Annotated in this window: 41 protein-coding genes; 30 read left to right on the top strand and 11 right to left on the bottom strand. The window is 40.8% G+C overall.

Features of this window, described 5'->3' with window-relative positions; translation table 11 throughout:
• Window positions 1–152 precede the first annotated feature (152 nt).
• The gene (locus R6242_RS18940) at window positions 153–353 is read left to right on the top strand and encodes a hypothetical protein (RefSeq protein ID WP_318429881.1); all 201 of its coding nucleotides are present in this window, start codon (window positions 153–155) and stop codon (window positions 351–353) included.
• A gap of 307 nt (window positions 354–660) precedes the next feature.
• Here the strand turns inward: R6242_RS18940 and R6242_RS18935 are convergent, their stop codons facing one another.
• The 4 genes from R6242_RS18935 to R6242_RS18920 all read right to left on the bottom strand — a co-directional run bounded on the left by R6242_RS18935 (window position 661) and on the right by R6242_RS18920 (window position 4,256).
• Window positions 661–963 (bottom strand): hypothetical protein, encoded by a 303-nt coding sequence (locus R6242_RS18935; protein ID WP_318429879.1) that lies wholly within the window; start codon window positions 961–963, stop codon window positions 661–663.
• A gap of 131 nt (window positions 964–1,094) precedes the next feature.
• On the bottom strand, window positions 1,095–1,940 hold the full coding sequence (locus tag R6242_RS18930; protein ID WP_318429876.1) for a hypothetical protein: 846 nt from the start codon (window positions 1,938–1,940) through the stop codon (window positions 1,095–1,097).
• On the bottom strand, window positions 1,940–3,688 hold the full coding sequence (locus R6242_RS18925) for a hypothetical protein (protein WP_318429873.1): 1,749 nt from the start codon (window positions 3,686–3,688) through the stop codon (window positions 1,940–1,942). Before R6242_RS18925 ends, R6242_RS18930 begins: the two co-directional genes overlap by 1 nt.
• Window positions 3,678–4,256, bottom strand: coding sequence for a hypothetical protein (locus tag R6242_RS18920; RefSeq protein WP_318429870.1), 579 nt, complete (start codon window positions 4,254–4,256; stop codon window positions 3,678–3,680). The genes R6242_RS18925 and R6242_RS18920 overlap by 11 nt, the downstream gene beginning before the upstream one ends.
• A gap of 361 nt (window positions 4,257–4,617) precedes the next feature.
• On the opposite strand from R6242_RS18920, the gene R6242_RS18915 reads away from it, so the two are divergent.
• The 4 genes from R6242_RS18915 to dnaG are packed head-to-tail and all read left to right on the top strand — an operon-like array spanning window position 4,618 to window position 10,802.
• Window positions 4,618–5,181 (top strand): hypothetical protein, encoded by a 564-nt coding sequence (locus tag R6242_RS18915; protein ID WP_318429868.1) that lies wholly within the window; start codon window positions 4,618–4,620, stop codon window positions 5,179–5,181.
• Window positions 5,182–5,183: 2 nt separating this feature from the next.
• Window positions 5,184–6,836 carry a hypothetical protein gene (locus tag R6242_RS18910; RefSeq protein ID WP_318429866.1) on the top strand — a complete coding sequence of 551 codons (1,653 nt, stop codon included), beginning with the start codon at window positions 5,184–5,186 and terminating at the stop codon, window positions 6,834–6,836.
• A 5-nt stretch (window positions 6,837–6,841) separates the two neighbouring features.
• The gene (locus R6242_RS18905) at window positions 6,842–8,548 is read left to right on the top strand and encodes a hypothetical protein (RefSeq protein WP_318429863.1); all 1,707 of its coding nucleotides are present in this window, start codon (window positions 6,842–6,844) and stop codon (window positions 8,546–8,548) included.
• Window positions 8,520–10,802, top strand: coding sequence for a DNA primase (dnaG, locus tag R6242_RS18900; RefSeq protein WP_318429862.1), 2,283 nt, complete (start codon window positions 8,520–8,522; stop codon window positions 10,800–10,802). The genes R6242_RS18905 and dnaG overlap by 29 nt, the downstream gene beginning before the upstream one ends.
• A 57-nt stretch (window positions 10,803–10,859) precedes the next feature.
• Here dnaG and R6242_RS18895 read toward each other — a convergent pair whose 3' ends face one another.
• Both R6242_RS18895 and R6242_RS18890 read right to left on the bottom strand, forming a co-directional pair.
• Window positions 10,860–11,525 carry a DUF3299 domain-containing protein gene (locus R6242_RS18895; protein ID WP_318429860.1) on the bottom strand — a complete coding sequence of 222 codons (666 nt, stop codon included), beginning with the start codon at window positions 11,523–11,525 and terminating at the stop codon, window positions 10,860–10,862.
• A gap of 33 nt (window positions 11,526–11,558) precedes the next feature.
• Window positions 11,559–11,978 carry a hypothetical protein gene (locus tag R6242_RS18890; RefSeq protein WP_318429858.1) on the bottom strand — a complete coding sequence of 140 codons (420 nt, stop codon included), beginning with the start codon at window positions 11,976–11,978 and terminating at the stop codon, window positions 11,559–11,561.
• 154 nt (window positions 11,979–12,132) lie between these two features.
• Here R6242_RS18890 and R6242_RS18885 point away from each other — a divergent pair, with 154 nt between their 5' ends.
• A complete protein-coding gene (locus tag R6242_RS18885; RefSeq protein WP_318429856.1) occupies window positions 12,133–12,432 on the top strand; it encodes a hypothetical protein in 300 nt (99 codons plus the stop codon).
• A 60-nt stretch (window positions 12,433–12,492) separates the two neighbouring features.
• Here R6242_RS18885 and R6242_RS18880 read toward each other — a convergent pair whose 3' ends face one another.
• The 4 genes from R6242_RS18880 to R6242_RS18865 all read right to left on the bottom strand — a co-directional run bounded on the left by R6242_RS18880 (window position 12,493) and on the right by R6242_RS18865 (window position 17,115).
• Window positions 12,493–13,122 carry a hypothetical protein gene (locus R6242_RS18880; protein ID WP_318429854.1) on the bottom strand — a complete coding sequence of 210 codons (630 nt, stop codon included), beginning with the start codon at window positions 13,120–13,122 and terminating at the stop codon, window positions 12,493–12,495.
• Window positions 13,123–14,352, bottom strand: a complete 1,230-nt coding sequence (locus R6242_RS18875) for a hypothetical protein (protein ID WP_318429852.1) — start codon at window positions 14,350–14,352, stop codon at window positions 13,123–13,125.
• A gap of 808 nt (window positions 14,353–15,160) precedes the next feature.
• Window positions 15,161–16,234: a ParB/RepB/Spo0J family partition protein gene (locus R6242_RS18870; protein WP_318429850.1), complete on the bottom strand. Its 1,074-nt coding sequence runs from the start codon at window positions 16,232–16,234 to the stop codon at window positions 15,161–15,163.
• A 2-nt stretch (window positions 16,235–16,236) separates the two neighbouring features.
• Window positions 16,237–17,115 carry a ParA family protein gene (locus tag R6242_RS18865; RefSeq protein WP_318429848.1) on the bottom strand — a complete coding sequence of 293 codons (879 nt, stop codon included), beginning with the start codon at window positions 17,113–17,115 and terminating at the stop codon, window positions 16,237–16,239.
• A 406-nt stretch (window positions 17,116–17,521) separates the two neighbouring features.
• On the opposite strand from R6242_RS18865, the gene R6242_RS18860 reads away from it, so the two are divergent.
• The 21 genes from R6242_RS18860 to R6242_RS18760 all read left to right on the top strand — a co-directional run bounded on the left by R6242_RS18860 (window position 17,522) and on the right by R6242_RS18760 (window position 36,920).
• On the top strand, window positions 17,522–17,776 hold the full coding sequence (locus R6242_RS18860) for a hypothetical protein (RefSeq protein ID WP_318429846.1): 255 nt from the start codon (window positions 17,522–17,524) through the stop codon (window positions 17,774–17,776).
• Window positions 17,777–17,796: 20 nt separating this feature from the next.
• A complete protein-coding gene (locus R6242_RS18855) occupies window positions 17,797–18,573 on the top strand; it encodes a DotI/IcmL family type IV secretion protein (protein WP_318429844.1) in 777 nt (258 codons plus the stop codon).
• Entirely contained in the window at window positions 18,570–19,616 is a 1,047-nt protein-coding gene (locus R6242_RS18850; RefSeq protein WP_318429841.1) for a DotH/IcmK family type IV secretion protein, read from the top strand. The genes R6242_RS18855 and R6242_RS18850 overlap by 4 nt, the downstream gene beginning before the upstream one ends.
• Window positions 19,617–21,071: a DotG/IcmE/VirB10 family protein gene (locus tag R6242_RS18845; RefSeq protein WP_318429839.1), complete on the top strand. Its 1,455-nt coding sequence runs from the start codon at window positions 19,617–19,619 to the stop codon at window positions 21,069–21,071. It abuts the gene before it with no gap.
• A 1-nt stretch (window position 21,072) separates the two neighbouring features.
• Window positions 21,073–21,981 carry a hypothetical protein gene (locus R6242_RS18840; protein WP_318429837.1) on the top strand — a complete coding sequence of 303 codons (909 nt, stop codon included), beginning with the start codon at window positions 21,073–21,075 and terminating at the stop codon, window positions 21,979–21,981.
• Window positions 21,982–21,994: 13 nt separating this feature from the next.
• Window positions 21,995–22,630, top strand: a complete 636-nt coding sequence (locus R6242_RS18835) for a hypothetical protein (RefSeq protein ID WP_318429835.1) — start codon at window positions 21,995–21,997, stop codon at window positions 22,628–22,630.
• A 192-nt stretch (window positions 22,631–22,822) separates the two neighbouring features.
• On the top strand, window positions 22,823–23,239 hold the full coding sequence (locus R6242_RS18830; protein ID WP_318429832.1) for a hypothetical protein: 417 nt from the start codon (window positions 22,823–22,825) through the stop codon (window positions 23,237–23,239).
• Between the two features lie 45 nt (window positions 23,240–23,284).
• Window positions 23,285–23,590: a hypothetical protein gene (locus tag R6242_RS18825; protein ID WP_318429831.1), complete on the top strand. Its 306-nt coding sequence runs from the start codon at window positions 23,285–23,287 to the stop codon at window positions 23,588–23,590.
• A gap of 20 nt (window positions 23,591–23,610) precedes the next feature.
• A complete protein-coding gene (locus R6242_RS18820; RefSeq protein ID WP_318429830.1) occupies window positions 23,611–24,354 on the top strand; it encodes a hypothetical protein in 744 nt (247 codons plus the stop codon).
• Window positions 24,354–25,475 carry a hypothetical protein gene (locus tag R6242_RS18815; RefSeq protein WP_318429828.1) on the top strand — a complete coding sequence of 374 codons (1,122 nt, stop codon included), beginning with the start codon at window positions 24,354–24,356 and terminating at the stop codon, window positions 25,473–25,475. Before R6242_RS18820 ends, R6242_RS18815 begins: the two co-directional genes overlap by 1 nt.
• Before the next feature lie 3 nt (window positions 25,476–25,478).
• On the top strand, window positions 25,479–25,643 hold the full coding sequence (locus R6242_RS18810; RefSeq protein WP_318429825.1) for a hypothetical protein: 165 nt from the start codon (window positions 25,479–25,481) through the stop codon (window positions 25,641–25,643).
• Entirely contained in the window at window positions 25,644–28,751 is a 3,108-nt protein-coding gene (locus R6242_RS18805; protein WP_318429823.1) for a hypothetical protein, read from the top strand. It abuts the gene before it with no gap.
• Between the two features lie 36 nt (window positions 28,752–28,787).
• Complete coding sequence (locus R6242_RS18800; RefSeq protein WP_318429821.1) at window positions 28,788–31,643, top strand: TraM recognition domain-containing protein; 2,856 nt, start codon at window positions 28,788–28,790, stop codon at window positions 31,641–31,643.
• A complete protein-coding gene (locus tag R6242_RS18795) occupies window positions 31,643–32,245 on the top strand; it encodes a hypothetical protein (protein WP_318429819.1) in 603 nt (200 codons plus the stop codon). Before R6242_RS18800 ends, R6242_RS18795 begins: the two co-directional genes overlap by 1 nt.
• Window positions 32,235–33,164, top strand: a complete 930-nt coding sequence (gene rdgC, locus R6242_RS18790; protein ID WP_318429817.1) for a recombination-associated protein RdgC — start codon at window positions 32,235–32,237, stop codon at window positions 33,162–33,164. The genes R6242_RS18795 and rdgC overlap by 11 nt, the downstream gene beginning before the upstream one ends.
• Window positions 33,151–33,510 carry a hypothetical protein gene (locus tag R6242_RS18785; protein ID WP_318429815.1) on the top strand — a complete coding sequence of 120 codons (360 nt, stop codon included), beginning with the start codon at window positions 33,151–33,153 and terminating at the stop codon, window positions 33,508–33,510. Before rdgC ends, R6242_RS18785 begins: the two co-directional genes overlap by 14 nt.
• Window positions 33,510–34,106, top strand: coding sequence for a hypothetical protein (locus R6242_RS18780; RefSeq protein WP_318429813.1), 597 nt, complete (start codon window positions 33,510–33,512; stop codon window positions 34,104–34,106). The genes R6242_RS18785 and R6242_RS18780 overlap by 1 nt, the downstream gene beginning before the upstream one ends.
• Before the next feature lie 22 nt (window positions 34,107–34,128).
• Window positions 34,129–34,626 (top strand): transglycosylase SLT domain-containing protein, encoded by a 498-nt coding sequence (locus R6242_RS18775; protein WP_318429811.1) that lies wholly within the window; start codon window positions 34,129–34,131, stop codon window positions 34,624–34,626.
• Between the two features lie 17 nt (window positions 34,627–34,643).
• Window positions 34,644–35,525 carry a hypothetical protein gene (locus R6242_RS18770; RefSeq protein ID WP_318429808.1) on the top strand — a complete coding sequence of 294 codons (882 nt, stop codon included), beginning with the start codon at window positions 34,644–34,646 and terminating at the stop codon, window positions 35,523–35,525.
• Window positions 35,522–36,553, top strand: coding sequence for a hypothetical protein (locus R6242_RS18765; protein ID WP_318429805.1), 1,032 nt, complete (start codon window positions 35,522–35,524; stop codon window positions 36,551–36,553). The genes R6242_RS18770 and R6242_RS18765 overlap by 4 nt, the downstream gene beginning before the upstream one ends.
• 1 nt (window position 36,554) lies before the next feature.
• Window positions 36,555–36,920, top strand: coding sequence for a hypothetical protein (locus R6242_RS18760; protein WP_318429803.1), 366 nt, complete (start codon window positions 36,555–36,557; stop codon window positions 36,918–36,920).
• Window positions 36,921–36,985: 65 nt separating this feature from the next.
• Here R6242_RS18760 and R6242_RS18755 read toward each other — a convergent pair whose 3' ends face one another.
• Window positions 36,986–37,468 (bottom strand): hypothetical protein, encoded by a 483-nt coding sequence (locus R6242_RS18755; protein WP_318429801.1) that lies wholly within the window; start codon window positions 37,466–37,468, stop codon window positions 36,986–36,988.
• Between the two features lie 58 nt (window positions 37,469–37,526).
• On the opposite strand from R6242_RS18755, the gene R6242_RS18750 reads away from it, so the two are divergent.
• From R6242_RS18750 to R6242_RS18740, 3 genes are all read left to right on the top strand, one after another.
• Entirely contained in the window at window positions 37,527–38,666 is a 1,140-nt protein-coding gene (locus R6242_RS18750) for a hypothetical protein (RefSeq protein WP_318429799.1), read from the top strand.
• Window positions 38,666–39,115, top strand: a complete 450-nt coding sequence (locus R6242_RS18745; RefSeq protein WP_318429797.1) for a hypothetical protein — start codon at window positions 38,666–38,668, stop codon at window positions 39,113–39,115. The genes R6242_RS18750 and R6242_RS18745 overlap by 1 nt, the downstream gene beginning before the upstream one ends.
• Window positions 39,116–39,332: 217 nt before the next feature.
• Window positions 39,333–40,301 carry a hypothetical protein gene (locus R6242_RS18740; RefSeq protein WP_318429795.1) on the top strand — a complete coding sequence of 323 codons (969 nt, stop codon included), beginning with the start codon at window positions 39,333–39,335 and terminating at the stop codon, window positions 40,299–40,301.
• The last annotated feature ends 117 nt before the right edge of the window (window positions 40,302–40,418 follow it).

Here is a 40,418-nt window from a genome sequence, read left to right as displayed (position 1 = left end):
GGAACTGGAGCTGGCAAGATGAAGTGCAATTGAACCCGGATCGGGTCATTGAGCCAAAAAAAAGCGAGGAATTACAGGCAGCTTAAATCGTAAAAATATCTCAACTACTTTGACAATTACCGGTAATGCCAAGCGAAACTGGATTGGTACTAATGGTTAATCAATTTCGCTGTGGACAAAGCAGAATGTTAGAAAACGGGATGTATGTCGTTGAAGAAGAAGTGGGTGGAGGTACGTCAATAAAAATCCTAGCGGAAGAAGCAATCTTTGACACTGCTGCAGATCTTTTACTATTGGCAGGCCAACGTCAGGCAATAGTAAAGAGGAACTTCCTTTCAAGTGCCAACAGTTAAACTCTAGTCGAAGTAATTAGGGCTATTTGAAGCAATTTTGTTCGCATACCACTTATCGCCTTTAATTTGTCCAACAGGAGTGGGTTTAGATGAATTTTTTTCAAACAAAGAAAAAGTAAATAATTTGCATAGCTGAAAATTATCTCCTGAAATAGGAAACGTTTTTTTTGCGCTTGTGGTGGTCTTATTCATCATTAATTTTATAAAATAAATAAGCATATTACTATGTTAATTAAATACTTGCTAGAAAATAAAAAAAATCGCCCATTATGAGAGCGATATATTTTGAGCAAAAGTAGTTCTTTTTTTATTTAAAAATTGTATCTAACTTATCGAAGAGGGCATTCTCGTTGGCAAGTAATTTTTGCTTTGCTTTATCCTGGGGAGTCTTCTCTTTAGCAAGCAATCGTTGCTTTGCTTCATCTAGGAGACCCTTCTCTTTTAGTAGGCACAATAATGTAGCAATGGTTTTAGTTTGGCCACTAATCCCAGAAGTACCTGCCAACAGTTTTCTAAGTTGCTGTGGTGATACTTGAGTAAGATGTGCATATTCGGTTTGATTTCCCCTGGTTACTTCATTAATGACTGCTGAAAGTTGATTCTTGTCCATAAAATTACCTTGGAGGCTTGGAAGCAGCAATCGCAGAAATCTGTACGCTGCGAGGCTAATTTAGCAATGTAGCGCATTGAGCGCTACATTGCAATCTTCGTGAAAATGGTTTCTGCTATAGCATTTTCTTACTAAAGAAAATTACATTTAAATCCTGAAGATTTGGATTGATCCATGCTTGTTTTTATTAAATGATTTTTTATATCACTAAGGCATTCGGAAACTGTTTCTTCAATTGATGAATCACAAGCAAATACATAAAAGTCTGCACTTAATGGATCATCATCTCCAATGATGCATTTAATATGAATCCTACAAAACCATCGGTCATAGTGATTTTTGAATGCAATATTTGCTTCTTGAGAATTATCCTTCCTTATTGATAAACATTGCCAAAAGGTCCTAGATAAACAATGGAGAGATAATGTGTTGGCTTCACGGGCGATGTTAAGCGCAAGAGTAATATTTTCATCATTTGTTATGCCACGTGAATTCGCATACCAGCCCTCTCCTACTGCAAGCATAAGTGGGGCGGCGGACATCATCCCGGAAAAGAAGTTAAACAGAACATCCCTCAGTGGTGCGCTTAAGTCCTTCGTTCGCTTAGTTTGGGTATCATCTTTCTGTGCATTAAAAATAGCAACGCATGCCAAGTCATCTCCATCCATTCTGGAGGCTAATTTATGAGCAGCTATTGTCATTTGCGGACCAGCGGTTACTTTACCATTCCCTGTCAGGTCTCTTAAAAGTGGTGTTAAAGGGATGACGTATGGAATAGGATCACCTATCCCCTCGGACCTTGATCGTTCCCGCCATTGATCCAAGGATGCTGAGTAGTTTTCCAATGAATCGATTTCACTTTTTTTATTGCTTGCAATTTTAATCCACTTTAATCCTTCATTAGAATATGCTCCCCAACCTTTGTATGAGTCGTGAACAACAGGAAATAGAACTACATCTATATTTGAACGGGACATTACGAAATCACTCCACGCACTTGGGGTCTAACTTCTGGATATTTGTGATAAAGCTGCAAAGCTAATTGCGCCAGAGAATTTGCATCTTCAGCAGGTTTCATTCTGCATGAGCTAAAAGCATCATTGAGAGTGGTATTTGATCCAGCTGCAGCAAAGAATACGTTTTTCATATCGAATAGGCGGTCTTGTGCAGCGAGAGTGACGACAGGTGCGAGTTTTGAAAGCTCACTAACACAGCATGTAAACAAGGAATTTCCAGCAACCTTGGAGGCAATTTCATCAATAATTGCTTTGGCGTCATTTGTGGCCAACTGAATATCTCCGGCACTGACCCCTAATCGTTGTAATTCTTCATCTGTTGGTTTTTCATCAGGTATACAAATAGCCGAGAAAAGCTTATTTCCATTGCTGTCGAGTAATGTGAAGCCTAATGGAGAGATCACTCCGGACTGGGTGATGAAATTAGACATGCCCAAGAATAAATGTTGGTTAATTGATGCTCTAACAGCTTCTGTTGAGTTTTGACGTTCAATTTTTTCATCATCTAGGATTTTAGTTGCATCTTCAAGCTGAATGCGAGTTGGTTTGAATTTTGCTAATTCAGTTTCCAAAGCCGGGATCGCATTTTCAATCATGGGTTCTAAAATTGCATCATTTAATGAACATTCCCACAGATAATGGGCATGAATAGCAGAAGATTCAGTGAAGGGGGTGCCTCTGCCTGCTGTGTTTACAAGGATATTTAATGGCCTATCCACAATGTGTAACCAACCGACATTGCAATGAGGAAAGGTTCCAATAGAGCGGGATTCAATCACCAATGCATAGATGACGGTATAAACGTAGGCGTGGTTTTTAACCAGGTTTTGCACTAATGGGTAGTTGAAGTATGCAGCGATGCATGTATCGACTTCACTAGGTAAATCAAAGTCAAAGCTATCCGTTTCTACGTCAAAGTGTTCACTTGTAAGCAACCACATTTTCTTTTGGATACGTTCTTGAAGTTCAATGGCTCCTCGGTATTGGGCATCAGTCACCCGTTCATCAGAGGCCACGATACGAGCTGATGTGATAGCAACAAGAACTCTTTCCCATTTTGTTAATTTTTCTAAGCCTTCCCATCTTCGCCCTAACTCTTTAATAAACACAGAGCGAGCCCCGGAAGCTATGGCTGTTATGTTTCCTTCGGCAGAAAGAGTAAAAATTCTGTTGTTAACAACAAACTGAGTTGCTGTATCGGGTAACCGGTATATACCCGTATCAAGTGATCGGCTACTTGGATTAAACTTCCTCCATAGAATCATATGTGGATGGAGAGGTTCCATTTTTTTGCAAAACTGCTCCATGTTGTAGTTTTTTTCAGGTGCAAAATTATTTGAATTAATTGGATTTGTTTTTACAGACTTATTCCAGATATAAAAAGCAAAAGGAATGACGAAGATAAAAAAACCAAGTGCATTAAAATGGATTGAGCTTTGAATTAAATGAGCGAAACCAACAACATCAGGATCACTTTCATGAAAAAAGGTATACCAATCTGCAAATGGAGTTGGAATAATGCCGCTGACAATATGCATTAACCATGATTGAGCCATTCGAATGGAGCCATATATCTTGACGATTAGTTCATGTTTTTCATACCATAAAGCCAATGCCAGAAGATAAAAAATAAATAAGAACAGGGCGGCAATCGCACCATTTCCAATTGTAGATTGATCGCCTTTGGGACCGCCTTTATTATTTGCCATCGTTAATTGGTTCCAAGCTTTCTAAAAGTTTGATAATGTGAGAATAAAATTCTGGATGATTGTTCTCCCCCACTCCAGAAACTAATCCATCTTCATTGATATGAATTTGATTGCCATTTCTTCCTACCAAAACCAACTTCCTTGAGAGCCACTCGTCTACGCTAAGTCGTTGCTTACGACTCACACGCAGTAATGGCCTGCCAAACAAGCGAAAAATGAAAGTATGCGAAATAATAATTTTTTCGTTTGTGCTGCCGATGACCTCAACGCGACTGCGTCCATTTCCAAGATCGCAATAAATGCTATCAATTTGAGGCGCATCAAAATAAGCAAAGTTGGAGTACCAGCTTGGCGCTACGCGGATCATGATTTGATCTGTGCTGTCCATTTTAGTGTTATCTAAGTTTTGAGCAATGACTGAAGCTGCCCGACTTCCAACGATGCCCGTGGCTACGTCAATAGCATTCATTTCATCGGTCTTTCGCTCTTTACTTCTTCGATGAATGTCAAATATGGAAAAAATTCTTTCACTAAGCGTTTCATATCGCGTAGGTAGTTTGATTTTCATTGATTAAGGATTCTCACCGTGTGATACCCATAAAAAGCCATTACAACAAAACCCATCACTGCGATGATTAAGTGGATGAGAATCGGAAATACGGCGGGCATAGACAAGGAAAGAAAAAAGACGAACGAACCTACTGCCGTTAGGATGGCAGTAAGCATAATTTGCTTGGGGAAAATTAGTGAAGATAAGGTCATTTTTTAAACCTGCATGTACAAAAGTGGATTAGATGCCTGACAAACTAGTGTAAAGCGCACAGACAGCGCAAAAAAAACATTTTACGTGTAAAAAGATAGTTTTTGCCATGCCGTATTGTGCGAAAACAGTCAAAATCCCTACTAATTGGTAAATGAATTAGGGGAATATGTTGATTAATGCAGAAGCCATCAACGTCGTACGTAAATTATCCGGCGCACAGCTTGCTCAATATGCAGCACAGAAAAACTTAGCGGCGGAGATGGTCAGGAGCAAAGTTAAATGCACTTTTGATGGGCAGCCCATTGAAGCTGCTGAGTTGGCCAGCCTTGGACCAAAAGGAGCAGGAGCGGGCATGCTGACAAGTGCCTTGCTGATCCTATCCGGATGTGGTTTTCAAAATCCTGCACTCAAGTTTTTACGTCAGGATGAAGAGATCAGCATGTTTGCTGATGCTTCGGATAAGGTTGGCTGGATCATGGCCGCGTTTGCAGCGTCTTATGTTGCAAGGGAATGGGTTCTTTCTTCGTTTAAACATGCATGTGAGAAAGGTGAGCTCCCTGTGGATGAGGAAGGGAATTTTTTGCTGGAAATTAAGCATGATCAGCAGAAAATCAACCTCCTCCCAATGCAGCAAATCGCACAAGGTGGTTCGTGGGAAATTAAGAGTAATGCGCCAAGCATGCCTGCACAAAATAATCCGGCTATTTCTGATTTTCTGATGAGAATTTAAACATGACTCAAGAAAAATCAGATTTTTATCAGAATGCCATTCGTATTATTAACGCCCTACCCCATCGACGATTGTTAAATGCATCGCATATTGATCGCGTCATAAATTTCGTTGATAAAAATCCTAACGTGCTCGGCCAGTTTTCAGTAGACGCATTTTTTGCCCGCTATGGAAAAATTGGTTCGTCCGAACTGGGGGCTTTTGTTGCGCATGAAAGAGGTGAAAATATAGATATTGGTGCGTCTGCCCGAGAAATAGCCATGCGTAAGCTTATGCTCATTGATCCGGTGATCCCTACTCCAAAAATGATGAGGGGTACGGACTTAGAAAAGCCCATTATTCGGCCTATGTTTTTGGCAAAGTTTGGCGCAACCAGTTTACTCGATCATCCAGCAGTCATGGCGGCCATGGCTTCACCTTCGGAGGCTACGCCATGGCTAAATGCTTCAATTGACGATTTAATCTCAATTGAGCTGGGTGGGGAAACAATGCGATTTCTACCAGATTACAAATGTCCTGATCCAAAGACTGTACATGCACCTATATCGTTGAACTACCAAGTGCAGCTCGAAATGTATGCCGCTAAATTAGAAGAGCAGCGTCATATTTTAGAGATGGCCGGTTTAATTCAAAAGGGAGAGCCGGTTATACACGGCAAAATTTTAGCTCGGTTTGATTTGAACGAGTGGGATGTTGTTCCAAGCCTAATAGACATGGATCTGGCTTTAAGAGCAGAGAGCATTCAAGCTGGGGACAAATGGGCATACCAAATCTTCCATAATGGCTGTATTCCTGAGCCCATTCACCGTGCTGAATTGTTCCTTTCCAATGAACGGAAGGTGGACGTTGATCGTTATGCTAAGTCATATGTGTATTGGCGATTCCAGGAAGAACAAGCGTCTCTTGAAAAGAATGCGGCAAGTGTGGCTATCCAGAATCTGATTCATGATCAAGATGGATCGTCTGGGATGATTAAATCCGGTGGCGTGAACATCAATGTCAGGCCCAAGTATGACGAAGAATGCTTGATTCAGCTTGCCCGAGATCTTGATGTCAATCTTTCGAGGTTCGAAGTACGGGGTAAAGGATTCCAACCTGAGCTCATTGAAAACCTTATTCAGAAATCTGTTGACTCTGGGATGCCAATCTATGCCCGTGAGTTACAAGATGCGGCAGTGAGGGAAATCGATTTTTCTGCTTTAGGTACATATATTGAAGATGAATTTGGAGTCGTTCCAAGTAGCAGAATGGACGTATCTATACGCGTAACTTCAGCTCAACAAGGTGCTAATTTTGAAATTCGCAATGAGATTGAACAGGAAGCTCTGATTACTCATGGGCATAACAGAGAATATGCGGTGTCGTCTGTTTATCCGTATGTATTAAATGATGAAGTCATAAATCTTAATCCTGCGATTCAATCTGCTACCGATAGCGAAATAAAGCGCCCTTTAAACGCGGCTTATCGAGTGCAAGAGGATGAAGAACGTCCTGCAGCACCACCATTTACCGCTCAGCCTACCCAACCATCGACAAATAGGAATAACACGCGGCACCCTTCTTTAAGCCCTGGTTATAAAGGAGATCATCATGCAATTGATAAGCCTTCCCTTGCTCTGCAGCAAAAAACCTATTTCACCGAGTTTGAGCCCTAACTTATATGGTTAATTTTCATGATCCTTTTGCTTCTATCGAATCTGCGTTGACCACTAAAGGGAACGGGGGGCGTTTACGTGGGCATGAATTGGTAATGGTCACTGCATATACCCAAAAGCCATCAGGGCAGCTGTGGGTCGATGGCATTGGGGCCAATCAACAGTTGGTCAGCGTGCGCTTAATGACAGTTGGAGAAGGAGTTGAATATCTCCTAAAACAACCGAAGTGGCAGCAGAAAGGTATCGAACACGTAAGGAGCTCAGTGCAACAGCAATTTATTGGTGGGAAACAAAATCAACGCCCACAGTTAAATTCATTATCCATGCCCGGCAACCCGCTGTCTGTTGGTATTGGGGGAAGTATTCTTTTTGAATCAACCGTTGAATTAGGAATGGATGGCGACCGCAAATTACTCGCGGCATATTGGCCTACCATATTGGGTAAAGATCATAAGACTTGTGTGCGTACTGATCCTGTTCATATTTCGGCGCACACGAGCGATGGATTTGGCCATAAAGGTCTAACTATTAGCGTCTATGCAGATGTTCTTGATTGCGCTCGCGCTCGATTGTTACAGCCAGGCATGAGTAGAGATGAAATCAGGTTAACTTTTACTGAGCTACTTCGTAACGTCGGACATCAAGGGGAGAGAATTAATCCAGGCGTTATTATTCGGCTGATTGATACGAACCCAATATCACCAAATGTAGGTAAACCCCTTCGGTCCTATGATGTTCGTTGTAGCAAAACGGCCTTTCAGTATACCGATGACGCAGGAGACGCAAAAACAAGGTTTTTGTCCGCAGATCCGATTACAACGCTTTCTGAAATATGGAAAGGTGAGCGTGATCATAGCTATATGCGGTCATCAGCTGACAGGGAAAAGGCTGTTTTGCGCGATGATTTATTTCGAATCGTTTTATCGGCCATTGGCACTCGAAATGAGATGAATGCGTTACTTCTCAGTACCTTGCTTTCAGGAGGAACCCGTCAGGATGCCGAACGGATATTTTCTGGAATCCGAAATCAAGAATTCACGGTTGAAATAATTCCTTACCAACGGCTCGATGCTTCAAAAGTGCTAAGGGAAAGTATGCGAAAGGAATGCGCTGAGGCCATGGCTATTCATCATATGGCAGTTCAAGCGGCTCTTCGATCAAACCTGGCGGCTCCTATCTTTAAAAACCCATACGCACGCTATACAGAGACTTTACAACCCGGTGTACGAGGTGAGCCTCTCTTTGCCAGCACACACTTCGCAACACAGATTATGGGCGAAGGAACAGCTACTGGGGGCGTGCCCGTGCTGACCAAGTTCTGTGATGTTTCATTTACTCCATCATTTTTGTCTATAAACGACATCTATACGCCCAACATGGAGAACCTCCCTTTGGGGCGGCCTGTAGACCGTATGGCTGGCATACAACCAACCATCGCACCTACAAAGGCTTTGGATAATCAAAAGAGCCTTATGACTCGGGCGCAAACTTTAGCCCGCAAGGCCCCTTCTTCAGCAGCTTCTTTGGGGCGCATTCCAAAACCGCAGGAAGAAATGAGGGATTCGAATTGTATGGCTGAAATTCGAGCCGCTATGGCATCTTTGTGCCGCGAAACAGCACTCTTCGAGTCAACTCATAAAACAGCCCCCATTACGAAAAAAATTAATCAGGAGTGTTTAGATAGTGGCCAAGATCAAAGCAACATTTATTGATGATTTACGTGAAAAATCTATTAATAGTCATGAAAAGATAATTTCTCATTACCTTGGCGCAGGAAAAAAATCAGGGAGCCAATACACGTGGCTGTGCCCATTTCACAAAGATACATCTCCGTCATTCTCTCTCTCCCCTTCCAAAGGGCTTGCTACTTGTTTTTCATGTAAAGCGTTTTCGAATTCTGGGTTGGATTTTGTTATTAAGCATTTAAACCTGGAAAATGAATTCTACGAAGCAGTTAAGATTACTGCTAACTTTTTGGGAATGACTGTTGAATATGAAGAAAGTGATTCAAATGAAAAAGAGGTTCACGAGGAAAGGGTAAAACTACTTAAGGCGCTTAATGATGCAGCAAATGGTTATTCCAGGGATGTGATTAAGAATGAAGCCGTTTCCACATATTTACATTCGGAACGAGGGTTAACACAGAAAACGATTCAAGATTTTGGTATGGGCTACACCATGGGTGGGTTTGTAAGTAAAGTGCTTATAAACAGGCATAGCGCTTCTGTTCTTGAAAGTGCAGGCTTACTTTGCCGTCCGAAAGAAGGAGTTGGCTCAGGCCAAAGCTATGATTTTTTTCGTAAACGGCTGATGATCCCTATTCATTCTGATAAGGGTGCCGTGATCGGTTTTACTGCGAGGACTTTGGAAAAAGGCGGCTTGCCAAAATATATTAACTCGCCTGACACACCTGTGTTTTCCAAAGGGAGTGTACTTTTTAACTTGCATCGTGCCATTGAGTCGATCAGAAAATCGGGAATGAGTGTCGTTGTTGAAGGGGCAATGGATACAGCTGGATTGGCGCAGGCCGGTGAGGAACGTGCAGTAGCTCCACTTGGTTGTGCTCTTACTGAGACTCACGTAAGAAAATTATTAAGGCATGGTCGAGAAATTGCCTTTTGCTTTGACAATGACAAAGCAGGCAAGGCTGCAATGAAACGCTCTATTGAAACATTTTTATCCATCTCAACTGACGATCATATTGCCTCTTTTATTAATTTAATTGATTCATATAAAGATCCTGATGAAATGGTTAAAAGCTTAGGCATCGAAGCTTGGAACCAATGCGTTGAAAAGAGAGCCAGCCTCTCAACTACTATTGCTAAGATCTGTATCGCTGAAGCAGAGCCAGAGGGAATTAAAACTGTAGAAGGGAAAATTAAATCTGCCATTTATGCCTCAGAGCTCATTGCACTGATCAAAAATGCACCTCTGCGACAAAGAGCGCTTGCGGAGTTTCTTCAGCAGTCGCTTGGCTTGCCAATTGGGCCTGCCCCGGCACTCACAGGGCTATCAAACAAATCTGTCGTGGGTTTGCCGCCGACACCAGCCCCAAAGCCAGTGGCGGCCATTTCTGCGCAGCCAAAGCCCACTCAGGCGCGTCGAGGCGATTCATGCTCACCAGCTAAAGCAGTTGAAAACTTGTCTGCTCAGCAGGTACAGGCTCCGCAATTGACACAGCGGCTTATGAAAGAAGCGTCCTCAGTCCTCGGCAACCAAACAGTATTAGAAGTTTTGCCTTTGGCTGGAAATGAGCGCCCTATTCATCCTCAGCTGGTTGCTTGTGTAGGGAAAATTCAGGATGCAATTCAGGGCATAGAAAGATCGGGAGTATGCATGCCTCTAATCGTATTGCCGTTGGTCAACAGAGCACACACAGGCGCATACAAAATGGTGGTGCTGGCCAACATTGGAGGCCAGCTTTATGTCTCGCCGCGTAATGAAGATAAGCTTGAGTCTCTAATTATTGACCTTCATCCCGTTACAAAATTTCAATCGGATGCGGTGGTAACAAATTTAAACGTTGCTCTAATGGATGGAGAAAAGATCCTTCGACAACATGCTGCTTCATTAATTGAGAATGGTTACATAACACCAGCATCAGTAGCTAGGAAGCTACTTCACCGAGCAGCACAGGGCCAACCGTCAGAGTTCGCTATTTGGGCTGTCAGCCAAATTAAGGCCCCGGTTATTTTGACCGGTAGTTGCAAAGGCACTCCTACCTACCACCTGCGTCCGTCAAGAATAGAGCCCCTTTCCCAGGAGTTAATCTCAAAATTGTCAAATAATGGGTCGCCTGCATTTGTTCATAATTATCAAACTGGCGAGACTGATAAAGTGAAGTATTATGTTCGAGATCAGGTGAATGATGACCGGCTATTGGTGGGCGAAATTGAAGCAAATAATATAAGTAAATCTCTAAATTTGGAACCTAAGACCAACTTGGAGATGGCTCCCGCTTTATGATTTTGTTGCCAACTATGTAACACATAGTTGGCAACAAACAAAAATATGAAATTTAAGCTATTTATTTAGAACGATGACACTTTCCGCTTGCATCGTATAACCTGATTGAACATCCCCCTTCCCATCATCTAATTGCACTTGTGCAGTTTTACTACCCACGATCAAATTCCCTGTGATAGAAACAGGGATAAAACTGTCTCCTTGAGCAATGCCTTTGCGATATTCAACGAAAATTAATTGATTCGGTGGCGGCGGTGGAACATGGACGCACGAACCAATTGTTGGGACCAGTAAAAACTCTGTGACCTTTCTGTTTTTAAAACCAATAGGGAGTAAATATCCTGTCATTTTAATTCTGACCCCGTCCAGTTTTCTTATATAAGTATTCCCTTTCTTTTCTTCAAAATTCAATATTTCGCTCGCTAACGCGGCCATGTCAGAATAATCAGCCCTTAGTAAATACAAGTCAGGAGCTGCTAAATTAGAAGATTTTTGGCGATTGTTTAGTAAGGATTTTTTAAGCCCGGCTTGCCGATACGCATCTCGTAAACGCAATTTATCAGGATCATTAAGTGCTTTTATTTTAGTCTCTAGCTCTGGCGAACTCGGCATAAGATCACGCCAGCTAATAATTAGTTCATTGTTTTGTTTTACGGCAAAGACCGGCGTGGATGAAAGTGCAAATATTAATATATACCGCAAGCTGATACTGTATCGAATCATGTTTCACCATTAATTGCTATTTGAAAATATATTTCAATACTGAAAATTAATAAGATATCTATTTTCATGGAGCATCCTTTCATTATCCATTAGTGCACTAGTTCGTGGGTCTTGCATTAATTGGATGCCGTGAATACTAAGAACATTTAAGATGTAATTAAGTATCAAATGCGAGTCTGTAAGTCGTTTTTCATCATACTCAATTAGCATCCACTCTTTACGATAATGATTTTTAAACTTTTGGCTGTATTTGATGGCACGAGCTAAGCTATATTCAAGCTCTGGAGGAATTGCCTCGTTTGAACGCTGTTCGTCAGTTTTGACGAAGTTGAACCCAAGCCTTTTTGCTTCGGCCTGTAAGGCCGACATTTGAAATTTGTAATCAACCAAGGTGGATTGAGAATTTAATGAACCGTTAGAGAGTATTTCGTAAATATTTAATGGATCTTTCATGGCGGATCAGTTTATTATAATATATTCTTAGTTGATCAATGATCAATGATCAATGATCAATGATCATTGATCATTGATCATTGATCATTGATCTTTGATCTTTGATCTTTGATCTTTGATCTTTGATCTTTGATCTTTGATCTTTGATCTTTGATTGCGTATAGTCATTGTCCAGCTTGCAACAAGAAGAAATAATTTATCAAAAAATATGATGACTAATTCACCACCAGCGCAATCTTATAATGTCTCTTTTGGCCCCATTGTTGGACATTACTATGACATTCCAATTCCAGAGTGGCTGAAGCATTGCGAAGTGATGTTTCGGTATACTGGTGTTATTCGCCCTGAGAGGTTTGATTCGATTGGAAAACCGATACAATTTAACCCATTTTCTACTTCAGATGGTTTGAGTATTGTCCTCTATCCGGGGATAAAAATGGAAAGGGTTGTGTAATATACATCTTTGAAAAGGGTTACCAATCTTAAATTGGTAACCCTTTTTTATGCTTAAAAATTAATTATATTCGAGCCCAACTGAGGGGCTTTTTAGAGCAGGTTTTGGAGTGTTATCTTGCTGAAGCATCGCTCCAGCATGATCAACAGACAATCGTTGCCCAATCTTAATGTCTTTACCTAATGTTTGACTTTTGGTATACCTGACGCCGCAGTCCTCTGGCGAGCAGCGAGGCGCGTCACTCAAATAATAGAGGCGATCCCCTACTTTAGCTAGTGCTATACCTTTATCACCCTCAAACCCTCGACTAGCCGTCGATTTTTCACCAGTTAAATGAATTGTTTGGGAGGATAAATTGGAAATCGCATTGCCTGATATAGAACTCCAATTGCCCTTAACAGGGTCATACTGATTAATTGCGGCATACCCATTCATAATAGTGATTTTAGTCGGCTCAATTATTGATATTGCTTTATTTACATCATCAATAGTGAGTCGCTTACCATCTAATTTTGAAACGCATGCATTATCTGCATATTCTTCAACAGCACGTTTTATGCTTTCAGCGGAAACATCATTATTATCGCCATCGAAGCTGTGAAAAGGAAGGATGTTCGATAGCTGAAGCCCATAAGCACTTTTTAAAACAGCATCGATTCGTAGATTTTTTAGGGGGTGATTTTGACTCATTTAGATTTCCAGTGTTGTTAATGATTCATTCGTTAATTTATGTGAAACAGCTGGTGCTGTTGAAATATATTCAAGTTCTTGCTGTGTTTTTAAAAAAATATGTCTGCTTGTTTCTCCGCAAACCTCCATAATTTTTGAAAGTCTTAATGAAATTAAATCGTGACTAGCTACTGTATTAATGTCGGTCCTGCCCATGAAGATAGAATTCGCTGTTGACTCGGCTATCCCACTCAACCCTAACTGAGACGTTAATACTTCCTGGAGGTTCTGCAGCGCTGAAATCACCTCCGTAGTTGGAGATGAAATATTTAAACGATTAATGGCATTAATTGTTAATTTCATTATTTCTTCATCTGCTTCTACACCCTTCTCTATTACGTCAGCATAGTAATTAAGCGACTCCACCTGTTTTGTTCTTTCGTTTTTAACTCTTTGAATTAACTCGGTATAAACAGTTTTAAACAGCAGATAAGCATCTTCATGCGGCAGAGGTATTAATTCATAGTCCAGTGGTTGAATGCCAGATAGCAACTCCCAGCTATCTGTACAGTTTGGCATCTGGTCTCTTTTTTCTGTAGCGAGGAGCTCAAGGTCTGCTTGTTTAATTATTTTATGATCGACATGTGCTAAGCCAAGGTGACTTTTAAGAAATTTATCAACTGACGCCTCTAAAGCTTTAAATCCCGGAAACATTGCTTTTATGGGCGATATCAAATCACCCGTAAATGCCTCGCTAAAATCATGAGTTAGTGCGTACAAACTTGCCTCTAAATCGCCATTAGTTAGCTCATAAACTCGCTTGCAAACCTCAACACAATGCTGGCCGACGCTGTAAAATTTTGTGGTTTGCCCATTGAATCTTGCAGTTCTCGATAGACCAACAAAAATATCGTCGAGCTCTATCGGTTTACTTGATTGCCCTGTGAAGGGGTAAAAGTTTGCTCCTGACCTCATTGATACAAAAACTTGATCAGGAGGAATTAGCTTTTTTGCATTCATCAACATCTCATTGGCTTCAAATAGTTCATCTGAAGCGTTTATGTTGATTAAGCTATCAGCGTCCAAAGGCATGAGTTCAGTAATTACCTGACCACGTACTAGCTGAACCTTGCACCCATATTCTTGAGATAGCTCTCTAGCATCTAAAATCGCGCTCTTGAAATCAATGACGATTTCCCAGTCATGTTCATTAAGATCAATAACTATTTTTGCGTTTGCAGGTAAAGCCATTGGCGTGCTCCATTCAATTTGAATAGTTATCCACATATTCACAGATTTAGTGGACAAAACATCTATAAATCAGCCGTTTAGCGCTGCGAACCCGCATTAATATTAGCGAAAGTAGGTTTGCCTATAATTCGAGCAGTTGTGTACTGAGATTATGCCGCTAATTAAAGGCGGGGCCCCGGCAAAAATGACTGGTTCATTACGAAAAGAACTTTTTTTGTCATTTTGAGATCCAGGTGTCTGCTTAGCCCTATTGCCTTTGTAAATTCCCAAGCTCCACACACATTCACTGGATAAAATACTAAAGAGCTATTTATTGTTGTTTTGTATTATCTATGGACTTCTTATGGGAGCTGGGTTGATGCCGTATACAAACCAAACAAGTTCCTGTGGGAAGCTGATCGAGAACCTATCAATATCCCTGTGGAGTCTTGTAAAAAACCAAATGGATTCTAATCAAAGTCCGTATGGAAACCATAAAAATAAAGGATACCGTCTGGACTTCATTTGGCCTCCATACGGGAGTGTTGTGAAACCGTGCGGGCGGCGGGTAATCTAAGGAGTCTTGATGGTAACCGTACTAAAGCCATACGATAGGCAACTGGAAATCAACCGGTCTTAGTATTGATAACCTCTTGGATTTTGATGATAAGCCAGTAATTATCTTTTGAATGATTTCTATGAAATAGTTTTCACGGTGAAAACACAGAACATGATGAAGAGAATAATTAGATCTAAAAATTTCACGGTGAAAATATGCGAAAAAAAACCGCCATTTCAAGGCGGTTTTTGTTTTGACGGCGGGCACCTTCTAGGGTTCGTCGCATAAATTTTTAATAAAGTCTTCTAACCTAGATAGCTTCTCCTCGGTCAGGTGGCGCGACAACTTAACGGCATGGCCAGCGTTTCTTTCCAAAATTGACCAAGTTGAGCCGTGAGAAAGAATTTTTTCTCTACCTCTTCCCATTCGCACCCGAGGTGGAAACTGTGGTTCTTGAGATGCGGTGCTGTTGCTGTCATTGAGGTTAGTGTTTTGAGCTGAAGTAATGGTTTCAGTCCAATCTTGTTTAAGTAGTGATAATAAATTCAAAGATTCAAAAGTGGGGGCATCCTCATCACAAAGTGTATTTGATAGTGAGTTCGTTGCTTTTGATAATGTGGATTCAACTGCTAATAGTGCATTCTCACTGATGGTTTGAAGAAGCATCAGTGCAGTAGAGCAGTCATTAAGTGATAGATATGAAGAACCGCAAATGATTGACTCTTCAATTACTTTTGACTGCTGCATCAAACTACTTAAGGTCTTGTATTTAGAAATGCTTGGCCCAGAAAAACCAATTCTCGAGCTTAATTCTCGATCAGTTAATTTCATTTCATGCGAAATATTAGCGATAGCCATTGCTATTTCACCTGTCGTTAGATCTTCTCTTTGGATGTTTTCAACCAAAGACGCAATGGCAACAGCTTCATCAGGCATGTTGGTTACAATGACAGGAATCTCAAGATTTCCAAGAGATGACCAAGCCCGCCACCTTCTCTCGCCCGCTATAATTTCATACCCCCCTTCAGGGCGAGGTTTAACTTTTGGCGGTTGTAAAAGTTGATTGTTATCAGCCTGGATTTGGTCTGCTAATTTTTTAATAGAACGAAGCGTGTTGGCATGGTTACGTGGTTGATAGCGACCAGGATGCAAATCCGAGCAATTTACAATGAGGAGTGATGAGTTCTTCATGTTTGAGGTGACCATACCACTTGTTTCTGCGTTCACAAGTGTCTTTACAGTACGCTCCCGTACAATCTGGGCGGCCTCCTCGTTAAAGGCGTTATTGAAGTTAATGCGCTTGGACGGTGCAGTTTTAACCGCTTTTTTTCCTTCTTCACTCATAACTAAACACCTTCATGGGTAAGTTTATCGTGAACGGCAAGCCCCATGTCAACGCATAGCTGATCTACGAAATTATCATAAGCCATGTAAATTGAAGAAGAGGGTTCGGCCACTTCAAAAATGGATCTACTAAGCATGCTGGCTTGCTCCATTTTTGTGGAGCGTGGAATTCTGCCATTAAACAATTTAACTAAGTCAACATTGTTAATGTCTTGATATCGGTCAGTGACTAGTCCTAGAAGTTTCTTGTGAGCAAGCAAATTCCCATCCCAGCCTGAAATTAATATTCCTAAATTTACAAGCTGAGGGTTGGTTTCTTTACGAAGCGACGTGATGTGGTTGAGCATATCTAAAAAGCCATCGTAACCATATAGCGACCCAGAAAGTATGGGAATTAATGTGTGTGTTGCATAGGCAATCGCTCCGGTTGTAAGGATGCGTCGATCCGGAGCGCAATCAATGATAATCGCATCAAAGCCGTTCACAGGGTCATCAATGCGACTAGCAACATGATTGAGTGACTTCCCGAGCTCACTAAATGCCATGTGTGAGGTTAGTTGCAGTTTGTCAGCCACATTCCCAATGGAGTCGTCACTGCAAATAATTGAAACGTTTTCCCAGTGAGTTTCTTTAATTGCGAGTCGGGTTAAGTCTTTAAGTTTTGCATCGTCTTTATTGTTTGACAGCAGCGTTGATAGCGTCACGTCAGGATTTTCATCGTCAGGAAGTGCTGCATGTATCGATGAGTTTTTTTGACCGTCTGTATCAATGATCAACACACGAAGGCCACGCATGCCGAGTCCAGCAGCAGCATTGACGCAAATAGTTGTTTTATGGCTCCCGCCTTTGTGAGACGTTACTGCCAGGCATTTAGGCTTCATTTCCCTACTCCCTCCATGAGAATTAGAATTTCACCGTGAAAATGTATTGGAACTTGTTGCTAGTGTTTTCACCGTGAAAACTAGCTGAGCACTGTCACACGCACATTAGTAAAAAAAATGGCTATGTTTTCACCGTGAAATCTCATTCTCAGAAATTTCACGGTGAAAACTCTTCGCTGCTTTGCCGCTCAACTGTTTTCACGATGAAAATGTATGCTTCATTGTTATTCTTATTAAAATAAAAATCAAGATTTTTAGCTTAATATATTTTAACGGTATCCAAAAAGTGCAAAAGGAAATTTTAAGGACAGATTTAATGCGGTTTGCATCCTTGCTGCAGCGAATTTTTGGTAAAAAGGTTTAAAATTTGAACGATTTTCCGCTGAGATGCGTAAACGGAGGCCGTGTGGAAGATGACGTGTTAAGTACGTTAGATACTTCATGGGGGGCACCATCCCATGAATCAAGAAGAATTTCAAAACGCTACCAAATTACATTTCGATTTGTCACGAATAAAGTAGCAACAATATTAGGTCTTTTGTTGGTAATAAGCATGCTGATAAATACAGTAGTTATTGCGACCACAGTGATCCCAGATATAGAAGAATTATACGCTGCAGATGGAACTCCATTTTCCTGCGCCATTAAAGAAAATAAGTAGTCTGGATAAGGTAGAAATTAATGAATAATGACAAGGCTGGGGAATCGATTGCTTTAGAGACAGCTACAGCTACCTTACCAATAGTTAAGGGAGGGGCATCTGCGCACTTGAGTGAGCGCGAATTCAAGGCTGGACAGTCAGTAGGAAATATTGAATTAGTTGAAAAAGTTGAACAAGCTGAACATAACGAGCGGGCGATTCGTTACAAATCAGTGATGTATCTAACGATCGGTTTAGGCGTGTCATTAATTGGGAACATTTTAATGATTCACGGATTTTCTGGGATGCCGAAAAAAGTTCCTATTGCTATGTCTGCTCAGGGTGCAAATGCCATTTGTCAAATTCCGCTTCTTGACCGGCCATTCATCGGGACACCAACTGTCCAAGCATTTGCAGTAGAAGCCATTACTGAACTGAGTTCTTTTGACTCAATGAATTGGCAGACGCAGATTAATAATGCATCAGCCAAATATTTGACTGATGAATTCAGAAATCAATATTTAAAAGTTTTCGAAAATTCAACATTCGTCAAAGAAATTTTAGCAGTTGGTGGCATTGCTCAAATGCAACCAGCAGGGCGCGTTCAATTACTTGCAGCTGGTGTTGGTGCTTCTGGTTCATACGAATGGGAAGTTTCTATACCAATTGATCTGTACGTGAAAGCAGGCCAAAAGGCTCAACCACGAATCGCTTACGCCACTACTATGCGAATTAAACAAATAACACCCAATCCATCGAATTTCCGTGGGCTGGCTGTGGACAGCATTTCTATCGGAGCGAGGGTGGACCAGAAATGAGATTGTCAATAATTTACTTTGCTGTGATGGTCTCTACAGCGATCAGTAACGAGGCATTTGCTGATGTTCCAGCGCCCGTTTACAACAATCAAGGGTTGCAGAAAGATCGAAAGGTTACTGTGCAAAACCAGTCTCAACTAGGGCAACAGCAACAACAGGAACCAATAGGGCCCCCGCCAATTATCGTTCCCAGATCAAAGTTACCGGCAGATGTAGTACCTCCGGGCGCGTTAGCGAGACAGGTAGGGGCTGCAATTTCAGAATACACAACTCAGTCAACTTTGAATCCAGGGCAAATAACTGAAATCAAAGGGTCCATTCAAGAAGCTCAGAGAGTCCAAAGCTATCCATATACAACATCATATGTTCCTCGCCCCGTCAATCGCAGATTGGACATTAGTGTTGATTTGTTAGATGAACCCATCATGATTAATACGGCACTGGGAATGCTGACAACATTCGTATTTCTGGATGTTGAGGGTTCGCCTTGGCCTATCTCGGATGTCGCGTTTGATGAAGATGTTTTCAAATCGCCAGATAAGGAAGCTAATTCAACAAAATCAAGCAACATTTTCAGGCTTCAACCGAAACAGGCATATGCATATGCAAACATCACATTTACCCTCCAGGGGCGGGAAAATTCTCCAATTACGTTCGTTGTAAACACAGGTCATGGACAAACCGTAGACCAGCGAGTTGATTCCAGAGTTGAAGGTAAAAATCCGGCGTCAAAAATAAGGCCAACTGCACTAGCGGGTAATTCTTCTCATGACCAATATTTAGATGCTTTTTTGTATGGTCCCGCACCTAAAGGCGCTAGGCCACTATTTATAGGCAATGACTCTAAAAAAACAGCATGGGCTTTCAATGATGCTATTTATTTGAGGACCACAAATGATTTGATAACACCTGCACATCTGGCAATTGGTGGAGCATCAACCGGAATGCGAGTTTATAAGATACCTAATGTACGCCGTATTTATTGGTCAGTAGGCGGTAAACCTCAATTTGATACACTACTTGATATGCCGGAGTCTAAATAAATGGCTGAAAAAGAAACGTCTGCTAACAGTATTGCAAGATTAAACATTGCGAAAACCTTCGGTAAAGGTACTAAAGCAAGACTGTATATAAGCATCCTATTTGCATTTTTTATAGCAATTATGTTCATTGCATACCAGTCATTTCCAGGAAATAAAACTGCAAAAGATACTGCTCAAAGAAGTAATGACGTTGCTGGTGAGAACGCAAAAGTAGAAAAGGATCAATTTGTAAGCAATACGGAAGAAGCAACTGCACAGGTTGAAGCTCAGAAACGAGCTGCGGAATTGGCGAAAAGTGAAGGAAAGGCCTTCATTGGTGACCCGGTTAAAATGGCAAGCCAGCCTGAAGATTTTAATATTTCAAATCAAAATCAAGTTACCAATATTTTTGATAGTAAATCAGTAACTGTAAATGGGAAGCCAAATCCTTTTCAAACAGCCTCGGGTACGCAGCAAGCTGGTAAGCCCCTTTCGCCTGCAGATCAACAAAAAGAAGCACTTGCAAATTATCAGCAGCGTGTACAGCAGCAGCTACAAGCTAATCAAGTAGCGCAAGGGCAAGGGCAAGGGCAAGGGCAAGGGCAAGGGCAGCTACCTCCTCTTCCTGTCCAAATGTTTGACGTTGTTGATTCAGATGGATCAGTTCAACGAATGACAGCCGCAGAATACCAAGCATATCAAGCGGGTATCTCTAAGCAGGCCACAGAAGTTCGTACTGAAATAAATAAACAAGTGGAAAAAATTTATCTTGCAGCGAGTGGTAAAGAAAATAAGGGCTACACAAAGTATAGTTACCCGGAATATAAGCGACCTGTGGCGACAGCAAGTAACGGAGTATCCGCTGTAAAAAACACTCCCCAAGGACAAAAGGCAAATAAAGCTAAACCGTTGATTCTTGCGGGACAGGGAATGTATGGAACTTTGGATTTGGGCATTAACACTGATGATGGCTCATCAGAAATTGCAGTTGCGATAAGAGGTGGCCAATTCTCAGGAGCAAAGGCTTTTGGATCACTCTCTAAAGGTGCTGATGATATTTCAGGCCGCTTAAATCGAATGCAATATAAAGGGCAAATCTATGCCATTGATGCAGTTGTTCTTGACTCTGCATCAATGGCTCGGGGCCTTGCGGACGCTAAAGAGCGACACTATTTCCAACGGTTTGGTGGGCTTTTAGTTGCTTCGATTTTTACGGGTGTAGGTAAAGCAGCAACTCTGTCAGCACAAGCAGGTGATGTAATTGTTGGTGGCGGTGGAACAAATACAGTAATAACTAAAACCGATCCATTAAATGGCAAACAAGTTGCAGGAATAGCTCTTGGCGAAGTAGGGGTTGCGGTTGGCCAAGAAATAGCAAAAAGAAATATATCTCTTCCTGATACTTTTATAGCTCATCAAAATAAAGACGTAGGCATCTACTTTTTAAATAATGTCTATGAACCAGAGGTGAAGTGACATGAGTGAAAACCAAGTTGAACTACCTGAATTTAATGAACCGAAAGTTAAGAAGAACAAAACAACTCCAATACTAATTGGAGCACTCGCTTTTCTTTTTATATTCATCTCTGTAGTTGGGGTCCTGATCTATAGATGGCAGCATAAAGCTCAAAAAGGGTTAGAGCCTCTTGCTCCTGTGTCTGAAGTAACTCAGTCATTGCCACAACAACCAAAGCAGCAGCAACCACAGCAGCAGCAGCAACAACAACAGCAACAACAGCAACAACAGCAACAGCAACAGCAGCAGCAACAGCAACAGCAGCAGCAACAGCAGCAGCAACAGCAGCAGCAACAGCAGCAGCAACAGCAGCAGCAGCCTCAACAGGGCTTAAATACTAATGGTCAAATAAATCAAGTCCGTCATGACCCCTTTGTTCAAAACCAGGAGTTAGCAAAGCCTCAATCCGTATCTATTTCAGAGGCAAAAATTGACTTACTACTGACAAAACTTGATGAGCTATCTGCAGCTCAGGTAGATCAGGGGGCTCGACTTGCTCGTTTAGATGAACAACTGAGTTTATTGGTAGCTAAGCAAGAAGCAAGTATAAAAGCAGATCGGGAGCATCGAGTGGCATTAAATCAACAAAGTCAGCTAAACGCGCTTTCACAACAACAAAATCAACCCGTAAAAAAAAATACAGTAAAAGCTAAGCCAGCACCAGCAGAGCGCACCCCTGTTAAAAAATCGAGTTGGTACGTTTCTACTGCAATTGGAAATCGAGTTTGGATTTCAAATGGTATTGAAGAACGTTCAATTGCATCAGGTGAAAGAGTAGAGGCTTTAGGAATGGCGGAAACAGTTGACCCTATTCACAGAACAGTGGTTTTTGATACTGGCATTACGCTCTATACAAAAAATGCAGACTAAGAGTTAAAACAGAATGAAAAAATTTAAACTATATTTTGTCCAGACATTTTTATTAATGATGGCTCAATCCGCTTATGCAGGGCCAGCGGGAGCTAATCCAGCAGATGCGCTTCAAATCTTGAGGAACATTTCTATTTCGTTTCCTGGAATTTTGAAATTTTTATATATTTGCAGTGCAGCAATTGGAATTTACATGATTGGAAATGCTCTTTATTCATCATTTAAATTAACAAATAACAATAACAGTGCGTGGTCAGGTAGGTCTCCTCCCCAAATTTCTTCAATAACATCAGGGTTATTAATTGGGGTTATTTTAACTGCGCCTATATTTTTCCAGGTTGCAATTGGCCGGGCAATTTTTGGTGGGGACGTTTTAACAGATTCAGCATTTTTGATCCAAACACATACAATGAATTCGAGTCAGAAATTTGTTTATGAAGCAATTATGAATTTAGGATCAATTGCGGGGACGTTATTTTTTATTGCTGGATGGTTAAAAATTGATGCTTATCACAAAGGAATAGAGCAGAAATGGACCCCTGGCGCAATTCAAGCGTTGGGTGGCTGTGCATTATTTTTTCTACCAAATTTAATTGATATGCTCATGAAGTGGACCAAATGGAATTTTGTTGCAACTATGGTTGTGTGACCGGCATCAGCCATGTGATGCGTCTCTTATATGCAAAATGCAAAAAAAAAATCTTACACAGGGGACAATGCTGTGATTTGTCGATGATTGCCTGTTTTTTTACTTCCCTATTTGTCCAGATACCCACAAAATAAATATTTTCTGGAATCATAAATTCCAATAGTCATCTGTCTAAATTGAGGAGTTTGAAAGATGGTATTGAACGGTATTAATTGTTTATCTAAACAAGCGCGTATTAAATCATTGGCCATGTTTTTAATGTTCCATGCTTATTCAGCGGCATATGCAGGAGCAGACCAATACAATGCTAAGGGCGCTACGGGCGCTACTCTTTTGGATTACCAACAACAAGCAGCAGATCCATCCAAGAAACTGACAAATACAACAGCAAATCTTGGTGCAATGATGGCCGATATGCTTAATTTGTTCCTTATGGGTTGTACATTTGTTGGTTTGATTTTAGTTGGTATCAGTGTATTTGGCATATGGAAGGCAAGTAAAGACGAAAGAGAGTCCCCAAAACATGCGCCTATGGGAATTATCGTTGGCGTATTAATGACTTGCATTACTACTATTGCTTTCCTGGTCCGTAACAACGTAATTGGCTAAATATGAAAATTGCCCGTCCAATGGCGGGTGATTTGAAGGTTAAAAATGGGTCTTCTTAGTTACGAACAAACGGCAACTGCAGCAGGACGATCAACCAATGCATCAGTAGATACCACACTTGTTAATGTAGGGGATTTATTAGCTGATGGCCTTAATGTTGCATTAATTGTATTTGCTGCGATGGGCTTTGTTTTAATTGCATACGCACTATGGTCGAGTCATCAACACACTTCAACAAATGGTCAATCTGGACTTGGACCAGGTAAAGCATCTTCTACAGCAATAATAGGTGTATTACTAACTATGATTCCAACTTTAGCCTTCCTAATGAGAAATTCACTTCTTAGTTAATATCGTAAAGAGCAAAAATAATGATCCTTGGTGAATCAATAAAATACAGAAAAGAAAACGGAAAAAGTTGTTCGATCTGTTTGTGGAGTGCGGAATCTGAAATTGCCTCACCAATTCACCAAGGATCATTAGAGGTTGGAAATTATCAATGCCCTGTATGTGCAATGACTATGAACATAAAATTGGATAACTGCAGGAAGCAGTTAATACCAATATATTTGCCAGAAATTAGTCAGGCTGACCTGAATGTAATAATGATTACGTCTGCATATTTGCATTCTAAGGCAATCAATGTTCTTGCTCCGTCAAGCAATAGCAATGCTGCTGAGCGGATGCTTGCTGATAAAATTAAAGCTATCGCTGGAGGTGTTCCGGCCAATCTGCAGCAGAGATCCTTAGTTTTTGCAAACATGTTTTATTCGAATGTACATGTAAAGGCAAAACTGGAAAGTGAAGTTAACTTTTCAAAATACGGATTACTTGAAGCTGATGTAAAAAACATCATTAAAGAACCAACCTGGCTTGTAGATGCTTTATTAGAATCGAGTGAGATAACTCAAGATCAACTTGGTGGTGTTCGCCTTTTAATTAAACCACAAGGTCTTTTAATAAAAAATTCAGCACCCGGTGTCGGCTCGTCAACATTAGTGGATGTTGTGTCATCTCAGAAAAGTGAGCCATCTAGTTTTGATGATTGCATGAAACTATTCTTAGATAATTCAAAATTAATCCATGATTTTGTTTCAGAAGTCGCGAGTCAATAATGTTGATTGGGATAGCATTAATTGCAAATGATTCAAAAAGGACCGCATCCATATATTTATCAAATGATGACTTTGTATCAAATATATCTATTTATGATATTCCAATTGTTAATGCTGATTATATTTGGACGAATTTAACTGAAGCGGAACTTTGGTCAGAAAAATTAGGTAGTTACCAACATATCAAACCTAATGATTGGATGCCAACGGAACTGTCAGTGCTACTTGATGAGCTTAGTGCGTATGGGCAAGATGCGTCCAAAAAAACTGCGCTAGTAGTTTCTCGTGCTTTAGAAGCTATAAAAATAGCATTGCCTCGCATTGAGTTTTTAACATCACAAATTTCAAATGACATTTCTAATTATGTAATGCCACAATTAGCGTTTGATTTTTCAGAAATAGGCTCGAAGTCGTTCAATAAATCCATAATTATGGATGCAGGGTCAGATGCCTTTGTTTACGAGGTAAGGCCTAATAGGGCTGCTCATGCGAGAACAGTTTTATCAATTGCTTGTAATACAGAGAACTGGATAAGAATTTCAGAGCCTAGTCTTGAAATGGCGATTTCAACTATAAGCATTTCGAGTTGCTCGTTAACATCGATAGCGGCTTCTAGTTTCATTAAAAATATTTATTCATTTGGTGCTGGGAATTTTACTCGGCAAACTATGCTATCAAGCTTAGAAATATTAATGGCTCTTGCTAGATATCGCATTACTGTGAATGAAACGTGGATTCCAGTTCAGCCTCGGTTGCACCCATGTGCAGAAGTTTTGGCGCATGCTGGCCATTTCACATTTTCTAGTTTGAGTTTGGGACTTGCCCATGAGTGTTTTTTAGCTGCTGCCGGATCTTGCGTTACTCATGGAAAAACACCACCTTCAAATGCGATTATTGCTGCTTCTGATCGGGCATATCTTATGCCAAGTGTTATTAAATTAGCAGTAATTGGAGCAGAAATAACCGGGTATGGTTCTGGGAAAATAACCATTAAATGTGATGCTAAAACAAAAGTTGCTGTTCAAGAATTTACAAAGAAAAACGGGATGACAATTGCAAGAAAACGAAGCCGTTTACAATACAAAGGCAAAGAGTCTGAGTTAATTTATTTATCGAGTTAGATCATGATTAGTCATTATATTGAGTTGCTAAAAATGCCTGAAGAGCAAGTAATTCTTGCTTTATACACAACGTATTCAAGGGGCAAAGTGGCTGAGCTAGATGAGATAGCATGGTTAAGTTCTGAACAGCAGTCCAATAAGATTGATCAACTAACAAGGTTAAATTGAATGTCAAAAGGATTTGGATTTATTGCAGGTATTGATGCCATGATTACGTCTGTAATGGCAGCTTTACGATTTCATATCAATGATTATTGTGAATTAGCAACGACTGAAGGTAAATATAACTTAGTAGGTGTTGATGGATCAATTGGCTCTGTTATTGAGTATGAAGGATTCATGTCTTTAATAAATGAAGCTGAATACTTAGAATTCCTTGAAATAATTAGTACAGGATTATCTGTTTATTTCGATAAACGCGCCCACTCAATGCAGGTGGTTTTTAGTACGGATGACAAATCTGATGATCTGATTCGGACAATTCAAAACCCATCGTATGAAACTGCGCGTCGACTGCAATTAAATGGTATGGATGAAATTTTAGATGATTCTCGCCTGGCTATGGCTTCTTCAACGGCTGCCGAAAAGTGTTATATCGTACTTTGGACAGCAAAGGGTGCACTTGCTCCTCTTGAAGCACAAATTGAACAGAAGCGCCTTAAGGACCTTGCTAATGGGAAAGTGCCGCCACTTCGTGAAGCTCAAAACCCATTAATAACTTCTAAACAATTAAAAGATTTGCACAATGCATTTGTGCAATCTATGTTAATCCGTTTTCAACAGGGTGGAGCACTAACCAACCTTGTAGATGTTCATACTATTATTGGAAATCAAAAGAGAAATCTTTATAGGGAGAAGATAGGACCTACGTGGGTCCCTATTTTACCGGGTGATCCATACCTGACCCGTTGGAAGCAAAATAATAGTAATGATTTTAGTGTTTTTTTGCCCCCTCCACTTGATGCCCAAATCATGCAGGGTGAGGGTGAGATTGGGTCAAAGAAATCTGATATTGATTTTACAGACTCCCGTGCTGCAAAGCTCGGAGACAATGTATTTGCACCAGCATACTTCATTACAATGCCATTAGAGCCTCGTTATTTTAATGATTTATTTGCATCAATGAATCGGGTATTTACGACTAACTCCGCTGGTAAAACAACAAAAATGCCCTGGGCTATTTCTTTTCACATTACTGGCGATGGAATGAGCACAGGAGGATTTACTCGACTATTTTCGTCAATATTAGGCCCACTATCTCAAGACAATAAAGATTTAGCAGCTGCATATAATAAGCTTGAGGATTACAGCAAGCTGGGAGGCTGCGTTGTAAAGTATCAAATTTCAGCGGTTACATGGGCACCATCAAAAGAAAAGGACGAATTAGCGATTAGACGAAGCCGTTTAATTGCTACGTTATCAGGCTGGGGGAACGCGTCAGTTTCTGATGAAACGGGTGATCCGCTTTTAGGTCTTGTCTCTACGATCCCAGGATTATCTCCATATTCAGATGCTCCTGCTACAGCTGCGCCATTAAGTGATGCTTTAAAAATGTTGCCATTTTCACGGCCATCAAGCGTATTTTCAGGCGGGCACTGCCCATACCGGACTTTAGACGGGAAAGTAATGAGATGGGAGATGTTCTCATCACATCAATCAGCTTGGATTACTTTGATCTGGGCGATTATGGGTTCTGGTAAGTCCGTTTGGCTAAATAGAAACAATATTGAAATGTGCTTGATGCCTGGTTTAAAACAGCTGCCATTTATTTGTGCAGTGGATATTGGCGTGTCTTCAAAAGGATTTATTGATTTAATTCACTATTCGTTGCCAGCCCATTTAAGACACTTAGCTATTTACGAACGAATTCAAAATTCACCCGAATACGCTGTAAATCAGATGGATACAAAGCTGGGGTGCCGCAAACCACTTCCTCATGAACGAGCTTATGTTCTAAGTTGGTTACTGGAATTAGTAACTCCACCAGGAAAATTACCTCATCATTTCATGGGGGATTTAGTTGCGCGATTAGTGGATAGGGCATATCAAAAGTTCTCAGATAAAGTTGAGGGCAGTTCGCCAAAAGAATATGGGCATGGTGCTGATAAACGCGTATCAGATGCTGTGGACTCATGCGGCATTATTCATAACTCACAAACAACCTGGTTTGAAATAGTAGACAAACTAGCTCTTGAACATGGACTTTTTGTTGAAGCTGAAATCGCTCAACGATATGCATCGCCTACTATTCAAGATTTAATGCCTCTGCTTACTGAAGCGGACATTAAAACTGAATTTGGGGGGGCTGTTGATAATCAAATGAATGTAATTGACGAGTTTAAAATCCGCGCATCAACAGCGCTTTCGAATTTCAAAGTATTTAATGGTTACACTCGATTTGATGTTGGTTCAGCTCGCGTTATGGCAATTGATTTACAGGATATGGTCACAACTGGCACGCCTGAAGCGCAAAAAGCGGCAAGTCTTTATTTTGCTATGGCAAGGACCTGCTTCATTAAAAAAATTAATTTGTCAGAAGAGGACTTGAAGCAAGTTCAGCCTGAGTATAGGAATTATTATGAAAAAATATTTAAAAATAACCAAGAAATTCCAAAGCGTATTTCTTACGACGAATACCATAAAACTGGTGGTTCGGAAAACTTGCGGAAAATTATTGATGCAGATGGCCGGGAGGGCAGAAAGTGGCTATTAGAAGTCATGCTTGCATCGCAAAAGCCCGACGATTTTGGCTCTCTTGCTGAGTTAGCGACCGTTAAAATTATTCTTAATGCAGGTAATGCGGGTAGCCAGGCCAACATCAAAGCAATTTATGGACTTTCAGAGACGGAATTGTCTTCACTAAAAGAGTATGTGCATGGTCCTACTCCACGCGGTGCAACATTTATGGCAAAAGTTGCAACCAAAGGGGGAGATAAAACTCAGCTATATACCTCCCAGCTTGGGTCAATCACCATGTGGGCTTTAACAACAACAGCTGAGGATAGAGCATTACGTACAGCTTTATATAAGCGGATACCAAATCCAATTAATGCTTTGAAAATGTTAAAAATTCATTATCCAGAAGGATCATGTAAGGCGTCAGTTGATGCACTTAAGTCTGACGAAGATGCATTAAGAAAGGTACTAGGCAGTTCAGAAGTAGATGAAGACAATCCCTTTGCTGATGCCTTGGCTCAAAAAATTTACCAAGACTATATGCACCGCCTTAGCAAGGGGGAATTTGAGGTTTCGATTAATGCGATGGCCTACGCCTGACAACGTATTTGAATTAACTTAGTGGATTAATAGGTAATGGCCAAGCTTATATTAAAAGGCACAACAAGGGCGAATGAAATCCGAGTCGATAAACTTCGACCGGATACGCGTACCGTGCTAACAAAGATTTATGCTGACCTTGGAACTACGGAGGGAGTGACTATTGCAATGATCGCAATAGTATCAGTCACGCTCCTTTTCTTGATGGTTCCTATGATGGTGGAGTTTGCTCTGTCATGGATGTTCATCATTTATTTTTTTTGGGTACGGAATGAAAAAAAGAAGTGGGACTTTCCATTTAGAGTACCGAAACATGCAAACATTTTTGATGGGTCTCATGATGGATTTAAAAAAGGAGTTGCCAATTTTTATTTTGGTATTGAACTATCCACTCGTTTAGAAGTTTGGGGGGATAAAGTTGATATTGGGACCCATTTATTAGTTATTGGCACAACCGGCTCCGGAAAAACTGAAGCATTACTTGGGCTGGCATTTAATGCCTTAGTGCACCTTTCATCATTTGCCTTTATTGATGGTAAAGGTGATCCAAAGTTATGGGAAAACGTAACACGTATTGCCATTATCTTGAATCGGCAAATCGATCTATTAATGCTTTCTTTTTTGACTGGCGGCGTAAATTATGCCGAGCGGCAGGAAACGAAAGTGACTAATACCTGTGCGCCATATTCTTCAGGCTCAGGAGCAGTTATCTCAGAATTGCAGATTGCTCAAATGGATGATTCTGGCGGTAAAGGAGATATGTGGAAAGGAAGGGCAATTTCTTTCATTCAAGCACTAAATCACCCACTGGTTTATCAGCGGGACTTAGGCCATATCTTGCTTAATCCAAATGCATATATTCCATATTTTGATTTACCCACGTTAGAAAACTTTGCGATGGAATTTAAGGCCTTAGATATAAGCGGGTCTGAAATTAGTTATGCAAATGATGCAATGTTTAAAATCCTAATTAAACCACTTTCAACATTTGTCACCACCTTGCCGGGGTATCAAGAGAATAAAAGAGGTGAGCAAGAGCAAAAAACCTTAGAGCAATTTGGGTTTATTACAATGCAGTTAACTCGATTATGGAACGACATGAGTTACACCTATGGGCACATATATGGTACTGGCCTTGGTGAAATCTACATGTATGACGTTGTCCTGAATAGACGAATATTGGTTGGTGCAATTCCATCACTTGAACGTTCTACTGAGACTCTTTCGATGTTAGGTAAGATGGTGATTGGCCAAATTAAACAAATGATGGGGGGGTCTCTTGGAAATAGAGTTGAAGGGATCACACGTGTAATTATTGATTCAAGGCCAACAAATGCTAACTTCCCATTTCAAGTTATTTTAGATGAATATGGATATTATATTTGTGTAGGCTTTGCCTGTGCCGTCGCGCAGTCTCGGTCATTGGGTTTTTCAATCACTATTGCAACCCAGGACTTAGCATCATTAAAGAAAGGATCTCCTGAAGAGGCTGATGCTACATGGGAAAACACAAATATTCGGATGATTGGTCGCATTACTTCCGGCAAAGAATCTGAAACATGGCGCAAAATTATTGGGCTTGTTGATCAAGCTACTGTTGAAGTGACTGGAGGTAAAGAATTCAGTGCTGGTGATTTCAAGGATTCATATTATTCCAATCGGGATACTCATATTGATAAAGTTGATCGCGTTACTTATGGAGATATTGCCGCTCAATCTCAAGGTGAATTCACGACTTTAGTAGGTAAAAAATTCAGTGATGGAACTCAAGGAGTTGCAGTAATACGTGTCGCAACTTTTTACACTGAAACAAAACGAGTACCAAGTATTCGTCTGAACCATTTTTTAGCTGTAAACCCTCCCAGTATTTCTGAGATTAATCGGGCAAAAGGTGCACGTGCCATTTCAAAAGCATTGTCAAAAATGATTATCGATGGGACCTGGGTTAAAGCATTACCTGACTCACAAGGAGAAAAAGCTGCAGGTCTGGAGTATCCGCCTGATTCATCAAGTGCACGAATCATGATGATAAAAAACGGGATTGAGTTGGCCAAGAAATCTCCAGAATTGTTAAGCAATGTTTCGTCTTGCAGTGAAGCATTTGCTGCAACGTACCTTTCAATTTTCGCCGTTGCTCGCATTAAGCAAATGAAAGAGCACAATCAAATTCAGGAGTTAAATAGCCTTGAAGCGGCAAGAAAGAATAAACAAGTAGGTGCTTCTGCCCCCACTACAGTCACTAAAAAGGAAATTCCAGAGCAAATTTCTGTTAATTCAGGTACGAATTCACTAAGTAATAACGAAGCTGGATTTGCTTCGAAAGTAGATTTTACTGCAGTGATAGATGATGCAAATCATAAGTCAATTGTTTCTGGTGAAGACAGTCCTGTAAAAAATGACGACATTAAAGTAAGTAATATTGGGGGCAAAGAACTTGAGCCTGAGATTACTAAACAAACAGAAGTGTCGGAAATCCCAGTTCCGCGAGTGATAGGAACTTCAACCTCGGACGCAATTGTTAAGCTAAAAGTACAAGAATACTTTGCTCAAAAGAAATTGGTTCGTGCACCAGTTTCCTTTGATGATATTGATCAAGCTGAAGTTGAATTTGAACCAGTAAACATCTCACGTATGGCTGGGTCGTCCTTATCAAAGGAAGGTGGGATAGAGAAAATAACCAAAGCAGTAGAGTGCATGATGATGACGTCGGCGTATGGTGTCGGGTCAGGAATGCTCGAAATTAAAAATGCGACAAATGAATTAGTAGATAGCATCGATCAGGCATCCGCATATTACCGAGGCACTGTACCAGAGCCGGAACCAAAGGATGTATTTAAGGCTGCACTACAGCGCATTAAAGCGGTGATTTCAGATACAGAGGATGTTGAATAATGAGTAATCAATTTCAGGTAACGCAAGTTCAAACAGACACCGCTATTTTGCTTATTGATCTTAATTCTGATGGGCAAAAAATATGTTATGCAATCAAATGGAGGGCAGAAGAAAGCTTAGCCTCTATAAGAAACATGCTTTCAGAGAACCTGAAGAAACATAGTGTGTATGAAACATTAAAAATCATTTCGACTGCAATGGGAAGTGATGATTTTTTTGAAAAAATCTCACCTGAATGGCTGCGTGCTCAAGGCCAGTCACGTGCAATTGAGATGGTAAGGGGCGCATTACATTTAAATCAAATTACTGATTTAGCTGTTATTTCTGACATTCGGTATGACCGGTTAAGAAATCTAAAATCCTCCGAGCATCGGGTAATTAATCATAATGAATTAATTTTGCTTTATGCAGCACTGTCTGGTGATAAGCATGATGGGGTTGTTTTAAGTCGAATAGATGAAATTTTCTTTGCCCTAGTCGATGAACATGACAACAGGGTCACAGGATTTTACCCTCAGTCTGGAATTGCCGATTTATTAGCAAAGGCGACGAAGAAACTGAAACTTGCTGCTTACCAAGGGGTAAATAAGCATGTTGCTTAAAAATTTTGTGCCATATATTGCAGATAAGGGAAAAGAATATAAGCCGGTAAGAGCAAATGATATTTCTGATTGCTTGAAGCGTTTGGCATATTCAGAAATTCAGCCTACTGAAGAAACCAAGGTTGGATTTGTGTCCTATTCAGATTTAGATTCAATTGAAAATTTAGTTACGGTTGTTGATCCAAATGGACGTATATTAATTATCACCTTGCGTTCGGATGTTAAATCTATACCCGAAGGAGAAAGTCTAAAGGAAATTAAAAGAATTGCAAAAGAGCGCAAGTTAGATATTAAGTCATTGCCCAAGAAAGAAATAAAAGCTCTTCAAAAGGAAGCCCGTATCAAGTTGATGCCGACAGCACCAGTTAAAACAACATTACACCATTTGGTATTTGATTGTCGCGAGTGTAAGTTGCTTGTTTGTGAGTCGTCAGTAAAGGCGGCAGAAAAAGTTGCAACAATTTTCTTGAATAGCCTTGCGATGCTAGGCGACCGAGCTCCTAAATTGGTTCCATTGCAATTAGATGCCGAAATAATTATTGGCTGTTTTACGGCATGGCTTAAAGAAAAAATAGCGGCACAGCCATTCAACCTGGGAAACTATGCATATTTGATTGACGCTGCTGATGAAGATAAGCCTACAGCTAAACTTGACCACCATGATTTAACAGTGGAGGAGGTTGGTCGTCATTTGGGTTCTGGAAAAAAAGTGAAAGAGATATTATTAAGGTACGATAATGATATAACTTTTATTGTCACAACTGATTTGGTTTTTAAAAAAGTCACTGCGACGAAGAATCTGCAAGCTATGTTGAAAAAAGAGAGTGAAAACTCCTTAATGGCACCACTTTCTCTCATGTATATAAAGTGTGATATGTCCTTAACTGAATTGCTGGAGGTGATAAATGATGCTGCTTAATCAAGTTTCAGGAACGTTAGACAAGCGCTTCGTACCCATTGAATATTTGAATGATGACCCATATCAACAAGCTTTGTTTGATGGCCCTGCCTTTCGTGCGGTTTTTGGAGAGAATGGCGAAGAAGAAATAAATGTTCTTTGGAGTGGGCTGATTTTTGAAGCATTTATTTATGGTTCGAACCGCGAAGTTGTCTTTCATTTATTGGTAAATGAAGAAGAAAACATTGCCATGATTATGGAATCTCCCGTTTCGATTGACCAAGCTGATTTGCTGCTGTCGGAAGTTGAAAAATTCAACCATTTGGCAAAATTCTCTGAATTATTGCCGTTTGTCGAGTTACCGTGATGGATGATTTAAAAGACTCCGAACCTTTATCAAAAGCCCATGAGCAAAAAAAACCATCTAAGTTAGTAAAGTATCATCGTGCTCACGTGAAAGTAGTTTCAAAGATTGTCAATGTTGATGGCGCAAAGTCAATTGCTTCGATGGCCAAAAAAGTTGGTAAATCTGCTGTGTCGGAACTTTGCCCGCGTTGTGGTATTGGGTTGATCCCCGCATGGGAAAACAAGGATGAGTGTTGTGCTAAATGTGGTTACATCAGAGTGTATGAAGTAACTGCAGATCGACGTGAAGAATTATTGAGCCAATTCGACCATTTGACGATTGATGATGTAAATAACATCTTGAAAAATCACCGATTTCTCACGCGATTTTTTTACTCGGCATCAATAGCGTGCTTGTTATTGTCTGTTGGTTTCATATTTTACGATGCATTTTTTTATTCTTCAATTTTTGTTATGATGTCATTAGCTCAAGTAACGATTGGACTGAAACATTCATATTATCATTGGTTAATTGTGACTGATCACATGTTTGTCCCAAATAAGTTTTCAATTTGGATTCGTGATCATGAAAACTCTCCTTTTTGGCCGGTAGAGTAATTACATATTTTAAGGCTTGATTTTGGACTATTTGCCTCCTCAAAGTAACACGGCATATCCCTACTATGTGGAGGGTCGCAAGGCGAATGTCAATTGCGTAATTCAGAGTGCAAATAAGCATGGACTTGAAGCTAATACATTGCTTGCAGTTTGGGAGCAAGAAGCTGGCCCGCCAGGAAAAATTGTTATTCATCCAAATGGCGCGGTCGATATCGGGGAAATGCAAATTAACCGAAGAACCATCAAGTCTGATTATGCAAAATATGGAATTACAGAGCATCATTTGAAATCTGATGGATGTTATGCCGCAGATTTGGCTGCCCGAAGAATTTCAGATGCAATTGCTACTAGCAGCAGAAAAAAAGGTTATTGGAAGAGTGTTGCTAATTACCATAATTCGAATGAGCCTTTTAACTCTATATATGCCAAACAAATACAAATCCGTGCTGCAAAGTGGGATGCGTTGTTAACTAATTATTTTTCATCAAAGAAAATCCCCATTACCTTCACGCCTAGATAAATTTATAGAAGGAATTTATGAAACAAAATGCTATGTCCATGGCAATTGCTTTGGTCCTGTCAGTGTCGAGTTCTGTATCATTTGCAGCTCCGGCAGCTCCGCAATCAGCCTCACAGTCAAAATTCAAGGACATTCCTCCTTTTATTATTGAGCGAGGACTGATTGTTCTTGATAAAAAGCCCGGCCCTAAAGGGATGACAGCATGGGTTGTGACAAGCGGGAAGGGAACAGATCCAGCAGTCATGTTTACCTCTCCCAATGGCGATATAGCCGTTGCGGGCGTCATTTGGGATACCAAGACTGGGAAAGTTTTGTCAGGTGGTTACCTGCCTGATGCCAAGACCCCAGCAAGTGATGCTTCAGCAAATAAAAGCACTACAGGTGCGTCTGAAAAAGGTATTCATCCTGCAGCCCTCTCAATTAATACAATGAGAGGCTTTTTGGATGGAAAACCACGACCTGCAGATCAATTGCTTTATGTTATTTTTGACCCGACCTGCCCAGTTTGCCATGATTTATATAAAAGACTCCGCCCTTATGTAGCGAATAATTCAATTTCGGTCAAATGGTTGCCTGTTGTTGTCCTGGGTAAGACAGATGCTGACCGTGCAAAAAGTATGGATTCGGTGGCCGCTGCATTTAACATGAAGAACGATGCAGCTGCAATTAATGCCTTGTTTTCCGACAATCGGCCAACGGGCGGTAAGCCGGATAAATCCATTGTTGCTGATCTAATTAAAAATGAAGTATTTCTACGCAGTAGCTATAAGGGCAATGCTGAGCTAGGTCAGGTGGCTGTTCCAACAGCATATTTCTTTACTAATGCTGGTGAGCCAGTTTTGTTAAAAGCTGGTGATCCTGCAGTATTAAAGCAAATCTTACAAGACATTAAAAAATGACAAACGAAACCAAAAAACCAAACAAAGTTAATCCACCTTCAGAATTTTTCCGGCACCTGGAATGTTGGATTGATGTACGATTATTTAATCGTAATCAACATACTGTAGACCTGTTTGTAAAAGGGGGCATTAAAAAAATTAGCGCTGCTCAAAAAGCCTATATCGGTAAAGTTGAGTATCTCGATCAAATCATAGATTTTCCGACATTATTAGGCCAGTTGCCTAAAATTGAAGTTTCACAAGTCGAAATTAATGAAACTAAAGTTGTTAGCAACGATGAAAACAATGTAAGTGATTCAATTAAGCCTGAGATTTTAACAGGCAGTGGATTTAATTACAAAGTTCATCTTGTTTTTGAAAGTAAAAAGAAATATGAACTAATGTCGATTGAAACGGCAGGTGAGTTCACGAAAACACTTAATCAAAACAATGTATCCGATGTTTCAGGTGTAATGCTGACAGCACAAGCTGAAACACGGTTATTTATTGAACAGACGTTTTCTGACGCCTGGCGCGATGCCATGAGTGAAGTTTTATATCAAATTGCGGACGTAAACAATATGGTTTATGTTTCGAAATCAATGGGCGGAGAAAACAATGCAAATACGTTTGTACCCGTTGCATTGCCTTCACCTGGTGTTCATACGAGCCAACCAACTTTCCGTCCTTCTTACCGGGCATCAAGTCACAAGGTCTCGGGTTTTGGATTGCCATCGTGGCCTTTATGGAAATGGGCCCTTTTAGGTGTTTTTCTTATCGGTTCAATGTTTGTTATCGGCACAGCAGTGACGAAGCTGGTAAGCGCTAAATATGCGAAGAACCAGCCGGGGCAAACCAGCAGCCTTAATCTTGGTTCAATTGCACCCGAAGAAATTGGCGCAGTTGTGGCACATCAGAAAACAGCAATTGAGAATGGGGGCGGTGATCCATATTCAGGTGTTGACTCTGGCAATCAGCAGATTGAAAACATGAAAAAAATGGGTCTATCCGTAGGTGATAAGGTCGATTTAGGTTGTCTGGCAAACTAAAATGGCAAAACTTCCTACCGCTGCAGACGCAATTGATCTGGCCCTTGTTTTGGGTGAGGCAGAGAATTTGCCTTTCACGGATAAGATGGTTTTAGTCCGAGCAAGGAATGTATTGCAGTATAGAGAAACCGGATTGGTTTCCATTAAGCGGTGGCGTGAATTGGAAGATGGCGCTTACTTAAGACGGGCCACAGCTGTTATTAACACGATTCAAGCTGATTCATACAGAATTAAATCATTAGCAAAAGAATTGAAGATGATTTTTCATATGAACTGTTTAGATGGAGCTAGTCCTCAAGCGTCAATGGAAGCTGTTAACAGGTTTTGTCGCCGGATTGAGGACTATTCAGCTAAAAGTCGCCAATAAGCTTTTTGTTTTTCAAAGAGATTATGAAAGAGCGCCGCCGTAACCGAGCGGCGCTTTTTTTTGTCTTATTTCGTTATGTAACGACAATGCAAGGGGAAAACTCGGTTAACGCGTTTTATTTTTCCCTCTTCATTGGCAAGTGCAAACCCAATGATCTTTTCATCAGACGTAATGTGGCTGGCAATTGGACTATCGGCAGGCAAGGGGAATTGTAAAACGAACGCTGGAATGGCGCGGGTCGAAGTGCTGAAGCTAGGAACTAAAATGTTGATATAATCACGATCAACTGTAACGGACTCTATAGGCAGTCCAGATATCCAATTCATGCCAACCCCAAAAGTAAGCATGTTCCCGAGATTGTCACGGGATATACCCATTGATTCAGTTATAGAGTATGAAAACTGATAACAATTTAGGTTTTGAGAATCAATTTTTGAAATTTTTCTTAAAACTGGCGGCAATGCGTCGATCCACGCAATGGCTCTGTAAATAAAAGCAAGGTCAATTATTTCTATTTTGACTTCAGAAAATGTTTTTTCGTTGCGCACTATTCCCTCCAAACATATAGAATATCAATAGATTTTACATTACAAAATGGCCGGGTGTATGAGTGGATCTAATAAAATTATTAATGTGACGAACCCTGCTGACTTGTTTAAGGCAGCTCAACAAATGACTGCTCAAAGAAATGCGTCAAGGGCTATAAAGCCGGGTGAGGGGAATACTGTCCCTACAATAAGTCATGTTGACCGAAGCCAATTGCGATCTGATGCAATTGGCAATATTGGTTTTGGTGTCTTTGATACGGCTAGTGTTTCTCACATTAATGAGAATGGTGATAGTAGTCGTTCCATTACACAGGGTGCGCGAGTTAATGCCGCCGCAGTTTATGCTTCAACCCTGCTTGTACAAGCTCTAATGGCTTATCCTGGTGTTAAGGGAGGGGGTACTGAGCAAGAGGATGAAATAATTGACGATATTTTGAAACGAGCTATAGCCGCGACTGACCGGATTGTTCTTGCACTTGGCTTGACTGAAGCCCATCCTCGTTTCGACGGGCATAAGAATCGAATTTTCAAAGAACAGCTAGATTTACTATCTCGTGCGCATATTGCTCGCTATGTTCATGAGTTTGGTGCCGATGATGTTGCTGAGTTGGCAAATCTGCAGGTGAGACTTGCAGAAAAAATTGATAAATCGACCGGGTTAAGTGCGGAAGGGGATGTTTCCTATTTAGATGCCGCAATTGATGTTGCCATAGCAAAGAATTTAGCGATGGTGGATGTTGCGGCAACAATCATTGATGAAATTGGCCGGTGCCGATTTAATTTTGGAGTAAAGGACCCGGTTTTATCTATCGCTTTACCTGCAGCAGAGCATGCTGCTGAAGCGGTAGAAGCCGCTTCACGCCTTATTCTGGGTGACGATTATGGTAAGAACCGCATTAATGACGGCATGGTTGAAATGGCTCTAATTTCATCGGCGGCAAAAATTTACCGGACCAGTTTTACTAACGAGGCTCGGCAATTAATTGACCGGATTGATCAAATGGATGAAGTTGAACGAGCGACAGAGTTTAATAAATATTTAAGTGATAATGGGGCCGGGTGGCCAGGTTTTCCAACGAGTGGAATTCATCAGCAGTTTGATCGTTATTTTTCTGCAGTTATTAATTTTGTAGCTGTTCCTGAAGCCTCTCGAAAAACCTCAAAAAATGACACAACGAATAACTTGGAGATAGATTAATGAGTGAAAACAGCGAAGTTATTATCACTGATCAAATTGCTGATTATTTCGAACCAAAACTAGTGACTACTCTCGGTGATTTTGGTTCTGCTATTGATCCTATGCAAGAATTTAATTCAGAAACTTATTTGATTTCAAGTGTAAATCCAATTTCGACAAACTTTCGTTTGATTCCGGGTTTGAAAGATGTAGCGAATTTACCTGAAGCAGAACTCTTCAAAATTCGCAGTGGTGCAGAAGGTAGCCCGCTGGCCGAAAGAGTTTGTTCATCCGTTGCAGAAACACGTGCTCACGAGCAGGGGTATAAGGTTGCGCCGAATGGTGAGTTGGTGAATGCCGATGTCGCAGAACTTTATGGTGAACTTCCACATCGTGATATGCCGTCACGATCTGCGCAAGACCCAGCAGAATTTACAACGACATCATACGACCAGCCTGGCGTGAGTTAAGAAGGTAATGCGGGTTTTGTGTGGTGATATGGCCGAGTGTCTAAGCACACATTTTTAATGGCTATTTAAAGCAGCCAGTCGGCAGTTATAAAAATGCACTTTGCACCTTCTGCGAAAATACATTTTTTTATGATGTAAATGGTCTTGATGGGCATCTAGCCGTAAACACAGGTCGGATAGTTGATTTCCGGCACGTGGTAACTGGAGCAGTGATCATATGGATAGTAAGGTTCTGAAAGAAGGTATCAAATTAGCACCTATCGAAATCATGGTGGCTACCGAGTTGATGCTGTCATCCCCTGTCGAGAATGGCTTAATGGCAATGACGGAGGTCACGCCTATTGTTCGGCTGGATGAACTTCACTTTATCTTATGCCCGAGAGATATAGATACTGGACCAGCTATGTTCAAGAGCTATGAAAGCGCGACCTGTCTTCAAGTGATTATCGCGATGGAAGAGCTGTGTATCGGACGAATGATGGAAAAGATTTTCTTTTACGCCTCTTATGAAGGAAGCTGGAAGCAAATACATTTCACTGAATTCGATGAGAAACTGATCAAGAAATCATGGACTGAGTGTGACTCTGGCGACTCTCTAATTGGCCCAGTAATTAAACCTATCACACTTGCCGAAATCAATTTATCAGCTTTGACTGATGATTACACATCACCAGCCTTTGGGTATTGGAGGCAGGCGTGCGCAATGTCCAATATTGTATTCTCCGAATTTGAAGATGAAGTTGAAGATAGCTGTCAACTTCAAAGAGATTTTGTGCAAATTGGCGATGCTCGAATAGAAATTAGAAAATACATCGGTGCAAACTTCTTGTTTGCAATTGATAAAGAAGTGCTTGAATTAAGGATTCAGAAAGCAAGTGAGCGTGAAGAATATGTTTTAGCTTTGCCATTTCATAAAGTAGCAGACAGCATTGGCTGGGGGTGCTTTTACAATTTCGTAGATAGGACAGAGCAATCGATTACAGTGATTGAACCAGGCGAACTGCGGCTCATCTACCCAGACTGGCATGAGTACGCTTCGAAAATACGCAATATTGGAGGGCAGATTATCGAAATCTCGCCAAACATAGTTGAAGCCATTCTTGTTACTGAGTTGGACATGACCCAGCCTTCCGGCGGACCCTGCGTACTCTTGAAGCGTGGTCGATATCGCTTAGAATTAATGTAAGCGCTCAGCCCTCCCACCTAGCCAGCTGCTTTAGCCTTCGTTATCTTGTGGGCTCTGATCTTTAACAAATGGCAGCAGCTCGTCAATTCGGCTATTGGGCCAAGTCGGGAGTTTTTC

This window comes from Iodobacter sp. CM08 (assembly GCF_033446605.1).
Lineage (GTDB): Bacteria > Pseudomonadota > Gammaproteobacteria > Burkholderiales > Chitinibacteraceae > Iodobacter.
This window is presented reverse-complemented; position numbering and strand designations above follow the sequence as displayed.

What these genes read in the sequence shown, in the direction of transcription:
- R6242_RS18835 (WP_318429835.1), top strand. Translation starts at nt 21,995, where the DNA reads ATGAAAAAATTTAAACTATATTTTGTCCAGACATTTTTATTAATGATG.
- rdgC (WP_318429817.1), top strand. Translation starts at nt 32,235, where the DNA reads ATGTTGCTTAAAAATTTTGTGCCATATATTGCAGATAAGGGAAAAGAA.
- R6242_RS18870 (WP_318429850.1), bottom strand. Translation starts at nt 16,234, where the DNA reads ATGAGTGAAGAAGGAAAAAAAGCGGTTAAAACTGCACCGTCCAAGCGC.
- R6242_RS18880 (WP_318429854.1), bottom strand. Translation starts at nt 13,122, where the DNA reads ATGAGTCAAAATCACCCCCTAAAAAATCTACGAATCGATGCTGTTTTA.
- R6242_RS18765 (WP_318429805.1), top strand. Translation starts at nt 35,522, where the DNA reads ATGACAAACGAAACCAAAAAACCAAACAAAGTTAATCCACCTTCAGAA.
- R6242_RS18875 (WP_318429852.1), bottom strand. Translation starts at nt 14,352, where the DNA reads ATGGCTTTACCTGCAAACGCAAAAATAGTTATTGATCTTAATGAACAT.
- R6242_RS18935 (WP_318429879.1), bottom strand. Translation starts at nt 963, where the DNA reads ATGGACAAGAATCAACTTTCAGCAGTCATTAATGAAGTAACCAGGGGA.
- R6242_RS18795 (WP_318429819.1), top strand. Translation starts at nt 31,643, where the DNA reads ATGAGTAATCAATTTCAGGTAACGCAAGTTCAAACAGACACCGCTATT.
- R6242_RS18815 (WP_318429828.1), top strand. Translation starts at nt 24,354, where the DNA reads ATGTTGATTGGGATAGCATTAATTGCAAATGATTCAAAAAGGACCGCA.
- R6242_RS18915 (WP_318429868.1), top strand. Translation starts at nt 4,618, where the DNA reads ATGTTGATTAATGCAGAAGCCATCAACGTCGTACGTAAATTATCCGGC.
- R6242_RS18770 (WP_318429808.1), top strand. Translation starts at nt 34,644, where the DNA reads ATGAAACAAAATGCTATGTCCATGGCAATTGCTTTGGTCCTGTCAGTG.
- R6242_RS18845 (WP_318429839.1), top strand. Translation starts at nt 19,617, where the DNA reads ATGGCTGAAAAAGAAACGTCTGCTAACAGTATTGCAAGATTAAACATT.
- R6242_RS18760 (WP_318429803.1), top strand. Translation starts at nt 36,555, where the DNA reads ATGGCAAAACTTCCTACCGCTGCAGACGCAATTGATCTGGCCCTTGTT.
- R6242_RS18805 (WP_318429823.1), top strand. Translation starts at nt 25,644, where the DNA reads ATGTCAAAAGGATTTGGATTTATTGCAGGTATTGATGCCATGATTACG.
- R6242_RS18925 (WP_318429873.1), bottom strand. Translation starts at nt 3,688, where the DNA reads ATGGCAAATAATAAAGGCGGTCCCAAAGGCGATCAATCTACAATTGGA.
- R6242_RS18780 (WP_318429813.1), top strand. Translation starts at nt 33,510, where the DNA reads ATGGATGATTTAAAAGACTCCGAACCTTTATCAAAAGCCCATGAGCAA.
- R6242_RS18745 (WP_318429797.1), top strand. Translation starts at nt 38,666, where the DNA reads ATGAGTGAAAACAGCGAAGTTATTATCACTGATCAAATTGCTGATTAT.
- R6242_RS18905 (WP_318429863.1), top strand. Translation starts at nt 6,842, where the DNA reads ATGGTTAATTTTCATGATCCTTTTGCTTCTATCGAATCTGCGTTGACC.
- R6242_RS18890 (WP_318429858.1), bottom strand. Translation starts at nt 11,978, where the DNA reads ATGAAAGATCCATTAAATATTTACGAAATACTCTCTAACGGTTCATTA.
- R6242_RS18825 (WP_318429831.1), top strand. Translation starts at nt 23,285, where the DNA reads ATGGGTCTTCTTAGTTACGAACAAACGGCAACTGCAGCAGGACGATCA.
- R6242_RS18800 (WP_318429821.1), top strand. Translation starts at nt 28,788, where the DNA reads ATGGCCAAGCTTATATTAAAAGGCACAACAAGGGCGAATGAAATCCGA.
- R6242_RS18910 (WP_318429866.1), top strand. Translation starts at nt 5,184, where the DNA reads ATGACTCAAGAAAAATCAGATTTTTATCAGAATGCCATTCGTATTATT.
- R6242_RS18810 (WP_318429825.1), top strand. Translation starts at nt 25,479, where the DNA reads ATGATTAGTCATTATATTGAGTTGCTAAAAATGCCTGAAGAGCAAGTA.
- R6242_RS18850 (WP_318429841.1), top strand. Translation starts at nt 18,570, where the DNA reads ATGAGATTGTCAATAATTTACTTTGCTGTGATGGTCTCTACAGCGATC.
- R6242_RS18940 (WP_318429881.1), top strand. Translation starts at nt 153, where the DNA reads ATGGTTAATCAATTTCGCTGTGGACAAAGCAGAATGTTAGAAAACGGG.
- R6242_RS18785 (WP_318429815.1), top strand. Translation starts at nt 33,151, where the DNA reads ATGATGCTGCTTAATCAAGTTTCAGGAACGTTAGACAAGCGCTTCGTA.
- R6242_RS18865 (WP_318429848.1), bottom strand. Translation starts at nt 17,115, where the DNA reads ATGAAGCCTAAATGCCTGGCAGTAACGTCTCACAAAGGCGGGAGCCAT.
- R6242_RS18840 (WP_318429837.1), top strand. Translation starts at nt 21,073, where the DNA reads ATGAGTGAAAACCAAGTTGAACTACCTGAATTTAATGAACCGAAAGTT.
- R6242_RS18740 (WP_318429795.1), top strand. Translation starts at nt 39,333, where the DNA reads ATGGATAGTAAGGTTCTGAAAGAAGGTATCAAATTAGCACCTATCGAA.
- R6242_RS18855 (WP_318429844.1), top strand. Translation starts at nt 17,797, where the DNA reads ATGAATAATGACAAGGCTGGGGAATCGATTGCTTTAGAGACAGCTACA.
- R6242_RS18895 (WP_318429860.1), bottom strand. Translation starts at nt 11,525, where the DNA reads ATGATTCGATACAGTATCAGCTTGCGGTATATATTAATATTTGCACTT.
- R6242_RS18750 (WP_318429799.1), top strand. Translation starts at nt 37,527, where the DNA reads ATGAGTGGATCTAATAAAATTATTAATGTGACGAACCCTGCTGACTTG.
- R6242_RS18830 (WP_318429832.1), top strand. Translation starts at nt 22,823, where the DNA reads ATGGTATTGAACGGTATTAATTGTTTATCTAAACAAGCGCGTATTAAA.
- R6242_RS18920 (WP_318429870.1), bottom strand. Translation starts at nt 4,256, where the DNA reads ATGAAAATCAAACTACCTACGCGATATGAAACGCTTAGTGAAAGAATT.
- R6242_RS18820 (WP_318429830.1), top strand. Translation starts at nt 23,611, where the DNA reads ATGATCCTTGGTGAATCAATAAAATACAGAAAAGAAAACGGAAAAAGT.
- R6242_RS18930 (WP_318429876.1), bottom strand. Translation starts at nt 1,940, where the DNA reads ATGTCCCGTTCAAATATAGATGTAGTTCTATTTCCTGTTGTTCACGAC.